This is a genomic window from Qipengyuania sp. 902, assembly GCF_051195295.1.
Taxonomy (GTDB): domain Bacteria; phylum Pseudomonadota; class Alphaproteobacteria; order Sphingomonadales; family Sphingomonadaceae; genus Qipengyuania.
In genome coordinates this window covers 1-56,735 of the sequence record NZ_JBNJLJ010000006.1, presented here as the reverse complement: position 1 = coordinate 56,735, position 56,735 = coordinate 1, and the positions used below count along the sequence as shown (strand labels likewise).

The 56,735-nt window shown below is 61.3% G+C and carries 51 protein-coding genes, 1 tRNA gene and 1 pseudogene (1 of these 53 running past the window's edge); 23 read left to right on the top strand and 30 right to left on the bottom strand.

The genetic code is table 11. The annotated features are described in order from the left end of the window. Positions 1-1,388, bottom strand: the 5' portion of a protein-coding gene (locus ACSH0F_RS14615) for a hypothetical protein (protein WP_435203839.1). The gene continues 451 nt to the left of window position 1, outside the view; the window shows 1,388 of its 1,839 coding nt (coding positions 1-1,388); its start codon is at positions 1,386-1,388; its stop codon lies beyond the left edge, outside the window. Beyond that, positions 1,385-1,546 (bottom strand): hypothetical protein, encoded by a 162-nt coding sequence (locus ACSH0F_RS14610; protein ID WP_305932358.1) that lies wholly within the window; start codon positions 1,544-1,546, stop codon positions 1,385-1,387. Before ACSH0F_RS14610 ends, ACSH0F_RS14615 begins: the two co-directional genes overlap by 4 nt. A gap of 48 nt (positions 1,547-1,594) precedes the next feature. Here ACSH0F_RS14610 and ACSH0F_RS14605 point away from each other — a divergent pair, with 48 nt between their 5' ends. Genes ACSH0F_RS14605 through ACSH0F_RS14595 form a run of 3 tightly spaced genes read left to right on the top strand, consistent with a single transcriptional unit; the run spans position 1,595 to position 4,073 of the window. Continuing rightward, a complete protein-coding gene (locus tag ACSH0F_RS14605) occupies positions 1,595-2,161 on the top strand; it encodes a shikimate kinase (protein ID WP_435203838.1) in 567 nt (188 codons plus the stop codon). Next, positions 2,152-3,273 carry a 3-dehydroquinate synthase gene (gene aroB, locus ACSH0F_RS14600; RefSeq protein WP_435203837.1) on the top strand — a complete coding sequence of 374 codons (1,122 nt, stop codon included), beginning with the start codon at positions 2,152-2,154 and terminating at the stop codon, positions 3,271-3,273. The genes ACSH0F_RS14605 and aroB overlap by 10 nt, the downstream gene beginning before the upstream one ends. Positions 3,274-3,305: 32 nt before the next feature. Continuing rightward, on the top strand, positions 3,306-4,073 hold the full coding sequence (locus ACSH0F_RS14595; protein ID WP_435203836.1) for a cyclase family protein: 768 nt from the start codon (positions 3,306-3,308) through the stop codon (positions 4,071-4,073). Here the strand turns inward: ACSH0F_RS14595 and ACSH0F_RS14590 are convergent, their stop codons facing one another. From ACSH0F_RS14590 to ACSH0F_RS14530, 13 genes are all read right to left on the bottom strand, one after another. Continuing rightward, positions 4,074-4,334: a hypothetical protein gene (locus ACSH0F_RS14590; protein ID WP_305932354.1), complete on the bottom strand. Its 261-nt coding sequence runs from the start codon at positions 4,332-4,334 to the stop codon at positions 4,074-4,076. Between the two features lie 180 nt (positions 4,335-4,514). Continuing rightward, positions 4,515-6,572, bottom strand: coding sequence for a biotin carboxylase N-terminal domain-containing protein (locus tag ACSH0F_RS14585; protein ID WP_435203835.1), 2,058 nt, complete (start codon positions 6,570-6,572; stop codon positions 4,515-4,517). Next, a complete protein-coding gene (locus ACSH0F_RS14580; protein ID WP_435203834.1) occupies positions 6,572-6,991 on the bottom strand; it encodes a lysozyme inhibitor LprI family protein in 420 nt (139 codons plus the stop codon). Before ACSH0F_RS14580 ends, ACSH0F_RS14585 begins: the two co-directional genes overlap by 1 nt. Next, positions 6,988-7,782: a heme-dependent oxidative N-demethylase family protein gene (locus ACSH0F_RS14575; protein WP_435203833.1), complete on the bottom strand. Its 795-nt coding sequence runs from the start codon at positions 7,780-7,782 to the stop codon at positions 6,988-6,990. The genes ACSH0F_RS14580 and ACSH0F_RS14575 overlap by 4 nt, the downstream gene beginning before the upstream one ends. Further along, a complete protein-coding gene (locus tag ACSH0F_RS14570; RefSeq protein ID WP_435203832.1) occupies positions 7,779-8,630 on the bottom strand; it encodes an alpha/beta hydrolase in 852 nt (283 codons plus the stop codon). The genes ACSH0F_RS14575 and ACSH0F_RS14570 overlap by 4 nt, the downstream gene beginning before the upstream one ends. Next, positions 8,627-9,637 carry a biotin synthase BioB gene (gene bioB / locus ACSH0F_RS14565; protein ID WP_435203831.1) on the bottom strand — a complete coding sequence of 337 codons (1,011 nt, stop codon included), beginning with the start codon at positions 9,635-9,637 and terminating at the stop codon, positions 8,627-8,629. The genes ACSH0F_RS14570 and bioB overlap by 4 nt, the downstream gene beginning before the upstream one ends. Further along, positions 9,630-9,869, bottom strand: coding sequence for a hypothetical protein (locus tag ACSH0F_RS14560; protein WP_435203830.1), 240 nt, complete (start codon positions 9,867-9,869; stop codon positions 9,630-9,632). The genes bioB and ACSH0F_RS14560 overlap by 8 nt, the downstream gene beginning before the upstream one ends. Next, positions 9,866-12,025, bottom strand: a complete 2,160-nt coding sequence (gene scpA, locus ACSH0F_RS14555) for a methylmalonyl-CoA mutase (protein WP_435203829.1) — start codon at positions 12,023-12,025, stop codon at positions 9,866-9,868. The genes ACSH0F_RS14560 and scpA overlap by 4 nt, the downstream gene beginning before the upstream one ends. Positions 12,026-12,033: 8 nt before the next feature. Further along, on the bottom strand, positions 12,034-12,645 hold the full coding sequence (locus ACSH0F_RS14550) for a glutathione S-transferase family protein (protein WP_435203828.1): 612 nt from the start codon (positions 12,643-12,645) through the stop codon (positions 12,034-12,036). Between the two features lie 23 nt (positions 12,646-12,668). Then, positions 12,669-13,130, bottom strand: coding sequence for a methylmalonyl-CoA epimerase (mce, locus tag ACSH0F_RS14545; protein WP_435203827.1), 462 nt, complete (start codon positions 13,128-13,130; stop codon positions 12,669-12,671). Between the two features lie 80 nt (positions 13,131-13,210). Further along, complete coding sequence (locus ACSH0F_RS14540; protein ID WP_435203826.1) at positions 13,211-15,250, bottom strand: alpha/beta fold hydrolase; 2,040 nt, start codon at positions 15,248-15,250, stop codon at positions 13,211-13,213. Positions 15,251-15,369: 119 nt separating this feature from the next. Then, positions 15,370-16,902 (bottom strand): acyl-CoA carboxylase subunit beta, encoded by a 1,533-nt coding sequence (locus ACSH0F_RS14535; protein WP_435203825.1) that lies wholly within the window; start codon positions 16,900-16,902, stop codon positions 15,370-15,372. A gap of 54 nt (positions 16,903-16,956) precedes the next feature. Further along, entirely contained in the window at positions 16,957-17,694 is a 738-nt protein-coding gene (locus ACSH0F_RS14530; protein ID WP_435203824.1) for a TlyA family RNA methyltransferase, read from the bottom strand. 34 nt (positions 17,695-17,728) lie between these two features. On the opposite strand from ACSH0F_RS14530, the gene ACSH0F_RS14525 reads away from it, so the two are divergent. The 3 genes from ACSH0F_RS14525 to ACSH0F_RS14515 all read left to right on the top strand — a co-directional run bounded on the left by ACSH0F_RS14525 (position 17,729) and on the right by ACSH0F_RS14515 (position 20,302). Next, a complete protein-coding gene (locus ACSH0F_RS14525) occupies positions 17,729-18,292 on the top strand; it encodes a hypothetical protein (RefSeq protein ID WP_435203823.1) in 564 nt (187 codons plus the stop codon). Between the two features lie 490 nt (positions 18,293-18,782). Next, positions 18,783-19,862 (top strand): branched-chain amino acid aminotransferase, encoded by a 1,080-nt coding sequence (locus ACSH0F_RS14520; protein WP_435203822.1) that lies wholly within the window; start codon positions 18,783-18,785, stop codon positions 19,860-19,862. Positions 19,863-19,918: 56 nt separating this feature from the next. Next, entirely contained in the window at positions 19,919-20,302 is a 384-nt protein-coding gene (locus tag ACSH0F_RS14515; protein WP_435203821.1) for a hypothetical protein, read from the top strand. Here ACSH0F_RS14515 and ACSH0F_RS14510 read toward each other — a convergent pair whose 3' ends face one another. Beyond that, positions 20,303-21,205 (bottom strand): LysR family transcriptional regulator, encoded by a 903-nt coding sequence (locus ACSH0F_RS14510; RefSeq protein WP_435203820.1) that lies wholly within the window; start codon positions 21,203-21,205, stop codon positions 20,303-20,305. It lies immediately after the preceding gene. Between the two features lie 106 nt (positions 21,206-21,311). On the opposite strand from ACSH0F_RS14510, the gene ACSH0F_RS14505 reads away from it, so the two are divergent. Together ACSH0F_RS14505 and ACSH0F_RS14500 are read left to right on the top strand one after the other, a co-directional pair. Beyond that, positions 21,312-22,013: a pirin family protein gene (locus tag ACSH0F_RS14505; RefSeq protein WP_435203819.1), complete on the top strand. Its 702-nt coding sequence runs from the start codon at positions 21,312-21,314 to the stop codon at positions 22,011-22,013. Positions 22,014-22,027: 14 nt separating this feature from the next. Next, complete coding sequence (locus tag ACSH0F_RS14500; RefSeq protein WP_435203818.1) at positions 22,028-22,612, top strand: FMN-dependent NADH-azoreductase; 585 nt, start codon at positions 22,028-22,030, stop codon at positions 22,610-22,612. Positions 22,613-22,663: 51 nt separating this feature from the next. On the opposite strand, the gene ACSH0F_RS14495 is transcribed toward ACSH0F_RS14500, so the two are convergent. The 4 genes from ACSH0F_RS14495 to ACSH0F_RS14480 form a co-directional block, all read right to left on the bottom strand. Then, positions 22,664-24,724: an NAD(+) synthase gene (locus ACSH0F_RS14495; protein ID WP_435203817.1), complete on the bottom strand. Its 2,061-nt coding sequence runs from the start codon at positions 24,722-24,724 to the stop codon at positions 22,664-22,666. After that, the gene (locus tag ACSH0F_RS14490) at positions 24,721-25,230 is read right to left on the bottom strand and encodes a CinA family protein (protein ID WP_435203816.1); all 510 of its coding nucleotides are present in this window, start codon (positions 25,228-25,230) and stop codon (positions 24,721-24,723) included. Before ACSH0F_RS14490 ends, ACSH0F_RS14495 begins: the two co-directional genes overlap by 4 nt. A 67-nt stretch (positions 25,231-25,297) precedes the next feature. Further along, entirely contained in the window at positions 25,298-26,218 is a 921-nt protein-coding gene (locus ACSH0F_RS14485) for a histidine kinase dimerization/phosphoacceptor domain -containing protein (RefSeq protein WP_435203815.1), read from the bottom strand. Positions 26,219-26,439: 221 nt separating this feature from the next. Beyond that, positions 26,440-27,444, bottom strand: a complete 1,005-nt coding sequence (locus ACSH0F_RS14480; RefSeq protein ID WP_435203814.1) for a DNA topoisomerase IB — start codon at positions 27,442-27,444, stop codon at positions 26,440-26,442. A 93-nt stretch (positions 27,445-27,537) separates the two neighbouring features. Between ACSH0F_RS14480 and yghU the strand changes: the two genes are divergently transcribed. Then, positions 27,538-28,389 carry a glutathione-dependent disulfide-bond oxidoreductase gene (yghU, locus tag ACSH0F_RS14475; RefSeq protein ID WP_435203813.1) on the top strand — a complete coding sequence of 284 codons (852 nt, stop codon included), beginning with the start codon at positions 27,538-27,540 and terminating at the stop codon, positions 28,387-28,389. 128 nt (positions 28,390-28,517) lie between these two features. Here the strand turns inward: yghU and ACSH0F_RS14470 are convergent. Next, positions 28,518-28,592 (bottom strand) — tRNA-Gln (locus ACSH0F_RS14470). 393 nt (positions 28,593-28,985) lie between these two features. Between ACSH0F_RS14470 and ACSH0F_RS14465 the strand changes: the two genes are divergently transcribed. Together ACSH0F_RS14465 and ACSH0F_RS14460 are read left to right on the top strand one after the other, a co-directional pair. Then, positions 28,986-29,453, top strand: coding sequence for a hypothetical protein (locus ACSH0F_RS14465; RefSeq protein ID WP_435203812.1), 468 nt, complete (start codon positions 28,986-28,988; stop codon positions 29,451-29,453). A 231-nt stretch (positions 29,454-29,684) separates the two neighbouring features. After that, on the top strand, positions 29,685-30,155 hold the full coding sequence (locus ACSH0F_RS14460) for a PilZ domain-containing protein (protein ID WP_435203811.1): 471 nt from the start codon (positions 29,685-29,687) through the stop codon (positions 30,153-30,155). Here ACSH0F_RS14460 and ACSH0F_RS14455 read toward each other — a convergent pair. Then, positions 30,073-30,501 carry a sugar phosphate nucleotidyltransferase gene (locus ACSH0F_RS14455; RefSeq protein ID WP_435203810.1) on the bottom strand — a complete coding sequence of 143 codons (429 nt, stop codon included), beginning with the start codon at positions 30,499-30,501 and terminating at the stop codon, positions 30,073-30,075. The genes ACSH0F_RS14460 and ACSH0F_RS14455 overlap by 83 nt on opposite strands. On the opposite strand from ACSH0F_RS14455, the pseudogene ACSH0F_RS14450 reads away from it, so the two are divergent. The 3 genes and pseudogenes from ACSH0F_RS14450 (at position 30,488) to ACSH0F_RS14440 (ending at position 33,257) form a co-directional block, all read left to right on the top strand. Further along, positions 30,488-31,549: pseudogene (locus ACSH0F_RS14450) on the top strand (NAD-dependent epimerase/dehydratase family protein). The gene ACSH0F_RS14455 and the pseudogene ACSH0F_RS14450 overlap by 14 nt on opposite strands. A 600-nt stretch (positions 31,550-32,149) precedes the next feature. After that, positions 32,150-32,926, top strand: a complete 777-nt coding sequence (locus ACSH0F_RS14445; protein ID WP_435203809.1) for a S1C family serine protease — start codon at positions 32,150-32,152, stop codon at positions 32,924-32,926. A gap of 19 nt (positions 32,927-32,945) precedes the next feature. Beyond that, positions 32,946-33,257: a PDZ domain-containing protein gene (locus ACSH0F_RS14440; protein WP_435203808.1), complete on the top strand. Its 312-nt coding sequence runs from the start codon at positions 32,946-32,948 to the stop codon at positions 33,255-33,257. A gap of 249 nt (positions 33,258-33,506) precedes the next feature. Here ACSH0F_RS14440 and ACSH0F_RS14435 read toward each other — a convergent pair whose 3' ends face one another. Continuing rightward, entirely contained in the window at positions 33,507-34,286 is a 780-nt protein-coding gene (locus ACSH0F_RS14435) for a hypothetical protein (protein ID WP_435203807.1), read from the bottom strand. 184 nt (positions 34,287-34,470) lie between these two features. Continuing rightward, positions 34,471-35,106 (bottom strand): DUF5666 domain-containing protein, encoded by a 636-nt coding sequence (locus ACSH0F_RS14430; protein WP_435203806.1) that lies wholly within the window; start codon positions 35,104-35,106, stop codon positions 34,471-34,473. A 556-nt stretch (positions 35,107-35,662) separates the two neighbouring features. Here ACSH0F_RS14430 and ACSH0F_RS14425 point away from each other — a divergent pair. Genes ACSH0F_RS14425 through ACSH0F_RS14415 form a run of 3 tightly spaced genes read left to right on the top strand, consistent with a single transcriptional unit; the run spans position 35,663 to position 38,387 of the window. Next, positions 35,663-37,756: an ATP-binding protein gene (locus tag ACSH0F_RS14425; protein WP_435203805.1), complete on the top strand. Its 2,094-nt coding sequence runs from the start codon at positions 35,663-35,665 to the stop codon at positions 37,754-37,756. After that, positions 37,753-38,115: a response regulator gene (locus tag ACSH0F_RS14420; protein WP_435203804.1), complete on the top strand. Its 363-nt coding sequence runs from the start codon at positions 37,753-37,755 to the stop codon at positions 38,113-38,115. The genes ACSH0F_RS14425 and ACSH0F_RS14420 overlap by 4 nt, the downstream gene beginning before the upstream one ends. Next, positions 38,112-38,387, top strand: a complete 276-nt coding sequence (locus tag ACSH0F_RS14415; protein ID WP_435203803.1) for an Hpt domain-containing protein — start codon at positions 38,112-38,114, stop codon at positions 38,385-38,387. The genes ACSH0F_RS14420 and ACSH0F_RS14415 overlap by 4 nt, the downstream gene beginning before the upstream one ends. Here ACSH0F_RS14415 and ACSH0F_RS14410 read toward each other — a convergent pair. From ACSH0F_RS14410 to ACSH0F_RS14395, 4 genes are read right to left on the bottom strand one after another with little or no spacing between them, the layout of a single operon-like run. Further along, a complete protein-coding gene (locus ACSH0F_RS14410; protein ID WP_435203802.1) occupies positions 38,384-39,820 on the bottom strand; it encodes a glycosyltransferase family 2 protein in 1,437 nt (478 codons plus the stop codon). The two genes, ACSH0F_RS14415 and ACSH0F_RS14410, sit on opposite strands and share 4 nt — an antisense overlap. Continuing rightward, positions 39,817-40,788 carry a HEAT repeat domain-containing protein gene (locus ACSH0F_RS14405; protein WP_435203801.1) on the bottom strand — a complete coding sequence of 324 codons (972 nt, stop codon included), beginning with the start codon at positions 40,786-40,788 and terminating at the stop codon, positions 39,817-39,819. Before ACSH0F_RS14405 ends, ACSH0F_RS14410 begins: the two co-directional genes overlap by 4 nt. Before the next feature lie 50 nt (positions 40,789-40,838). Then, positions 40,839-41,807, bottom strand: coding sequence for a YaiO family outer membrane beta-barrel protein (locus ACSH0F_RS14400; protein ID WP_435203800.1), 969 nt, complete (start codon positions 41,805-41,807; stop codon positions 40,839-40,841). A gap of 41 nt (positions 41,808-41,848) precedes the next feature. Then, on the bottom strand, positions 41,849-42,214 hold the full coding sequence (locus tag ACSH0F_RS14395; protein ID WP_435203799.1) for a response regulator transcription factor: 366 nt from the start codon (positions 42,212-42,214) through the stop codon (positions 41,849-41,851). Positions 42,215-42,501: 287 nt separating this feature from the next. Between ACSH0F_RS14395 and ACSH0F_RS14390 the strand changes: the two genes are divergently transcribed. Then, positions 42,502-43,875, top strand: coding sequence for a transposase (locus ACSH0F_RS14390; RefSeq protein WP_435203798.1), 1,374 nt, complete (start codon positions 42,502-42,504; stop codon positions 43,873-43,875). Between the two features lie 701 nt (positions 43,876-44,576). Here the strand turns inward: ACSH0F_RS14390 and ACSH0F_RS14385 are convergent. Next, on the bottom strand, positions 44,577-45,545 hold the full coding sequence (locus ACSH0F_RS14385) for a hypothetical protein (RefSeq protein WP_435203797.1): 969 nt from the start codon (positions 45,543-45,545) through the stop codon (positions 44,577-44,579). A 799-nt stretch (positions 45,546-46,344) separates the two neighbouring features. Between ACSH0F_RS14385 and ACSH0F_RS14380 the strand changes: the two genes are divergently transcribed. From ACSH0F_RS14380 to ACSH0F_RS14360, 5 genes are all read left to right on the top strand, one after another. Further along, on the top strand, positions 46,345-47,319 hold the full coding sequence (locus ACSH0F_RS14380; RefSeq protein ID WP_435203796.1) for a hypothetical protein: 975 nt from the start codon (positions 46,345-46,347) through the stop codon (positions 47,317-47,319). 21 nt (positions 47,320-47,340) lie between these two features. Further along, the gene (locus ACSH0F_RS14375; protein WP_435203795.1) at positions 47,341-47,811 is read left to right on the top strand and encodes a hypothetical protein; all 471 of its coding nucleotides are present in this window, start codon (positions 47,341-47,343) and stop codon (positions 47,809-47,811) included. A 71-nt stretch (positions 47,812-47,882) separates the two neighbouring features. Further along, entirely contained in the window at positions 47,883-48,929 is a 1,047-nt protein-coding gene (locus tag ACSH0F_RS14370) for a hypothetical protein (protein ID WP_435203794.1), read from the top strand. 13 nt (positions 48,930-48,942) lie between these two features. Beyond that, positions 48,943-53,988 carry an isopeptide-forming domain-containing fimbrial protein gene (locus ACSH0F_RS14365; protein ID WP_435203793.1) on the top strand — a complete coding sequence of 1,682 codons (5,046 nt, stop codon included), beginning with the start codon at positions 48,943-48,945 and terminating at the stop codon, positions 53,986-53,988. Then, a complete protein-coding gene (locus tag ACSH0F_RS14360) occupies positions 53,985-55,589 on the top strand; it encodes a proprotein convertase P-domain-containing protein (protein ID WP_435203792.1) in 1,605 nt (534 codons plus the stop codon). Before ACSH0F_RS14365 ends, ACSH0F_RS14360 begins: the two co-directional genes overlap by 4 nt. Before the next feature lie 81 nt (positions 55,590-55,670). Here the strand turns inward: ACSH0F_RS14360 and ACSH0F_RS14355 are convergent, their stop codons facing one another. Continuing rightward, the gene (locus ACSH0F_RS14355) at positions 55,671-56,138 is read right to left on the bottom strand and encodes an HNH endonuclease (protein WP_435203791.1); all 468 of its coding nucleotides are present in this window, start codon (positions 56,136-56,138) and stop codon (positions 55,671-55,673) included. Positions 56,139-56,735: the final 597 nt, after the last annotated feature.

The window sequence follows — 56,735 nt, the reverse complement described above, 5'->3', positions numbered from 1 at the left end:
CGGTCGAGGCCGGCGGTAAGCATGGAAGCAATGAGTTCGCCCGCTTCGTCTTCCAACGCATCGTCCGCAGGCAAGCGCGCCGTGGCATAGGCGGTCAGCACGCGGCGTCCATATCCGAAGTCTCCGCCATCTCCCCACACGTCGCGGATGGCGCCAAGGCGAGTGGAAGCATCGCTGCCGACATAGGCTTCGCGAAGGCGCGAGGCGCGGCGATAGGCTTCGCTGTCCTCGCCCCCATCGGCGAAAATCTGGCTGTAGAGATCGACCATCGCACTGGCCGAGAAGATGCCGCTCTGCGCCGCAATATCGGCTGCATCGGAACGCTCGGCAGCGCCCAGAGCCGGCGTGAGAGCCGCGCTTTTCAAAAGCTGCGGACCCAAACCTTCCATCAAGTCTTCGGGGATCGGTTCGCCCAGGGCGTTGGCCATGGCGAAGCGCCAGGGCGTGATCTGCTCCACGCCATCCCACTCGATGGTCACCGCGCGGCGGCCATCTCCTGCCGCCCCGGCAAACCTTTGGGCAAAGAGGACATCGATCGTTTCGCCCTGCCCGCGCGATTGCAGGCGGCGCAGGTCGTTCTGCGCGCGGGTGGCTTCACCGGCGTAAGCATTGCAAATGCCCGCCAGCATGTTCCATTGCGGATCCTCGCGGTCGGTGTCGACCAGGCGCACAGCAGGACAGGCGCCGACAATGTCGGCCGTACCGATATAGGCGTCGATCGCTGCATCGACGAGCGCGGGCGAATAATTCGCCGTGTCGATATCCTGCACCAGAGCGCGTGCGACCGCGTATTCGCCCATCGCGTTCAGAGCTCGCACGCGCAGCGTGGCGAACTCGATCGGGTCCATGCCCTCGGGCGCGGCCAGACGGCTGGCGAGCGCACGGCGAAGCAGGATGTGGCCCCAGCGTGACACCAGCGGCGATTGCGTCCCGGCCAATGCAGCGCGGACGAGAGGGGCAGGTTGCCGCGCCAGCGATGCGCCGGGCAAACCACCCTCAGCCGTCGAAATCACTCCCGCACGCTCGGTCGAGCGCCGGGCGGCGGGCGGAATGTCGAATTTGGGTTTTAGGCCGAGAAGCTCGTCGAGTTCGTCGGTCGACATGTTTTCCAGCTGCTCCAGCGTCGGCAGACGGGAGAGGTCGAGGCTGGTCGAATTGGAATCTGAGCTTTCGGCGGGCTGATCGGGGATCGGCTGAACGATCTCGTCCGAACGACTGGGAGGCGTCGCTCCGGAACTCGGCGTCGCCGATGGTGCCGGAGAAGGGGTGGGAGTGGGCGCGGGATCTTCGAACCCCGGTGGCAGCAGATCGGTCGGCGCCGATTGCGCGAGGACGAGCGATGAACACAGCGCCAGTGCCGCGCCGCCGACTAGCCAGGCAGCCTTCATCGCGCGGCTCCCGGCAGGGTAATTTCCTGCTCGATCGGATGCAGCGGTTCTTCCCCGCCATCGATCCAGGCCAGGATGCAGAGCGCGACGATAATCAACACCGCGATGCCTCCGATCCGCTTGCTGTCCATGGCCAAGTTTTTCGCGTCCCGCTTCAAGTGCTGATACCTTGCCCGCGCCCTAGCCCATCTCTAGGCACGGCGGCAATGACCGAAGCGCCTGCCATCACACAAGATGCCATTTCCGCCATCATCCGGCGGATCGACCGGCCGGTGGTGCTGGTCGGCTTGATGGGAGTCGGCAAATCCACTGTCGGGCGGCGGCTGGCGGCCTTGATGCAAACCGACTTCATCGATGCCGACGACGAGATCGAGCGCGCGGCGGACCGCAGCATCGCGGAAATTTTCGAGGCACACGGAGAAGCCTATTTCCGTGAAGGCGAGCGCCGCGTGATCGCGCGGCTGATGGAGGAGGATCACGGCGTCATCGCAACGGGTGGCGGCGCATTCATCGATGCCGAGACCCGGGCGTTGATCGTCGACAAGGCCATCGCAGTGTGGCTCGATTGCGACATCGATACGCTGGTCGAACGGACTGGCCGGCGGAACACGCGTCCCCTGCTGAAAAAAGGCGACCCGAGAGAGATACTCACCAATCTGAAGGATCAGCGCAGCGGCGCTTACGCGCAGGCACAGCTGCATGTGGTGACCGACGACGGGCCGCATCACCAGACCGCGCTGCGCATCTTGGAGGCGATCGACGCATGGCTGTGATCCCGGTCGAACTTGCTGGCAGAAGCTACGAAGTGCATGTCGGCAAGGGGTTGCTAGACGATGCTATCGTGCAGGCCCGGGATTTCATCGAGCCCTATCATGGCCGCAAAGTACCGGTTGTAGCCGATCGCAACGCATTGAAGCACCATGGCGAGCGCCTCGCGCATTCGCTTGCAGCCGACGGCTTCGAGATCGCCTGGTACCTCGTCGAGCCGGGCGAGGCCGCGAAAAGCTGGGCGGGATTGCAGGACTTGGTCGACTGGCTGCTTGGACTAGGGATCACGCGCGGCGATCATGTTTTTGCTCTTGGCGGCGGGGTGGTCGGCGACCTCACCGGTTTCGCCTGCTCCATCGTCAAGCGCGGCTGCGGATTCGTGCAATTGCCCACGACGCTTCTCGCCCAGGTCGACAGTTCGGTCGGCGGCAAGACCGCGATCAATACATCAGCAGGCAAGAACCTTGTCGGCGCGTTCCACCAGCCCTCTCTGGTGCTGGCCGATCTCGATGCGCTGGCGACTTTGCCCGAGCGAGAGATGCGCGCAGGTTATGCCGAGGTGCTGAAATACGGTGCGCTCGGAGACGCTGCGTTTTTCGACTGGCTGGAAGAGCATGGCAGCAATGTGCTCGCACTCGAAGATGCGCCGCTCGAACACGCCGTCGCCACCAGCGTCGCCGCGAAGGCCCGCATCGTCGCCGAGGACGAGCGCGAGACGACCGGCACGCGCGCATTGCTGAATCTCGGCCATACTTTCGGCCATGCGCTCGAGGCGGAGACCGGCTTCTCCGACCGCTTGCTGCACGGCGAAGGCGTTGCGCTCGGCATGGTGCTGGCCGCTCGCTATTCGGCACGGCGTGGCGAAATCTCCGAAGACGATGCTGCACGCGTGACCAGCGCTATCGACAAAGCTGGGCTGCCGGCAGAGATCGCGGCGCTCGGGCTCGAGTGCGATGGCAGCGCGCTGGTGGCGCACATGCTGCATGACAAAAAAATGGACGCGGGCGGCACGCTGCCCTTCATCCTGCTGCGTGGTATCGGCGAGGCGTACCTCGCGAAAGACGTCGATCTGGCAGACGTCGTGGCGTTCCTCGACGCGCAACAGCAGGCGCATTGACGGGCGAAAATGCTGCGCTCATGCTGCGCAGCATGACGCGCTTCATCGACCTGTCTATCCCCATCACGAACGATGTCGTCTCCGACCCGGAAGTCATGCGACCGAAGATCCAATATATGACCCACGATAGCACGTGGGAGCAGATCGCGATGTTCTTTCCCGGGCTGGAAAAGGACGACCTGCCGGATGGCGAAGGCTGGGCGGTCGAGATGCTGGAGCTATCGACGCACAACGGCACGCATATGGACGCGCCATGGCACTATCACTCCACCACGGATAGCGGTGCCCGCCCCGCTCCCAGCATCGACGAAGCGCCGCTCGACCGTTTCCTGCGGCCCGGTGTGAAGCTCGATTTCAGTCACCTGCCGCACGGCCATGTGGTCAGCGGGGCCGAGGTTGAGGAAGCGTTTGCCAGGATCGAATACGAGCTCCAGCCGCTCGACATCGTGCTGGTCCAGTCCGGAGCCGTCTACGGTACGGAGAACTTCACGGACCAGGGCGTCGGCCTCGGCGCGGAGGCCACCCTATGGCTGACCGAGCGCGGCGTCGAAGTCGTCGGCACCGATGCCTGGAGCTGGGATGCACCCTTCAGCCACACGGCGAAGCGGTGGGCGCAGGAGCGCGATCCGGCGATCATCTGGGAAGGCCACAAGGCTGGTCGCATCCGGCCCTATTACCAGATCGAAAAGCTCACCAATCTCGCCGCCCTGCCCGCGCATGGCTTCACCGTCAGCTGCTTCCCGGTCAAGATCGAACGCGCCAGCGCAGGATGGATCCGCGCGGTCGCGATAGTGGACTGATCAGCTGGCTCGTGGTTCGAGCCGGGTGACCTTCGACCCGGCGCCGACAGGCTGGTAATCGGCCATCATCGCATCGTGTTCGGCAAAGAGACGCTCGATTTCGCCGCGCCGCTCCAACAGCATTTGCGCGATGCCTGGGGCGAGACTGTCGCCATCGCCGATCTTGCCGAGAATGCCCGCGAGGTCCGCGATCGTCGCGTCCTCCGGGGTCTTGTGGTAATTGCCCCGCGTATCGAAGAACCCTGTTCCCCTGTGTGCCATGCCTAACTCCTGTGCCTGGTGCCTCAGAAGCGAACCGAAGGGGCACAGTATCGGTCATAAACCGAGTCGTTCAAAGCGCCTTCACCACGTTTGCCCCGTGCAGGGACGGAATAATCGCGCGATTGCGCAATCTGGCAACAATCTTATGACAGCTTGAAGCCTTTGGACAGGCTGGCTGATCTATTCGAGCTCCAGGATGATTTCATCGACCGCGAGACTATCGCCCTCCCCGGCGTTGATCTTGCTGACGACGGCCTCTTTCTCGGCGCGCAGGATGTTTTCCATCTTCATGGCTTCGACCGTAGCGAGTGGCTGACCGGGCTGGACTTCATCGCCCTCAGCGACATGCAGCTTCACCAGCAGGCCGGGCATCGGGCAGATGAGCATCTTCGAAAGGTCGGGCGGCTCTTTCTCGATCATGTGACCGGCAAGGTGCGCGATGCGGCTCTGCAGGATGCGCAGTTGATGCGTCGCACCGCGGGTGGTGACGGCATAGCCGGTGCGCGTCGGCGAGAGTTGCAGCGTGTAGGTCGCTTCGGGCTCGGCGGAGTCCTCTCCGAAGAGCGTAACATCGACCATGGTCTCGCCCGGCGTGTATTCCATCTCCAGCACCACCGGCTCGCCATCGACGGTAATCGCGTCCTCGGCCAGCCTTACTTCGTGAGTGGTCGAGCCTTCCTCGCGTTCGCCTATGCGAATACTCCAATCGCCTGGGGCGTAGAAGTCGCTATCGAGCTGCTGGTCGATCCGCCGCGCCCGGTCGGCATCGGCGGTCGCGATCACACCGCCGACCGCTGCGAGTACGCGCGTGAGTTGCGCATCGGCGGGTGCGCCTTCGAAGCCCTCGGGATATTCCTCGGCGATAAAGCCGGTCGTCAGCTCGCCCGAGCGAAAGCGCGGATGCTGCATGATCGCGCTGAGGAAATCGACATTGTGGCCCAGCCCCTCGATCCGGAACGCATCGAGCGCCTTGATCTGCAGGTCCGCCGCTTCGTCGCGCGTCTCGCTCCAGGTCACCAGCTTGGCGATCATCGGGTCGTAGTGAATCGAGACCTCGCCGCCTTCATACACGCCATCGTCGACGCGGATGCCGTCGACACCGCGGCGGCCGTTTTCGGAGCCGTCGTCTGTCCACGGTTCGACCGGAGGCTGGTAATGCACCAGCCGCCCGATGCTCGGCAGGAAGCCGCGATAGGGATCTTCGGCATAGACGCGGTTCTCGATCGCCCAGCCGTCGATCTTCACGTCGTCCTGCGTCATGGCGAGCTTCTCGCCCGCTGCCACCCGGATCATCCATTCGACCAGATCGACGCCGGTGATCATCTCGGTGACCGGATGCTCCACCTGCAGCCGGGTGTTCATTTCGAGGAAGTAGAAGCTCTCGCCGGTCTCGTCCGCGCCGCTGACGATCAGTTCGACGGTGCCCGCGCTGTGATAGCCGACGGCCTTCGACAGCGCGACGCACTGCTCGCCCATGGCCTTGCGCATCTTGGGTGTGACGAAGGGAGACGGCGCTTCTTCCACGACCTTCTGGTGGCGGCGCTGGATGCTGCATTCCCGCTCGTTGAGATAGAGCACGTTACCGTGCTTGTCGCCGAGGATCTGGATCTCGATGTGGCGCGGATCTTCGATGAATTTCTCGATGAAGACGCGGTCGTCGCCGAAGCTGTTGAGTCCTTCGCGCTTGGTCGCCTCGAAGCCTTCGCGCACGTCCTTCTCGCTATAGGCGAGGCGCATGCCCTTGCCGCCGCCGCCCGCGCTGGCCTTCATCATCACCGGATAGCCGATGTCGTCGCTGATCTCGACCGCGTGGTCCGTATCGCGGATTTCGCCGACGAAGCCGGGGACGACGTTCACCCCCGCCTCGCGCGCGATCTTCTTGGATTCGATCTTGTCGCCCATCGCGGCGATCGCATCGGCGGGCGGGCCGATGAAGGCGATGTTCTCGGCGGCGAGCGCCTCGACGAAGCTCGCCCTCTCGGACAGGAAGCCGTAGCCCGGATGCACCGCTTCGGCGCCGGTCTGCTTGCACGCGGCGATGATCTTGTCCGCGACGAGATAGCTCTCCGACGCCTGCGCCGGGCCGATGTGCACCGCTTCGTCCGCCATCCGCACGAAGGGTGCGCGCGCGTCCGCATCGGAATAGACCGCAACGGTGGCGATCCCCATGCGCCGGGCGGTCTTGATGACGCGGCAGGCGATCTCGCCGCGATTGGCAATCAGGATTTTCGAGAACATTATTCGGGGCTCTCCGCCAGTTCGCGCAACTGTTTCGTGCGTTCTTGAGTTAGGTCGGTGAGGCAGAAGCTCACCAACATGGGTTCCATGGTGCCGCCCCGTGCCTGATAGCCTGCGCTGGCGCAATGCGCGTCGCGATAGGCGATCCAGGCGCGCTGGGACTTCAGCAGCGTGTCGAAATAAGTCGGCCTGCCGTCATCCGGCACGAAGTCGCCGCGATCCATGGCGCGCATCGCCGCGGCGGTCTTTTTCCACTGGGCATTCAGCGCACGGTCGGCCTTGAGATAGTCGCGGTGCGCGCAGAAATTCATTGCGCTTTGCACCCCGCGCTCGGCCCGCGCGCGGTCGCAGGGCGGCAGCGGATTGGGCTTGGTGACGGCCTGCGCGGCCATGACCAGCGCAGCGGCGATAAGGCTCATGACGTTTCCTCTCGCCGGTTCGCATAGCCGATTAACGCGCCAGCGTAAGCCCCCGCGCCGCGCCGGTCGCCCTCGCCCTCGATGAGGCTGGCGACAGCTGCGGCGAGACGTTGCTGGTTCGACTGCGAAAGCTCTCCGAATGGCGCAATGTAAATGCCGATCGTGAAGAGGATCGCGCCGGTCTGCGGCAGGCGGCGCAACGTCTGGCGTTCCGAACGCACGAACAGCGTCTCGCCCGCGTTCTCGGGAGTGACATGGGCGAACGCCTGTTCGGGTGGCTCGGCGACCCAGCGCTTGTCGCCGGTAGCAGCGATGAACCAGTTGCAGCGACCGTAGATCGCGCCGGGTTTCAGCTTGGCCATGAAGTTGTCGACGCCGCTGGCGAGCTGCTCCTCGTACCCCTGTATCGGCGCATGAAGCGCACGTAGCGGAAGGCCTAGCTTGTCGGCCGGCGTCCAGTCGGACGGCCACGCGACCGCCGCTCCGACGAGGCGGTATTGGTCTTCGCCGGGACGCAGGGTGAGGAGGCACATATCTTCGTGATGCGCGCGCGCTGCTTCGGGCAGGCCGCCAGACAGGCCGAGCATCATGGTGAGTTCTGCCCCAGGCGCCTCGCTTTCGGGTGAGAGCTGGATACCCTCGGGATACGCGGCAAACCCTTCAGCGCGGGCGACGAGGTCCGGGTCGCGCTGGAGCCACTCGCTTTCGTCGAGCTTCGCCAACCCCATCTTCAGCACCCCACCGCCGCGGGCGCGCGGCAGCAATTCATCGACCCCGAAGTCGAGGGTCACTCCGCCTCGACCTGCGCCCCACCCCGGTCGCACCGCATGCTCAATCCGTATTCCTCCAGCCAATCGGCCCTCGGCGGAAGCAGAAATTGCAACGCCTCTGGCATAATGCCGTGCAGGCTTGTCGAGTGGCGCAGATCACTTCGGCGATCGGAAAAGCAGTAGACCTGCTCTTCATCAATCTTCGAAAGCAATCGCAGCATGCCTTGCTCTGTCTCTCCCCCCTCGTCGGCGAGCGACAGGAAGAGCGGCGGGCGGTCAGCGACCCTCTTCGGTGCGGACAGCGCCAGCGCCTGACCATTCCACTGAAGGCTTGGCGAAATCGCCGCATAGCCGCTGAAGAGATCGGGGTGCTTCAGCCAGGTTTCGAGCACAAAATGCCCTGCGACGCTCTCGCCCACCAGAATAACAGTGTCGTTGTGGCGATATCGGGATTTAACAAGCGGCAGGACCATCTCCGCGATCCACGCCCGAAACACTTCGCTTTCGCCTGCGGTTGGGTATGCCTCTTTCTCTGCCGTGACACGGGTAGACGGGAGAAGTTCGCGCTGGCGATCGACCGTTTCGATGCCCAGCACGATCGTTTGCTGGCTGCGGCCCCACATCCCGTTCCACTTCTCGATGCCATTGCCGAGGAAGAGGTCCTGTTTTACCCCGCCATCGAGCTGGATAACGATGGGCCAGGTCTTTCCTTCGTCGGCTTCGTAATCCGGCGGGAGGATCACATTTAGCTGACGTTCGACATCAAGAATTTCGGCTCGAAAGGTTTCACCGATCACTAGTGGTTCGGCCTCCGCCTGCACGACAGGCGCCGATGCGGCGAGGACGATGGAAACCAGGGCGCCTATCATTCGGCCGGCTCCGCTACCTTGCACGCCCGCATCGGCTCCTCCTGTTGCAGCGCCGTCATGCCGAGCTTCGCCAGCAGCGCGCTGTCGCTGTCGTCGCCTGCATTCAGCGCGGTCAAGAGCTTGTCGCCGGTGAAGATCGAGTTCGCGCCCGCGAGGAAACACAGCGCCTGGGTGGCTTCGCTCATGCTCTCACGACCGGCTGACAGGCGCACCATGCTCATCGGCATGGTGATGCGGGCCACCGCCACGGTGCGGACGAATTCGATATCGTCGATCTTGGCGAGCGGCGTGTCGGCCAGCATGTCGCCCAGCACCGTGCCTTTGACCGGCACCAGAGCGTTGACCGGTACGCTTTCGGGATGGCGTTCGAGCGTGGCGAGCGTGTGGACGAAGCCGACGCGATCCTCGCGCGTCTCGCCCATGCCGACGATGCCGCCGCTGCACACATTGATGCCCGCATCGCGCACGTTCTGGAGCGTATCGAGCCGGTCCTGGTAATTGCGGGTCGAGATCACGCGCTCGTAATATTCCGGCCCGGTATCGACATTGTGGTTGTAGTAATCGAGGCCCGCTTCCTTGAGCATATCCGCCTGTTTGGGCGTCAGCATGCCCAGCGTCATGCAGGTCTCCAGACCCATCGCGCGCACGCCCTTCACGATGTCGACGATGGCGGGCATGTCGCGGTCCTTGGGGTTGCGCCACGCCGCGCCCATGCAGAAGCGCTGGGAGCCTTGATCCTTCGCCTGCGCCGCGCGCTGGAGGACAGACTGCACCTCCATCAGCTTGGTCGCCTCGACCCCGCTGTCGGCCTTCACCGACTGCGAGCAATAACCGCAATCCTCCGGACACCCGCCGGTCTTGATCGACAGCAGCGTGCAGAGCTGGATCTGCTCGGGCGGATGGAACTCGCGGTGGACCGTGGCGGCTCGGAAGAGCAGCTCGGTAAAGGGCAGGTCGAAGATCTCCGCGATTTCCTCGCGGGACCAGTCGGTGCGGATTTCAGTCATTGGCATCTCGGTTAAAGCTTGGAGAAAACAGGCTGACCAAAATCAGCACTATTCCAATTGCAAATATGGCGTAGCCCCACAGCCAGTGGGCCTCTTTAAAAGCTTGGCACTCTGCCTCCAACCATCCCCATGGGTTTGATCGGCAGCGCACAGCCCATTCCTTTACCGGCGAAATCAGAATTCCAATCAAAAGAACTAGAAAGCCGATAAATCGAATGCGACGCTTAGTCACTCCGCCGCCTCGTCCAAATCCTCTCCCGCAGGTGGCATATTGTGCCCCAGCAATCGCAGCACGTCCGCCGCACATTCGACCACATTGCTGCCCGGGCCGTAGATGCCCTGTACGCCGGCATCGCGCAGGAAGTCGTAATCCTTCTGCGGGATCACGCCGCCGGCGATGACCTTGATGTCGCTCCGGCCTGCTTCTTTCAGCAGGCCGATGAGTTCGGGGATCAGCGTCTTGTGACCAGCCGCAAGGCTGCTCGCGCCGATGGCGTCGACATCGTTCTCTAGCGCCATGTCGCGGGTTTCCGCAGGCGTCTGGAACAGCGGGCCGGAGACGACCTCGAAGCCCATGTCGGCAAAGGCGCTGGCGATGACGTTCGCGCCGCGATCGTGGCCGTCCTGGCCCATCTTGGCGACCATCAACTTGGGAGCGCGGCCGAGGCGGCGCTCGACCGCCTTCACGCCTTCGACCACCTGCGCGTAGCGGTCGTCATCCGAATAGGCTTCGGAGTATACCCCGCGCACAGGCTTGGGCATCGTGTCGTAGCGACCATAGGCGTCTTCCATCGCCTGGCTGATTTCGCCCAGCGTCGCATCGTGACGTGCCGCCTCGACAGCGAGTTCGAGGAGGTTGCCCACGCGCTGCGCAGCACCTCGTGCCAGCGCGTCGAGCGCGGCCTTGCAGGCGAACTCGTCGCGGCTCGCGCGTACCTTTTCGAGGCGCGCGATCTGGCTCTGACGCACGGCATGGTTGTCGATGTCGAGCGTGTCGATCTCGTCTTCCTTGTCGCGGCGATACTTGTTGACGCCCACGATCACTGTCTCGCCCCGGTCGACGCTGGCCTGCTTGGCGGCTGCCGCCTGCTCGATCTGCGCCTTGGGTTTGCCGCTGGCGACATATTCGGTCATGCCGCCCGCCGCCTCGACCTCGTCGAGCATCTTCTTCGCCTCGTCCACCAGCGCGGCGGTCAAACTTTCGATGTAATAGCTGCCGCCCAGCGGATCGGCGACATTGGTGATGCCGGTCTCCTCCTGGATCACCAGCTGCGTGTTGCGCGCGATGCGGGCGGAGAAGTCGGTGGGGAGCGCGATCGCCTCGTCGAGCGCGTTGGTATGGAGCGACTGCGTTCCGCCCAGCACCGCTGCCATCGCTTCGATCGTGGTGCGGATGACGTTGTTGTAGGGGTCCTGCTCCTGCAGCGAGACACCGGACGTCTGGCAATGCGTGCGCAGCATCTTCGACTTGGGGTTCTGCGCCCCCAGCCCTTCCATGACATCGTGCCACAAATGCCGCGCGGCGCGCATCTTGGCGATCTCCATGAAGAAGTTCATGCCGATGCCCCAGAAGAAGGACAGGCGCGGCGCAAACGCGTCGATATCGAGTCCCGCTTCCATGGCGCGCTTGGCGTATTCCTTGCCATCGGCGATGGTGAAGGCCAATTCCTGTACCGCGGTCGCCCCGGCCTCGTGCATATGATAGCCCGAAATCGAAATGCTGTTGAATTTCGGCATGTTGGCCGAGGTATAGGCAATGATGTCCGAAACGATCCGCATGCTCGGTTCGGGCGGGTAGATATAGGTATTGCGGACCATGAACTCCTTGAGGATGTCGTTCTGGATGGTCCCGGCGAGCTTGTCCTGGCTCACCCCCTGCCGCTCTGCCGCAACGATGTAGAAGGCCAGCACGGGGATCACTGCGCCGTTCATCGTCATCGACACGCTCATGGTGTCGAGCGGGATCTGGTCGAACAGGATTTCCATGTCGCGTACGGTATCGATCGCGACGCCCGCCTTGCCGACATCGCCGACCACGCGCGGGTGGTCGCTGTCATAGCCGCGGTGGGTGGCGAGGTCGAAAGCGACCGAAAGGCCCTTCTGCCCCGCCGCGAGGTTGCGGCGATAGAAGGCGTTCGATTCCTCGGCGGTCGAGAAGCCCGCATACTGGCGGATGGTCCACGGACGGCCGGTGTACATCGAGGCATAGGGCCCGCGCGTGAACGGCGCGATGCCGGGAACGCCCGAATCGACATCGGCAGTGTCCTCGCTGGTGTACAGCGGCTTCACCTCGATACCCTCGGGCGTGTGCCAGGTCAGGTCGCGGCCCTTCACCTCCTTGTCGGCAAGGGGCTTCCAGTCGTCGTAGGTCGAGGTCTTGTCGGTCATGATCGCACTCAGGCTTTTGCACTCGGGCGGGCGGACACGCGTTCGTGCCAGCCGCGCAGGTTTTCGCACTCTTCGGGCATGCCGCAACCGACGAACTCGGCGAAATCAACTGTCGTCAGCAGGAGGATGTCGGCCGCGCTATAGGCCGATCCGGCGAGAAAGTCGCGGTCCGCCAGCGACTGGTCGAAGAAACGGAAGGCTTCGACGACACGCGGGCGGTTTGCCTCGCCCCACTCGGCATTGCGGCCGGGCAGCGCGGCGGTGAAGGGATGGGTGTGTACCCACACCGCAGCAATGGGTGGCATCGCGATCATCTCGACCCGGCGGCTCCACATTTCGATCTCCGCAATTTCGAGCGGTTCAGTGCCGAACAGCGGCGGCTCAGGGTGCAGCGCTTCGAGATAGCGCATGATCGCCACGCTTTCGGCAATCACCGTGCCATCGTCGAGCTCGAGGATCGGCGTCTGCCCGCGCGGGTTCTTGGCCACGAAGTCGGGAGCCTTCTGCTCTCGCTTGGGGATCGAGACTTCCTGCATCGGCAGCTCGATGCCCTTCTCAGCTGCAAAGATGCGCACGCGGCGCGGATTGGGCGCCGGGTTCGGGCTGTCGTAGAATAGCATTGCGATCCTCTCTCCCGCGCCGGTCAGTTCGACCAGTGCGCGTCGTCCTTGGGTGTTTCCATGATCTCGGTCAGCTGGCCCATCATGTCCTTCGGGTGGAGGAAGAAGATCGGCGTGCCATGCGCGCCGATGCGCGTGGGGCCGAGGATGCGTTTGCCCTTCTCCTCGAACCAGCTGCGCGCTTCCTCGATATCCTCGACTTCGTAACACAAATGGTGCTGCCCGCCTGCGGGGTTCTTGGCGAGGAAACCGGCGATGGGGGAGGCATCGGACAGCGGCTCGATAAGCTCGATCTGTGTGCCGAAGCTGGGGCCGCTCTCGGTCGTATCGCCGGGCGTATCGACGAAGCAGACCTTCACGCCCTGCTCTTCCAGATCGAACGGCTCGCGGATCTTCGTCGCGCCCATCACGTCGCGGTAATAGGCGATCGATTCTTCGATCGAGGGCGTGGCGACGCCGATGTGATTGAGACGGCCGAGTTTCATGCGCCTGCTCCTGCAAAAACGAATGGCGCGATCCCGCTAACGGAACCGCGCCACCCAATGCAATGCCTATGCGGGTTAAATCATTCGCCGGTGGAGATATCCCCCAGCCCTTCGACATATTCCGCGCCCGCGAGGATTTCGGCCGAGCTGCCTTCGAAGCTGTCGCCGATCGGCTGCACGCGCCCGCCGAGGCAGGTGCCGAGGAAACCCTCCATCGCGGCGAAGAAGCTCTGGCGGTTCTCCGGCTTCTGGAAGCCGTGCCCTTCGTCGGGATAGTTGATGTAGGTCACCGGCAGGTTTTTCGCCTGCATCGCCGCGACCAGGTTGTCGGCCTCGGTCTTGGTCACGCGCGGGTCGTTGCCGCCCTGCCCGACCAGCAGGGGCACCTTGATATCGTCGATCCGGCTGATTGCGGAGCGGGCCAGCAGGTCCTCGCGCGCCTGCGGATCGCTCGGATCGCCGACATAACGATACCACGTGCCGGCCAAGAACGGCTTCCAGTATTCGGGGAAGCTCTCGATCAGTGTGACGAGGCTGGACGGGCCGACGATATCGACACCGCAGGCAAACTTGTCGGGCGTGAAGGTAACGCCGATCAGCGTGGCGTAGCCCCCGTAGCTGCCGCCGCCGATGGCGACCTTGTCTTCCTGCGCGATGCCCTCGCCCACGGCCCAGTCGACCGCATCGATCAGATCGTCATGCATCTTGCCGGCGAATTCGCCGACTGCGGCATTGGTGAACTCTTTCCCGAAGCCGGTCGAGCCGCGGTAGTTCACGCTCAGCACGGCATAGCCGCGATTGGCCATCCACTGATGGATCGTGTTGTAGCCATAGCCATCGCGCGCCCACGGGCCGCCATGGACCCACAGCAGCATCGGCACCGCCTCGTCGGGCCGCCCGTCGCCATCGGCATCGCTGCCCGGCGGCAGGGTGAGGTAGGAGACCAGCGTCTTGCCGTCGCGCGACTTCAGTTCCAGAGGATGCATCGGCTGGAGCGGCGCATCGGCCAGATCGGGCCGCGTGGCGAACCACGGCGTCAGCGTGTCGGCGGTGCGGTCGTAGACGTAATACTGACCCGGCGCCTGTGCTGAGCCGTCGTAGACGATCCAGGTGTTGTCATCCTGCGAGCGCGAGGTGACCGAGAATTCGCCCTCCAGATTTGCATCGAGGAAGTCGAGCTCGGCCTGCGCCTCGTCGGTCAGGGCGGTCCATTCGCTTTTCAGGTAATTGGTCGAATAGGCGATCGGCTCGTAGGTATCGTTATCGACCATGAGGTTGCTGAGATCGGCCTGCTCCGGCTCCACGATCACGCGCCGCTCGCCGGTCGTGAGGTCGACCGCGACACCCGCCGCAAGGTTCCGGTCGCGGCTATCGATCATGTAGACCGTGTTGTTGTCGCGCGAGAACTGGACGATGTTGGTGTTCAGCATGTCCTCGCTGGGAATGTCCGCGAACACCTCGCCCGGCGTCAGGTCCTCGTTGAGATAGACCGCCTGCATCCCGCCATCGGGCTGCGGGATCATCGCCATGCGCGGCTTGTAGGTGTTGTCGGTGATGAAAGACGCATAGCCGGGGTTCTCGGCGATCAGCGTCCGCTCGCCCGTCTCGATATTATATTCGTAGAGATCGGTCAGCTGCGGATTGCGCTCGTTCGTGCCGACCAGGATCACGCCCGGCCGGTCGCGGCTGGCGCCCATCAACTGCGCGCGAATGCCGTCGTCCAGTGGGGTGAGATCGCGCGTTTCGCCGGTGCGCGGGTCGGTGGCATAGACGTGGTAATTCTCGTCCCCGTCATTGTCCTTCACGAACAAGACGTATTTGCTGTCGACCGACCACAGGTGATTGGAAATACCGCGATGGCGATCGTCGGTGACGACCTTGCCGTTGGAAGGATCGGAGGCCGGCGCGACCCAGACGTTCATCACGCCATCGTCCGGCGCGATCCAGCTGACCCACTGGCCATCCGGGCTGATGCGGCCCTGGCTGGCGACCGGATTGCCGAACAGTTCGCTCCGGTCGATCAGTTCGTATTCGGACAGTGCGTGGTGCTCGGCATGGCCCACGCCGGTCATCATGGTCGAAGCGGCAAGCGCCGACGCTGCCAGCAAGGTCTTCTTCATCGAAATGCCTCCTCCTGATTACGGGAGGAAAGCTATCGCGGAGAACAGACCGAGTCTAGCCGCGACACCTAGCGCCTAAACTACCGCAATACTTCCGGTTGGGCATCCATGCAGCGGGCTTAGAGAGGAATATTATCATGCTTCTTCCACGGGTTCTCGAGCTGCTTGGTCCGTAGCTTCCTCAGCCCCAGCGCGATCCTCCGCCGCGTGGAGTGCGGGTAGATCACCTCGTCGATGTAGCCGCGCGATGCCGCGACGAAGGGGTTGGCGAAGCGGTCTTCGTATTCCTTCGTTTTCTCGGCGATTTTGTCCGGGTCGTCGCGGTCCTGGCGGAAGATGATCTCCACAGCGCCCTTTGCGCCCATCACGGCGATTTCGGCGGTCGGCCAGGCGTAGTTGAGGTCGCCGCGCAGATGCTTGGAGGCCATCACGTCGTAGGCGCCGCCATAGGCCTTGCGGGTGATCACGGTGATCTTCGGCACGGTCGCCTCGGCATAGGCGAAGAGCAGCTTGGCGCCGTGCTTGATGATGCCATTGTGCTCCTGCGCGGTGCCGGGGAGGAAGCCGGGCACATCGACGAAAGTCAGGATCGGAATCTCGAAGGCGTCGCAGAAGCGCACGAAGCGCGCGGCTTTCTTGGACGATGCGATGTCGAGCACGCCGGCGAGCACCATCGGCTGGTTCGCCACCACGCCCACCGTGCGCCCCTCTACCCGGCCGAAGCCGCAGATGATGTTGGCCGCATGGTTCGGCTGGATCTCGAAGAAATCGCCCTCGTCCAGCGTCTTCCGGATGACCTCGTGCATGTCGTAAGGCTGGTTGGCATTGTCGGGGATCAGCGTGTCGAGGCTCGGCTCCTCGCGGTCCCAGGCGTCGGCTGTCGGGCGCTCGGGGACTTCTTCGCGGTTCGACAGCGGGAGGTAATCGACAAAATTGCGGGTCGCGAGCAGCGTCTCGATGTCGTTCTCGAATGCATTGTCGGCGACCGAGGTCTTGGTCGTGTGCGTTTTCGCCCCGCCCAGTTCCTCTTGCGTGACGACCTCGTTGGTCACCGTCTTCACCACGTCGGGGCCGGTGACGAACATGTAGCTGCTGTCTTCCACCATGAAGATGAAGTCGGTCATCGCGGGGCTGTAGACCGCCCCGCCCGCGCATGGTCCCATGATGAGGCTGATCTGCGGCACGACGCCGCTCGCGAGCACGTTGCGCTGGAACACCTCGGCATAGCCGCCGAGGCTGGCGACGCCTTCCTGAATGCGCGCTCCGCCACTGTCGTTGAGGCCGATGACTGGCGCACCGACCTTCATCGCGGTGTCCATCACCTTGCAGATCTTTTCCGCATGGCGCTTGGAAAGAGAGCCGCCGAAGACGGTGAAATCCTGCGAGAAAACATAGACCAGACGGCCGTTGATCGTCCCCGATCCGGTCACAACGCCGTCGCCGGGGATCTTCTGGTCCTCCATGCCGAAATCGACGCAGTCGTGTTCGACATAGCGGTCGAGCTCTTCGAAGCTGCCCTCGTCGAGCAGCACATCGAGCCGTTCGCGCGCGGTCAGCTTGCCCTTGGCGTGCTGCGCATCGATGCGTTTCTGCCCGCCGCCCAACTCGGCAGCTTCGCGGCGACGTTCCATTTCGGCGATATTGGCGGACATGCTCTCTCCGTAAAATCTCTCGGCAAAGCGCCTAGAGCCGAGCGAGCCGCAGCGTCAATGTCGGAGCGCACTTATCAGGAATTCGACGTTACCCTCCGGCCCGGTGATCGGGCTTTCGACAATGCCCTGAACTTCGAAGCCGAGGCCCTCGGCCCAGTCGCGCACCTCGTCGCAGACCCGGCTATGCAGCGCCGGATCGCTGACCACGCCCTTTTTGCCGACTTCTTCGCGCCCGACCTCGAATTGCGGCTTGATCAGCGCGACGAGGCGGCAGTCGCGTTCGGCCAGTTCGAGCGGGCGCTCCATAACCTTGGCGAGACCGATGAAACTCGCATCGCAGACCACCCAGCCGACCGGACGGTCGATCATCTCGCGCGTCAGGATGCGCGCGCTGGTTTGCTCCAGCACAGTCACCCGTTCGTCCTGCCGCAGTTTCCAGGCGAGCTGGTTGGTGCCGCTGTCGACTGCGAAGACATGGCTTGCCCCGCCCTGCAGAAGGACGTCGGTGAAGCCGCCGGTCGAGCTGCCGATATCCATCGCTGTTACGCCACTTGGGTTCAGCCCGAAGTGCTCGATCGCATGGGCGAGCTTGATGCCGCCACGGCTCACCCACGGATGATCGCGGCCACGTACATCGAGCGGCGCATCCTCCGCCAATTGCTGGCCCGGCTTGGCAAGCTTCTGCTCGCCGGAGAATACCAGCCCGGCCATCACCAGCGCCTGCGCGCGCGTGCGGCTTTCGACCAGCCCGCGGTCTACCAGCATCTGATCGAGGCGTTTCTTTATCGGCATCGGAAAGAAAGCGCCTAGCGGGCATTGTGGGTATATGAAACCGATCTATGCCCTCGCCGCAGGCGCGTTCGCGCTGAGTTTCACCATCGCCGCCTGCGTGCCGGCCCCGGACTCGACACCTGCTCCCGAGCAGGTCGCAACAGCTACACCGACTCCGACTCCCGCGCCGAGCGCGACCCCGCTGTCGCCACCGCCGGTCGAGGCGAACTGGATCGACCGCCCGCAGACCGCGGGTAACTGGCGCTACGTCAGTGAACCCGGCGAAACGCTGGCGATTTTTACGGATACTGCGGGTGAGGCCCAGGCGGTGCTTTCGTGTCGCGTGGGAGAGCGGGTGGTGGGTCTGGCACGGGCCGGCCGCGCCACCGGATCGGCCACGGTCACTATCCGCACCGAAACGGCGAGCCGTACGCTAGCCGCACAAGCATCGGGCTCGGCGCAGCCGACCACGGTGGCAACGGTTCAGGCACGCGACCCATTGCTGGACGCAATCGCGCTCACCCGTGGTCGCTTCGCCATGGAGATGCCGGGCCGACCCGCGCTCTATCTCCCTGCCTGGGCGGAGGTGACGCGCGTGATCGAGGACTGTCGCAGATAGCAAAAAGGCCCGCGCAAATTTGCCGGGCCACAAAAACCAATTCTGACGTGGGAAAACTTTTTTTCAAGCCTTGAATTGCGCGTCGCGGCGCAACAAATTGGCAATCAAGATCAGCGGGTAGCGCGGTCTTGGCCCCCGGTGAAACGGGGATCTAGCTCACAAGCTTGAAAGGAGGTGATCCGATGTCTCATGGTTCAGTAGCGAGGTCGGTGAAGATCCCTACGGAGCATATTCGGTAACATTCCTGCCGAGTAAGGCTACGTGAGCGGCACTTCCGACCGCTGACCATGCGAAGGCCAGTCTCTCCTGAGGGCGAGGCTGGCCTTCTCATTATTTGCAGCGTGCGGGCCGGACATCCGCCCGGCCCTTTTGCCAAAAAAGAATCCGCCGTCGGCCGCGACAAGGTCCGGACCGATGTGCTGATCGCGCGCAAACAAAGCTTCTCTCCCTAATCTTGCGAAAAATCTCTGCTGGCCTTACGCGCGCAGGCATGGATTTCGAGCACCTCCCCCACCCCGCCCCCGTCCCCGGCGAGACGCGCCAGCAGGCGTTGCAGGATCCCGGTTTCGGCAAGCTCTTCACCGACCACATGGTCGTGATCGATTACGATGCTGATAAGGGCGGATGGCACAAGGCGACGCTCGGCCCGCGCGAGCCGATCAGTCTCGATCCGGCAGCGGCCGTCCTGCATTACGCGCAGGAAATCTTCGAGGGCATGAAAGCCTACAAGCAGCCGGACGATGGCCTCGCCCTGTTCCGCCCCGAGCGGAATGCGCGCCGCTTCAACGAAAGCGCGCGGCGCATGGCGATGCCCGAGCTGCCGGAAGAGCTGTTCCTCGAATCGATCCGGCAACTGGTCGGCGCGGACCGCGACTGGGTGCCGAACGATCCCGACGGCTCGCTTTACCTGCGCCCCTTCATGTTCGCCTCCGAAGCCTTCCTCGGCGTGCGCCCGGCCCGGCAGTACAAATACATTCTGATCGCCAGCCCCGTCGGCCCCTATTTCAAGGGCGGCGCTAAGCCGGTGAAGATCTGGGTCAGCCGCAACTATACGCGCGCCGCCCCCGGCGGGACCGGCGCCGCGAAGACCGGTGGAAACTACGCCGCCAGCCTCGTCCCGCAGGCCGAGGGCATCAAGAACAGCTGCGACCAGGTCGTCTTCCTCGACGCGGTCGAGAAGAAATGGATCGAGGAACTGGGCGGCATGAACCTGTTCTTCGTGTTCGATGACGGCACGGTCATCACCCCACCCTTAACCGGCACGATCCTGCCCGGCATCACCCGCGACAGCCTGATCGAATTGCTGCGCGAGGAAGGCTTGCAGGTGCGCGAGGAACCTTACAGCATCGACCAATGGCGCGCCGATGCCACTACGGGCAAGCTGCTCGAGACGATGGCTTGCGGAACGGCTGCCGTCGTCACCCCCGTCGGCACCGTGCTGGGTCCCGATGGGGAATTCACCATCGGCAGCGGCGGCACCGGGCAAATGACCACCAAGGTCCGCGAGAAACTGGTCGGCATCCAGAAGGGCCGCGTCGCTGATACGAACGGCTGGGTGATGCGGCTGTAAGACGCCTGCCACGCGCAGTTTACGGTCCTTCAAGGTCTGCGGGCTAGGCAAGGGCGATGAGCACGACCGACCGTATCGTAACCGCCCATCTCGGCGAGGCGCATGACGAGCTGCATTACCGCTGTGGCGGTTTGTGGGACGTGCAATCGATCAACGAATTGTTCGCCTGCCTCAACGAGGCCTGCCTGCCCTTGGTCAAGCAGCGCAAGGCGATCTATTCGCTCGGCGATTTCACCACTGCCGTGCCCCAAGATCGCGAGACTGCGGAAAAAATCGGCGACTATCTTCGCACCGCCAAGCAATTCGGCCTTAACCGGACCGCGATCTACGGTGCCCCGGTGCTGATGCGCATGCAGTACAAGCGTGTCGCGCCGGATGTGATTGTCGAGTTCTTCGACACGAAACCCGAAGCGCTGCAATGGCTGCGCGCCGATCGCTGATCAGTCAGCGCATTCCTTCAAGGCATCGCGCATCGCATCGATCAGCCAGCTGGCGGCCGTCCTCGGCCGGGCATCGCGCCGCCACAAAGCGCTGAGCGTGTAATCGGCGCCTGGCTTTTCAGGCAGATCGAGCTGGCACAATCGCCCTTCCACTAAATCGGCAGCGATAGTGTGTCGCGGCATGTTGCCCCAGCCGATCCCTTCCTTCAACAGGGCATGCTTCGCGCCGAGATCGGCCAGCCGCCAGCTTTGCGGAGACAGGACGGAGAACTCCCGCCCTTCGGTTAGCGGCGATCGATCGGACAGAACGAGCTGCAGGTGCTTGCGGCTATCGCCCGGCTTCACACCTGATCGCGCCAAGGGATGATCCGGCGCGGCGACCGGCACCAACTCGACCCGACCAATAGCCTGCCGTTCGAGCTCTTGATGGGTGGCCAGCATGGGGCCGCCGATGGCAAGATCGGCGCTGCCGTCCAGCAGGCATGCGGCCACTGCTCCCAAGGCTTCGACCTGTAGCCGAAGCGCGGTGGTCGGAAACATCGTCCGGAATCGACGCAAGACAGTTGCCGTGACTTCGCCCGGCATCATCACATCGACAACCAGCGAGACCTCGCTTTCGAGGCCCGCATGGAGGCTCTGCGTTTTCGCCAAGAGCGTATCGATGCCATCGGCCACCGCCTTGGCTTCCACCAGCAGGCCCTTGCTCGCCTCGGTCAGCACCGGGCGGCGCGATCCCTCGCGCTCGAACAGAGTGATACCAAGTTGAGCCTCCATCTGCGAAATGCCGTAGCTGACGGCCGATACCGCTCGCCCCATCTTGCGCGCGGCTGCGCCGAAACTTCCCTCTTCAACCACCGCGAGGAAGATGCGCAACTGATCGAGGCTAGGCTCGCCGAGCTTCACTGTTCCGGTTTCCTGAACATTTTGCTGCGTTTTATCGCAGTTATCGGAACAAGCAGCAAGGCCTATCTGCTAGTCCAACGACACCTTCCCTTACAGGAGCAGGCAAATGATCGAACACCGTCCCTTCGACAGTCTCGGCAAGGCCAATCATGGCTGGCTGGACGCGAACCACCACTTCTCCTTCGCCGGTTATCACGATCCGTCGCGCGTCAATTGGGGCGCGTTGCGCGTCTGGAACGACGACAAGATCGCGCCGAAGAGCGGCTTCCCGACCCATCCGCATAACGACATGGAAATCATCACCTATGTCCGCACCGGCGCCATCACCCATCGCGACAGCATGGGCAACGAAGGCCGCACCGAAGCGGGCGATGTCCAGGTGATGAGCGCCGGGCGCGGCGTCGCGCATTCGGAATTCAACCTGGAAGACGAGGAAACCACGCTCTTCCAGATCTGGATCATCCCGGAAGAGCGCGGCGGCGATCCCGACTGGGGCGCGCGACAGTTTCCGAAAGGTGATCGCGCCGGACAGTTCGTGCCCCTCGCCAGCGGAGTCGCCAATGACGATGATGCCCTCCCCATCCGCACCGATGCCCGCGTGCTCGGCGCGACCGTGAAGGCGGGCGAAAGCGTGACCTACACGCCGCGCACTGCCGACCGTCACCTCTATCTCGTGCCGGCCACCGGCAGCATCCGCGTGGGCGACATCGAAGCGCAGGCCCGCGATGGCATCGCCATCACCAAGGAAGACAGCATCACCATTACCGCCCTCGAAGACAGCGAACTCGTCCTCGTCGATGCGGCCTGAGCAGGAGTAGAGCCATGACGAATATCCTCCACATTACCAGCAGCATCCGCGGCGATGACAACGTTTCGACCAGCCTCGGCAACAGACTGGTCGCAAAGCTCGCCGGCGAGAACGTCGTCACGCGTGACCTCGCCAAGAACGACCTGCCCTTCATCGATGTCGAACGGCATGCGGCCAACCTTGCGCCCTACGCCGACCGTTCGGAGGCGCAGCATGGCTTGGCAAAGATAGCCGACGAGTTGATCGATGAACTCGAAGCCGCCGACACGATCGTTTTCAGCGTGCCGGTCTACAACTTCACCGTGCCCGCGACGCTGAAGGCCTGGGCCGATCTCGTCGCGCGTGCCGGGCGAACCTTCCGCTACACGCAGAACGGACCGGAAGGCTTGCTAACCGGCAAGACGGTTTATATCACCGCAGCGACCGGCGGAACGGCGATCGGCAGCGACATCGATTTCATGTCGCCCTGGTTGAAGTTCTTCCTCGGCTTCCTCGGCATGACCGATGTGCGGATAGTCGCAGCGGACGGCATCATGGGCGAAGGCGGCGAAGAGAAAATTGCCGAGGCCCATCAGGAAGTCGAACGGCTGGCCGCGTAATCCTCCGACCCTCCCCTCCCTTACGCGCCAGCGACGTGCCGGGAAGCTCGATCAGCTTTCCGGCACGTTTCGCTTCAGGTCGTCGAGCCACAGATCGGCCACCGCATCGCTGGGTGCCCGCCAGTCGCCGCGGGGAGAAAGCGCCCCGCCCGCGCTGACCTTCGGGCCATTGGGCAAGGCGCTGCGCTTGAACTGGCTGAATTCGAAGAAGCGCTTCACGAAATTCTCGAGCCACTTCGCGATCGTGGCGAGGTCGTATTCGTTCTTCCGATCTTCGGGAAAATCTATCGGCCACAGGCCCTCCTTCGCATCCTTCCACGCATGCCACGCGAGAAACGCGACATGGCTCGGGCTCTGTCCCCAGCGGACAATGTGGTGGAGGAAGAAGTCGTTCAGCTCGTAGGGCCCGATGATCGACTGGGTGGACTGGATCGCGCCGTCCTCACCCGCAGGCACAAGCTCCGGGCTGATCTCGGTTTCGAGAATGGCGAGCAGCACTTCGTCGCACTGCTTGTCGAACTGACTGGTCGTCGTGGTCCAGCGGATGAGGTACTGGATCAGCGTCTTGGGAACGCCTGCGTTGACGGCGTAGTGGCTCATCTGATCGCCCACACCATAGGTGCACCAGCCGAGCGCCAGTTCCGACAGATCGCCCGTGCCGATCACGAACCCCGAATGATGGCCCGCCAAGCGGAAGAGGTAGTCGGTACGCAGCCCGGCCTGCACGTTTTCAAAGGTCACATCGTAATGCGGCTCGCCGTCGGCGAAGGGGTGGCCGATGTCTTCCAGCATCTGCCGCGCCGTCGGCTTGATGTCGATTTCCTCCGCGGTGATCTCGAACGCTTCCATAAGCTTCCAGGCGTTCGACTTGGTATCGTCCGACGTGGCGAAACCGGGCATGGTATAGCCGAGGATATCGCTGCGCGGCCGGCCGAGCCGATCCATCGCCTTGGCCGCAACCAGCAGGGCATGCGTACTGTCGAGCCCGCCCGAGATGCCGATCACCAGCGATTTCGCACCGGTAGCCTGTATGCGCCGCATCAGCGCATCGACCTGGATGTTGAAGGCCTCGTAGCAATCCTCGTCCAGCTTGTGCGCGCGGTTGGGCACGAAAGGGAAGCGGCGGATCGGGCGGATAAGATCGGCACCGTCCGGGTCATGTTGGTGCGTAAATAGGACCGTGCGGTAAAAGTCCTCTGGTCGTCCCGCTGCTTCGGCTGCATCATTGAAGGTCTGCATCCGCATGCGGTCGTTGAGAATCCGCCCCGTATCGATGTCGGCAACGCATAGTTCGGGCTCGAGATCGAACCGAACGCTTTCCGCCAGGAGATCGCCCAGTTCGTAAATCATTCCCTGACCATCCCAAGCGAGGTCAGTGGTACTCTCTCCGTGTCCACTTGCCGAATAAGCGTAGGCGCAAACGCAGCGAGACGAGCTTGCACGACTCAGTAAGTGACGTTCGTCGGATTTGCCGATCGTGATGTTCGACGCCGACAAGTTCAGGACCATTGTGGCTCCGGCGAGTGCGGCCAGAACGCCGGGTGGCTGCGGTGCCCAGAAATCCTCACAGATCTCTATGCCGAAGACGAACCCCTCAAGGTTTTCTGCCGAGAACAGAACGTCCGTTCCAAAGGGGACCAGCTTATCTCCGAGGCGAATTTCCAACCCTTGGATGTTGCGGCCGTGAGCAAACCATCGTTTCTCGTAGAATTCACGATAGTTGGGAAGATAGCTCTTCGGAACTACCCCGAGGACCTTGCCCCGCGCGATCACGATCGCACAATTGTAGATCCGACCCTTATGGCGCAGAGGAGCACCGATTACGAGAACGGGCGACAAATCCCTTGAAGCATCACGGATTTGCGTGAGGTGGAGCTCTACCGATTCCAGTAGGGCCGTCTGCAGGTGAAGATCGTCTATCGCGTAGGAGGAAAGACAAAGCTCCGGATAAAGCAGCAGGTCGACATGCAGCTCATCTGCTTTTTTTGCCTGCTCCACGATACCTTGCGCATTGTAAGCCACGTCGGCTGTCCGCACTTTCGGCGTTGCAGTCGCTAGCCGGACAAACCCATGCGTATGCCTGTCGAAGAAAGGATGGAGATCGCCTGTCATTTGAGAAGTGCGTTCTTCATCATCATGAGCGCCACTTCAAGTGCTGCAAGCCGGACGCCGTCCCGCCCGATTTCCCCAAAATGCCGATCGCAGTGCTCCGGAGCTTCTCCTTTGCGCAGACATGCGAAATGAACAAGCCCCTCTTCGTCCGTAGGCCCCGCCGGCCCGGCAAAACCGGTAATCGATACGACGACATCCGCTTCGGATTTTTTCAGTCCGCCCTGCGCCATGGCAAGTGCGACTTCACGGCTGACTGCACCGCAATTTTCGATCTCATTGCTGTTGCAATCGAGCATCTCACATTTTGCTTCATCCGAATAGGTGACGAAAGCTCGTTCGAAAACGTGCGATAAACCGCTGACATCGGTCAACACAGCTGCCAGCAGCCCGCCGGTGCAGCTTTCCGCCGATGCGAGCCGTAGACCCTTCGTCTTGGCCAGCTCGAGGACGTGCTCGGCTAAAGTAGAAATTTCCTCAGGAAGTATGGGGTCGATCGTCTCGGCCATAACCGCTTTCCCTCTGAAATAAGTCGGGCTGTGTGTCGAAATGCAGCTACTACCCAACCGTGCCAGATCAGACCGGTTCCTGTACCTTCATTCGCATCTCGTTGCGAAACCCGTTCAACACCGGGCCCGCCGAATGCGTCGCTCCGGCTTGATGGGCGAAGGCAAGCATCAGGTTGTTGCCCAAGCCACCGGGATTGAGCTTGATTGCCTCCTCGCCGACCCCGTCGTCCTCGATAGTCAGTCGCCAGCCACCATCGACGGATTGCAGAAACACACCGATCTTGCCGAGCCGAACTTCGGGGAACGCGTATTTCGCACAGTTCGAGATGGCCTCGTTAAGGTAGAGGCCGATCGCCACTGCCGTCTCGCTCGGCAGCCTCATCGGCTCTATTTCGCGATACACATGGATATTGTCGGTCAATGCAGCGCGCTCGATCCGGTCCAGCAGGACATCGAGGTAGGGCTTCATCGCGACATCGCCGCCTTCTTCGTGGTCCATCGTCAAGGTGGAATAGGCATCGGCGAAGGTCCGCACGCGGCCGACGGCATCTTCCAGCGCGCCATGCAGGCTCGGGTCGGGCATCTGCCGTTTCTGGATTTCGAGAAGGCTGGCCACCAGCGCGAAGTTGTTCTTCGTGCGATGCTCGAGCTCGGCCAGCAGCGTCAGCCGTTTATCCGCGCGCTCGCGGATTTCCTTCATGGTACTTTGCGCGGCTCGGCGAAACGCTTCGGCAAAAACGATGACAATCAGGCAGCAAACAGCGTTGAGCAGCACGCGCGCCGGATCGGTCGGGTTGGTAAAGAAAAAGGACGACTGCCCAGGCAGTACAAAATACCACGCCCAAAAGAAGGTGACGATGAAAGCCACCAGCCCCGCCCGCCAGTGACCATAGAAGGTCGCCAGCAACACTGTCGGATAGATCAGCGCGAAAGGCCCGGACTCCGGCGCCCACATATCATAGAGCGACCGCAACCCAATCATCGCCACTGCACAAATGGCACCGAACGTTAGCTGCGCCGCGAGCTTCCCACGACCAGTGATAAATTGTCGACTGACATCGAATTCCGCGAGACGCTGCACCCCGTCTCTCCCATCGGGGAAGCCAATTCCGTAGGCAAGTTGCGGTTCGGAAAGCCGAAACCCCCCGGAGCATCGGCCTCAGTCTTTTAGTTAGACTATGGCAACTTGTCGACTCGTCTTAGGCGCAGTCAGGCGGCGGCAAGCAAATCGGCCGCGCTCGGGCTTTCCTGCAACAACTCGATCAGACCACGCTCTTCTCGTGTCAGCCATCGCGTTGCACGCGGCAACCGCAGGCCTTGCCTCCATTCCTCCTGCTTATCGACGAGATCGATGACAGCCGGGTGGATATAGCTCTTGCGCGTGACCGCCGGCGTATTGCCCAACTGCCCAGCCACACAGTCGAGCAGCGCCTTCATCGGCATCCGGCCCTCGCCCGCGCGGAGGCATTCCAATCCCATCACGCTGGCGTGCCAGGTGCGGAAATTCTTCGCTGTAAAGCGCTCGCCCATGCAGGCTTCGAGGTATTCGTTCACGTCGCCGGAATCGACAGTCTGCACCTCGCCATCCTCGTCGATATATTTGAAGACGTTCTGGCCGGGTAGGTCCTGCATCTTGCGCACCGCCCGGGCGAGGCTGCCGTCGGTCAGCGTGACTTCGCGCATCTTGCCGGACTTGCCCTTGTACCGCAGTTTGAGCGTTTTACCGGTCACCTCGGCATGCTTGCGCCGCAAGGTCGTCGCGCCGTAGCTCTTGTTGCGCTCCGCATAGCCCGCGTTCCCCACGCGAACCGCGCCAAGGTCGAGCAGCCGAATGACGCTGGCTGTCGCCCGCTCTCGAGTGAGTTTGCTTCCTTTAAGATCCTCCTCGACCTTCTTGCGCACCAGCGGCAGCAGGCTACCGAATTCGATGCAGCGGTCGAACTTTTCGCCCTCGCGCTCGGCACGGAAATCGGGGTGATAGCGATATTGCTTGCGGCCTTTCGCATCGATCCCGGTGGCGAGGATATGGCCGTTGGGCGCAGGGCAGAACCATTCGTCCACATAGGCCGGCGGCAAGGCGATCGCGTTGAGCCGCCGCTTCTCCGCTCTATCGGTAATGAGCCGGCCTTTCGGATCGTAATAGGCCCATCCCTTTCCCGCACCCTTGCGGGTGATACCGGGCAGATCGTCGTCGACATAGATGAGCTTCGTCATGGCGTAGCGATAAACCGTGGGTGGGCTGTCACGGTTCCCCACCTTGCGACGAATGGATGGGCAGACTAGCCCACGTGCCAGAGGAGACCAAGAATGGCCGATGCGACTTATACCCCGCCCGAAGTCTGGACCCACGATGCCGAGAACGGCGGCCGCTTCGCCAATATCAATCGCCCGACTGCTGGCGCGCGCGAAGAGAAGGACCTTCCCGTCGGCGACCACGACTTCCAGCTTTACTCCCTCGCCACGCCTAATGGAGTGAAAGCGACGGTGATGTTCGAGGAACTACTCGAGGCCGGGCATAGCGATGCTGAATACGATGCCTGGACGATCAATATCGGAGAGGCTCAACAGTTCACCAGCGGTTTCGTCGAGGTCAATCCTAACAGCAAGATACCCGCCCTGCTCGACCGCAGCAGCGACCGCCCCGTTCGCGTATTCGAAAGCGGCGCGATCCTGCTGTACCTCGCCGAGAAATTCGACGCCTTCGTGCCGACCGATCACACCCGCGCCGAAGTGCTCAGCTGGCTCTTCTGGCAAATCGGCAGCGCGCCGTTCATCGGCGGCGGATTCGGCCACTTCTACGCCTATGCGCCCGAGAAGTTCCAATATCCGATCAACCGCTACGCCATGGAAACCAAGCGCCTTTTCGACGTCGCCGACCAGCGTTTGGCGCAATCGGAATACCTTGGCGGCGACGACTATACGATCGCCGACATGGCGGCAGCACCGTGGATGATCCCCTTCGTCGAGGGTGCCATCTACAACGAGGCCCGCAAATTCCTGTCGATCGACGAATACACGAACGTCGAGCGCTGGGCGAAGCAGATCGCCGTGCGCCCCGCCGTGAAACGCGGGCGGATCGTCAACAAGGCTTGGGGCGACGAAGACACGCAGCTTCTCGAACGGCATTCGGCCGCTGACTTCGAGGGCAAGAAACTCTAGCTTGGAGACGATAGCCGGGGTGGCAGGGTTGACCTTCGGCCAGCTGTGCGCGTGCCGCGCTCCGCTTCCGAACCTGCATGTTCGCTTCGCGAGCAGGTTCGGCCCTGAGCAAGCATCGTGCGAAGTAGTGGCTGGGGTGGCAGGATTCGAACCTGCGCATGCCGGTACCAAAAACCGGTGCCTTACCGCTTGGCTACACCCCAGCAGGCGAGCGCCCCTATAGCCGAGCCGCGCCCAATGTGAAGGGGGCGACACGAATTTTCGCACGGCTTTGGGTGCTAGCCATGTGCGTGTTTTTGCGCCCATGGTCCGAACTGGCAGACCGGCTGGTCGTGCCCTATCTCGCCTAGGTTAGTTTCTCTGCGATTCTCAAGGCGAATATCGTGCAACTTAATGGCCCCTCCACCACGATCCGCGCCTAACGGCCGCTTGCAACACCAAGGCAGTATTACCCCCATTGCGAAGCTTGCCGGGCAAGCGAATTGGCGGTCGTTTGACACCGGGGCCAGGCGGAGTCACACACGAGCCGGGAGAGAAAAGAGGTCGCATATCCCCTCGGGTCAGGGTCGCTTACCACTGAACCGAAGGAAGTGACCATGAAGCATATTTTCAAGGTAGCCGGACTGGCATTCGCCGTGGCAGGCATGAGCCTCGCCGTTCCAGCCAATGCACAGCTCACGGTGTGGGAAGATTACACCCCCCAAGAGACCGTGATCGAGCTCACCTATGTAAAGGTCGAGCCTGGCCAGCTCGACTATTATCTCGAGGGGCTGAGATCGACATGGGTCAGGGCAAACGAGGCCGCCAAGAGCGTCGGGCAGATCACGGATTACGGGATCTACGTCGTGCCCTTCGGCAGCAGCGAGGTAAATCTCGTTTTGCGCGTGAATTACCCGAACATGGCTTCGCTCGATCCCGATAAGGCGGAATATGATCGCTTCATGGAAGCCTTAGGCGAAGCGAATATGGACAGCAGCAATCAGACTGTCCGCGAACTCTACAACAACATCCGCGAGCTCAAGGGGACATACATCCTACGCGAGCTTGAGATGAAGCTCGACTGACCGCCGAAGAGCCGGCCGGGCACTTTTCAGCTTCGCCCCGGCCGGCTGGCTTTACGGTTGGCCTTCACGAAGCAGGGCTTTTTGGGCGCAATCCTTTTTAGCTATGCACAGTTGGCCGACAGGTGGTGTCTCAAAAGCGGCGATCACAGTTCCCCCTATTTGCCGTTGCGGCGATTTCCGTGCGATTTACGGTCGGGAGGATCTGGTTCTGAATTACGGGATTGTGTGTAAGTGGCGAAATCTAGCCGCCCTATCCAAGCAGCACTCTTCCGTGAGCGTCGCACGCGCGGGCGCAATCTGCTGCAGCTGTCGGCCGCCTCGACTACCGGCCTTGACCGCGCCCTCGTTCACGATCTGTCGGAAGCCGGGTTACGCCTGGAAACCACCGTACCTCTGGACGCCGGAGATAAGATCAGGATCGAATTGCCCCTAATCGGTCAGGTCGATGCGAAAGTCATGTGGAAGGAAGGCGCTTTCATCGGCTGCAAATTCCTCGAGCCGATCTCCCAATCGGTCGTCAATGCGGCGATCTTGCGCTCGTCAATTCGCACAGAAGCGCTGGAAGACCTCGGGAACCTCGAAGAGATTCCTATCGGCGTGAACCCCACGCTCGAGACGATCACCGCTTGGAAGGTTCGATTCGACGAGCTCCGTTGGAAACGCCGTCGCCATAGGTCAGGCAGAACGGGTTGTCGCCGATAACGGCGCGCGTGCGCGCAACGCGGCCACCGGTCATCGTTTCGGCACCGGTATCGAGCAGCGTGACCTTCCAGTCTTCCTCGATCGGGCTGTGGAATTCCACATTCCCGCTGCCGAAGTCGATCGTAAAGTCGCTGCCGAGATTGCGGAAGCTGAGGAAGTAATGCTTGATATACTCGCCTTTGTACCCGCAACAGATGACGAAGTCGTTGAGGCCGAAATGTGCGTAGTGGCGCATAACGTGCCACAAGATCGGCTTTCCGCCGATTTCGACCATTGGCTTGGGCCGAACGGATGTTTCTTCGCTGAGGCGCGTTCCCAGGCCTCCGGCCAGAATGACGACTTTCATTGCGTTCCCCTCGGCAATCGGTCAGCTTCGTGAAACAAGCCTAAAGGAACCCGGGCCGCCGGACACCTACGCATACGGATTAGCTTCGATGGACGATAATCAGGATGCGAACCGAAAAGGAGGGGCTACCGGCCCGATTGCCGTTACGGGAGCGAGCGGATTTGTCGGCCGCGCGGTGGTGGATGCGCTCAAGCGGCAGGGTTCCCGTATCCTGGCCTTGGGAAATCCTGCGTCCGCTCCGGACCTTGAAGGCGTCGAATGGGTGCCGGTCGATCTGCTCGACCCGCCAACCGTCAAGGTGGCCCTTGCCCAGCATAAGCCGGGCGCGCTGGTCCATGCGGCGTGGGCGCGCTCCGAAGGCGCCGGACTGTGGAACCTCGAGGCGAACTGGGCATGGCGCGATGCAAGTTCAGCTCTGCTGCGGTCATTTTGGGAGGAGACTGGCGGGCATGTGGTGGCCTGCGGCACCTGCGCCGAATACAACCCAACTCCCGAAAGCAATTGTATCGAGGATGTGACCCCGATCGCACCGACTTCGCTCTACGGAAGAGCCAAGGCCGAACTGGCCGATCGTGTCCGGCAGGATGCGCAGGCGCTCGGCTGATCGATCGCCTGGGCGCGATTGTTCTATCTCTTCGGAAAGCATGAGGCCCCGTCTCGCTTGGCACCCCAGGTGATCGACAGGCTGCTGGCCGGAGGAATGGCCGAAATCGGCAGCGGCCGCGCGGTGCGGGATTTCGGATATGTGAGCGATATGGGCGCAGGCCTCGTCGCGCTCCTGAACTCCGGCGAGTCTGGTACATTCAACGTCGCGACCGGCTCGGGTATCTCGCTCGCCTCGCTGGTAGACCGGATCGGTCGCGCGCTCGGTAAATCGGACCGGATCGCGTTGGGAGCCCTCCCCGATCGGCCGGACGAACCGCCACGGATTGTGGCAGATATCACGCGTCTGAAAGAAGCTACCGGTTGGTCGCCGGCCTTCGATGTCGCTTTTGGGCTGAGCGACACGATCGAATGGCGGAAGCGAAACGGCCCAGCGACAGGATAGTGTCGCCGCCGTTCACGGCCCTGACGCCGTCTGTCGGCTCGAAAGCGAAAATTGCGCAGAAGAATGCGAACCCATACGGATTGAACTATGGTAGCGGAGGAGGGACAGGAATAGCCTTCTTATTGTACTGTAATTAAAGGTTTATTCTCTAATTATCGCGGTCGTTACCCCCAACGACACCCCCTCACCCGATCACTTTCTAATGTTATCCACGGGGTATTGAATCCCCCCTCCCCCATCATGCTCGAAGCGACATGGGATCAGTGTCAGCTTTGCGCCCTCCTTTCGGTCATATAGGGAACAATTGTAAGTTCCCGAGAGCGGCCGTTCGTTTTGCCGGATTCTCGGCGCGATCCAACGCCGGACTTCATCGCAACTGTGTGAAGTCGGCAACCTGAGCGCGTAACATTCGACTGCACCAGAAGCGCCGATACAGGAGGATTAGCGCGCTGGCAGTAAGAGATGGCACGAATTTTGCGTCTACTTTCGTCATGCCCTCAGGGGCGATGGCCTGCTTGACGAAGGCTGGTCTTCCACCCGTTTCCTGACCAAAGGAGCGCACAACGTTGATTGGTATCAATTCAACGTTACATCCTCTGCATGAAATCATCATATTCCAAGCCCGATGCAAACCACAGTCCTTGGATGTTTTTGCTGGTCGCTGTGAACGCAATGCTTATCGCCGCTGTAGCCTCACTGCTTTTCCTCCAACCAGCTCCGCCCGCCGATATGCCTACGGTGACTCCCCGCGCCGAACTCGGCGCAGAAGAGCGTGCGACCATCGAGTTGTTTCGAAATTCGCGCGAATCGGTCGTGTTTATTTCGACCCGGCAGCAGGTATCGGATTTCTGGACACGTAATGTTTGTAGCATTCCGCGCGGTTCGGGATCGGGACTGATTTGGGATGATGCCGGCCACATCGTTACGAATTTTCATGTCATCGAAGGTGCCTCGGAAGCCCGGATCCAGCTGGCAGATGGCCGCGAATTCTCGGCAACGCTGGTAGGGGCAAGCCCGCAGCACGATCTTGCAGTTTTGAAGATCGGCGGCGCGGGATTTATAGCTCCTGCTCCAGTTCCAATCGGCACGAGTGGTGATCTTCTGGTCGGTCAGAGCGTCTTTGCCATCGGCAATCCCTTCGGTCTCGACTGGACGCTGACGAAGGGCATCGTTTCAGCGCTGGACCGGTCGCTACCCAATGAGAATGGGCCTGATATCCAGCATCTGATCCAGACCGATGCCGCAATAAATCCCGGAAACTCGGGGGGACCATTACTCGACTCCGCCGGTCGGTTGATCGGTATCAATACCGCTATCTACAGCCCGTCCGGAGCCTATCGATACGGTGATGCGGGTCGTCCCGCAGCTTATCGCTGACGGTCGCTATACGCGACCTGTGCTGGGCATCGATGGCGATGACGATATCAACGACCGGCTTAAGCGCGCGACAGGCATCGAAGGAGTGTTCGTCTTGCGCGTGCTTCCCGGCTCCGCAGCTGAGCGCGCGGGTCTGATTCCAGCACAGCGGACAAGGCGCGGCGTTGTCCCTGGCGACATTATCACCGCGTTGAACGGGAAGCCGGTCGCAAGGCTGGGTGATCTGCTCGCCCGGCTTGACGATTTCCGCGTTGATCAAAGCGTGGAGCTTACATTGAAGCGCGGCGCTCAAGAACGCTCTCTCCAGCTCCAGCTCCAAGCCGGCAACTAAGCCACAAAGAGAACGTGCAGCTCGCGTGGAGCTGCCCGGGCGAGCTTACCGAGAATCGATTAATTCGGCTGGCTCGTTGTGTGTGTACCGCGGCGTTGCAACTGGCGAGCCCACAGGGCAGCGGCTCCGCCCAATATAGCGCCGATTGCGATACCGATGAGCGTGTTGCCAATCGCCCAACTTAGTGCTGCGCCGAATGCCGCGCCACCGAACCCCCAAGCGACAAACATGGTGCGATCTGCATTGGATTTACGGTTCGGCATTGGCATCCGCCTCTTCCATCGTCGGTTCGGCCCCATCAGTTTCGCTTTCCGAAGATGGTGTCTGCGCGGCATCGCCAGCTCCATCCGTCAGCTCAAGAAGGCCATCTGCAGTAAGCTGGCTGCCACCATTTCCGCCGATGGTCAGGTCGCCCCAAACGTAAACCCGGTCCCCTGTATCAACACTTCTGCTGCTGTAGGACGTATCAAGGTTCTCGGTGTTCACTGTAATCATTGTCGGGCCTGCCCCGAGCGTAAATGTGTTTCCGGATTTACCGGTAACCCAACCCGTGTAGTCGACCCCGTCGGTTACAGGGCGCATTGGTGCCGCGGCGAGGCCGAGTTCTTCCTCATCTGCCGGACTTGCATAGAATACGGTATTGAGGTTGCGCACGTAGATCGCGCCAGCTTCGATAGTCTCTGTATTAAAGAGGCCCTCGTCGACGCGGCCCGTAACACTAACGCGATCACCAGGAAGCAGGGCAATTCCGTCGGATGCCCAATCCCAGTCGTCAGCTTCAACCGTGACGCTGTCAGTTCCGTAGTCGAGAACGAAGCTTGAGGGACTTCCTGCGGTCGTGGACACGACCTCACCATCAATCCTTATCCAGTCCCCATCCCCGGCAACTGTCATTTCCACTGTGTCTTCTTCGGGCAGCTCGACTTCGGCTTGCTCGGAGCATGCCGCCGCACCAATAGCGAGAAGCGATGCGAGGGTCGCCATGCTGGCGGATTTTTTGAAGTGTGTGGAGCTGGGAGTGTTCATCATTCTGTGAACCTTTTTGAAAAATGGCGATCTCAGGAGAGCGATCAGGCCAGCGCGTATTAATCGCAGCCTCTCGCCGGATCGCTCTTTGGTTTGCAAGCTGCAGGGCATGGCAAGGCCCCCGTGGAGACGCGGGCTCAAGAAGCAAATCATCTTCGCCTCGCCTGCCCACGCGGAGTGGGCCCGGTTAGCCTTGCAATTCGGTGAGTGCGGTTGCGTCGATCTCGGGGCCGTCGAAAAAGTCGCTATCGTCGAACTGACCGCTCACAGAAATGCGATCGCCAACCTCAACCTTTTGCCAGCCTTCACTATCGAACGGGTCGTAGTTCAATCCGTCGGTGTCGACACGATAATCGAACAGCGCGGCATCGATTACCATCTCGCCATCCTCGATCGTTTGCACGGTGCCGGTCAGGGTCACGCCCGTGTCACCTGCGATCGGACCATCTGGTGCGGGGAGGAAATCCTCTTCATCCGCCGAATCCGCGTAAAAGCGGGTATGGATGGAATCGACGTAGACGCTGCTGGCCTCGATGCGTCTCGCTTGAAAGAAGTCGTTGTCCATTCGTCCAGTGACGGTCACTTCATCGCCGACCATCAGAGAATTTTCGTCGTACCAGTCGTAGTCGTCCATCTCGACAGCGATATTGCTCTGTCCATAATCGAGAATGAAGTCTTCGCCTGAGACGGTATCAACCGTTCCGGACAAACTCAACCACTCTCCGTCTGCAGTAGTAGCTGGCGATTGGGCTGCGGAAGGCATTGCGGCAAGGGCAATGGCACTTGTCGCCATCAGAATTGAATTTCGGATAGTCTGTTTCATGATCTCCTCTAACGTTGCTGATGCGGTGCGCCGCGAGCCTCAACGCTACGAGCGGCGACACCTAACTAATGATATGGCAACGCCGATGTTTCGCTGAGCGGCACTCTCTTCGTGTCAAAGTTGAGTTCACGATCGAAGCAATGATAGTTTTCGCCGTCCCCGCACCTTTACCACAGGCTAGCAACCCTTCATCCGGCAACAAAAATTCGAAAAAACTTTTTGCTGACGGTCTGTTCTCGGCCCCATCTTTTCGGTCGGCAAAGCGCCCTAATAGCGGCCATCCGCATGGTCTCGAATGTCGCCCGAAAGCTGCCGTTGGTTTATGCTAGAGCGATAGTAGCTAGGCATCCTTATCTCAGACATTCCCTCTCAACTCCTTAGCTCCTCGGACACGCAGATAAAATTCGTGTCGCGCTAGGACCATAATTAGACACTGGCGAAACGGTTCAGCGATATTCAACTATTTTGCCCTAATTCTTGGATTTTAGGCTACCTGTGGCGTCGTATGTCCCCTTTCCGTCCAGTCTCTTCCAGTCTACGCCGATTCCTACTCGCCTTGGCGTTCTTTCTCGTGCCTCTTTCGCTTCTGGGAGTGCACTTCCTCCTCCTGGGCGAGTTCAAGGAAGTGCGCGATTATCGCGTCACGTCCGAGCGGACAGTTGAGACGCGGTCTCTGCTCTCCCAGTTTCTGACCTTGCATCTCGATGTTGAAACAGCGGTCCGCGGCTACGTACTATCGGGTGATCCGGATTTCCTCGAACCTTACAGTGCCGCAATTCCCAGGCGCGACTCTCTGTTTGCAGGGCTGCGGGCGGATGCCGACGCCGCCCGACTTGCCGAACTGGATGAATTGCTGGCGCTGTCGGACACCAAGCTGGAGATAGCTACCCGCAACGTGGAAGACGTGCGCAGCGGCAATATCGAAGAAGCGCGCCGGTTGATTTCAAGCGGACGAGGACGTGTGACGATGGACGAGATCCGTTCGCTCGTCGCCAGGATGGATGCCAAGGAGGCGAATGCACTCGCGGCATCGACCGAGGCGGGCTCTATCCTGCGCCGCGATGTCGAGAGAATCGTCACTCTTTTGCTGGCCGGCATTGCCGTCCTGCTGGCGATTGCCTCGCTGCTAATCTTCTCAACCTCTCGGGAACGCCGAAAGGCCATGACGCAAGTGGAGCGATTGGCGAAGCGTCAGAAGGCCATGTTCGATGGCGGGGTAGACGGCATGCTGTGGCTCGATGCCCAGGGCAACATCCTGCGAATGAACCCGAGCATCAGCCGCATGTTCGGCTATGCCGAGAAGGACCTGCTAGGTCGCAACAATCTCGTTCTCATGGATACCGACTACTCCCCATCCGAATCGCAAGCGTGGCTTTCGACGGTTGGCACCGCCGGAGAGAATGGTGCCGGCCGTAAGCAGGAATTCATCGGTCGCCGTGCGGACGGCACGACATTCGAGACCGAAGTCGCCATCAGCCGCGTTGCCCGCGGTCTCGAAGAAGAGGGGGAGCCACAATACGTTGCCTCGATCCGCGATATTTCTCATCGCAAGCGAGCCGAGCGAATGAAGGACGAGTTCGTCTCCACTGTTAGTCATGAGCTGCGCACGCCGCTGACCTCCATCGCCGGATCGCTTGGCCTGGTGATGGGCGGCGCAGCAGGCCCGCTGGAGGAGAAAACACGCCGATTGATCGGCATCGCCCATGCCAACTGTGAACGCCTGATCCGCCTTATCAACGACATCTTGGACATCGAGAAGATCGAATCCGGCAAGATGGAGTTCGATATCCGGCGGATGCAGGTGGTCCCACTGCTGCGCCGTACCCAGGATGCAATGGCTGCCTTCGCACAGAAGCACGAAGTGGAGCTCCAGCTAATCGTGCCGCCTTGGCCGCAATGCATCATGGGCGATCCTGACCGTCTTGAGCAGCTGGTCACAAACCTCGTTTCCAATGCCATCAAACATTCGCCGCCCGGCGAAAAGGTAGAGATTGTCGGCGACATGCACGGTCGTTACGCGCGCATCGAGGTGCGAGATCGGGGCGCCGGTATTCCGGATGATTTCCGAGACCGCATCTTCGGCAAGTTCGCCATGGCAGACGCCTCCAATTCGCGAGCGAAGGGAGGCACAGGCCTTGGCCTTTCGATCACGCGCGAGATCGCGCGACACCATGGAGGAGAGGTAGGCTTCGTTGACCGCGAGGGTGGTGGCAGCGTCTTCTATGCCGATCTTCCCCTCGCACAGGAACAGCACGTGGGTGCCGCGCCTGAGACCGACGAAAACCTGCCACTTGTGCTGCATCTGGATGATGACGACGATACGCTGACTGTCGTCGCGAGCACGTTTGCTGGCAAGGCACGGGTCATCTCCGTCCAGAGTGTTGCCGATGCCCGCGCCGCGATTGCCTCCCAGGATCTGGCGGCGGCGATTATCGATGTCTCTCTGGTTGAAGAAAGCGGCGCCGATTTCGCCAGAGAACTGCGGGAGAGGTTCTCCGCATTGCCCTTGCTGTTCTTCACAGCCTTCGACAATAGCGCCCAGACCGGCGTTGCTGACCGGGCTTTGATCAAGAGCCGCGCCTCGGTTGACGACCTTGTCGAAGCAACACTCGATCTCGTCATCAGGCGCCGGCAGGAGGCCCAGCGATGAATATCCTGTATGTCGACGATGAACCCGACATTCGCGAGATCGCCGAGATGGCGCTGGAGCTCGATCCCCAGTTCCATGTGCGAACCGCGGCGTCGGGTTCGGCAGCCCTGGCGCTGATCGAGGACTGGATGCCCGATGCGGCGCTTCTCGACGTGATGATGCCGGAGATGGACGGGCCGACCTTGCTAACCCATCTCAGGCAGGACGCTCGCTTTGCCAACCTGCCAGTAATTTTCGTGACCGCGCGGGCCCAGCGCAGCGAATTGCAGAACTTCTCCACGATGGATGCCGTAGGCGTCATCGCCAAGCCCTTCGACCCGATGACGCTCTCGTCCAAGGTTCGCGAGCTGATTGGATGAGCGCAGAACTGGAAATCAGGATGGCGCAAATGGCTGCGCGTTTTGCGGCTCGTGCCGGCGAACACGAAGCTGCGTTGCAAGCTGCAATTGCCGCCGACGACCGGGAGGCAATCGCCAGCCAGGCGCACAGGCTGGCAGGTATCGCGGGAATGTTCGGGCAGCCACAGGTCGGCGAAGCCGCTGCCCGGCTTGAAGACATTGTCGAGGCCGGTGGAGACTACCTCGACGCGGCAGAGCGGCTGTCTGCCATGCTCCGCGATCTGCGGGACTAGCTTGTCGAGAAGCCCTTGCGGGTCATCGTGCCCCAGCTTTGCTGCTTGCGAATGAATTGCCACCAGCCCTGGAGACGCCACAGGTTCGAGAGCTGGCGGTAGCCAAAATTCTCCAGCACTGCGATAACTGCCAACATGGCCAGTTCCCGTGCCTTGGGAAAGCGGCGTAGCTGTATCTCCTCCAGCACGAGCGTTGCGATCGAGAGAGATACGCCGAACATGAACGTTACCGCGAGGAAGGCGAGCAACCAGGGCAGCGCCAGCAGTCCAAGGGCCCAGAGCAGTGGCACGAGAATATAGCCCAGCACCTCCAGCAACGGCCCGAGAACATCGACCAGCAGGATATGACCGAAGCCAACGATACCGATCCGGCCGTAGCGCGGATTGAACAGCATGTCCTTGTGCTTGACGAAGCATTCAAGCGCACCCCGTTGCCATCGGGCGCGTTGACGGCCCAGCACCGACAGCGTGTCCGGGCATTCCGTCCAGCAAACCGGCTCGGCAATGAAATCGATGCGGTAATCTCGCTTCGCTTCGCGCATCAGGCGATGGAGCTTAAGCACCAGTTCCATATCCTCGCCGACCGTGCCGTGGCTGTAGCCTCCGACCTCGACAACCTGACGGCGGCGGAACAGGCCAAAAGCGCCCGAAATGACCGTGAGCGCCTGCATCTTGCCAAGACCGACCCGCGCCATGAGGAAGGCGCGGAGGTATTCCACGATCTGCACCAGGGCGAGAAAGTTGCGGGGTAGCTTGATATCGCTGATGCGCCCGGAATCGACCTTGCAACCGTTGGCAATACGGATCGTGCCTCCCGCCGCTATGGTGAGGTCAGGCTCGTCGATGAAGGGGCGGACAACCCGCAGCAAGGCGTCGGACTCCAAAATGGAGTCTGCGTCGATGGCGCAGAAGAGCGCGGTGCGGGTGCAATTTATCCCTGCATTCAGGGCATCGGCTTTGCCGCCGTTTTCCTTGTCCACCACCAGCAGGCGGGGCAGACGCGGCGACGCGTAGAAACCGCGGATTGGGGCGTGTTCGACGCTGCGATCGACGAACCGGTCCACCTGCTCCAGCCCAAATTCGGATACCAGGCGGGCAAGCGTGCCATCTTTAGACCCGTCGTTGATCACGATCACTTCGAAATCGGGATATTGCAGAGCCAGCAGGCTGCGCGTGCTTTCCACGATAGTGAGTTCTTCGTTGAAGGCAGGGGCCAGCACCGAAATGGCTGGAGCCTGCTCGGAATAACGCCGCCATAGCGTTGCACTGCGTGGCACAGGCGGCCGCGTTCCGAGTGCCGCCCCTGCATAGAGCAGCAGCACGAAGTAGAAGACGATCTGCAGCAGACCCGCAACGATCACCACCAGAGCAATCGCCTCGGCCGAGGCGACCATCCACCCGGCAGGATCGGGAATGGCGAAATCGAAAGTCATGCGCGACCCTCTGCCAGCATCTTCGAAGCAGCCGAACGCACGACCGGGTCCTCGCTCTGGCTGGCGTCTCGAAGGGCGGAGACGCCGCGCGCACCTATGCGCAGCAAGGCTTCGCTGGCGCGGTAGCGCACCCAATAATGGGGATCATTGAGTAGTGCGGACAAGCGATCCGCGGCGGCCACAAGCCGTGTGTTGCCAACCGCTTCGGCTGCCGCAGCGCGCACTGTCCAGTTGTCGCTCAATAGTCCTTCCATAATGGCTTCCGCCCCCGCAGGATGACCGGTGCGGCCCAAGGCCCTGAAGATGCGGGGTTGCAAATCTGGCTCGTTGCCGGAGTCGCGGGCCATGTGCGCTAGCAGCGGAGCATATTCGCCGCCGCGCTGCGAAAGGGCATCCATCGCGGCGACCTTGACCCGGTAGGACAGGTCTTTCTCGAACAAGAGGCCAGCAACAGCTTCTGAATCCGTTTCGGCAAGATCGACCATCAACGAAACGAGGAGCAGGGAATTTTCCTCCGCTCCCACGTTCAGCTTGTTTACGATATCGAGTGGTGCCGGTGCGTTTGCGTGCTGGGCCAAAGCCAGGGCGGCAGTCAACCTGACATCCGGATTGCGGTCGTCCAGTGCGCCGGTCACATGGTCGTGCGAACCCTCGAACATCGAAAGCGCCTCGACCGCGTTGAGGCGTGACTGGGCCTTACGCGAGCGCAGCTGGACAATCAGCAGATCCGTCACACCAAGCGCCGTTGCGCGGGCAAGCAGGGCTTCGCGCTCGCTGCCCCTCGTCATCTCTGCGATCTCGACCGTCAGGTCGGCAGCCGTCTGGAGTTCGCGCTTCCCGAGTGGCTCCAGTTCGGCGGGATCGCCGTCAAGCAGCAGTGGCAACAGGCGCCGTCGCGACGCGCTCGTGCGGTCGAACAAGCGCGCAGATATCACCCGTGCCAGCAGCAGCAGCAGCAGCGCGGCCATGGCTAGCAGGCAGAGCGCGAGAGAAACCTCCCAAAGATCACGCAACGTCGTCACAGCGAGAGTTTGATCCCGACCCGCCCCTCGGTGCGGTCGAACCCATCCTCTCGCCACTCTTGCGCGATACTGCCGGTGAGCGAGATATCCTGCGTAAGTGGCAGTTCACCCCCTGCGAAGATGCTGGTGGTATCGCGGACCACACCGAGATCGGTGTCCGGTCCGGTCGCCGCACCGATAAACAGGCGGGTACGGGGGATTGGCATATAATCTGCACGCAAGGTGCCACCGATCTGCACGTCTTCGCCATCGGCCGCGACGATGCGACCATGCAGAGACGCAGTGAAACGACCGCCGCCGAAATATTGGGTAATGCCGGGCCTCACGGTCCAGACCTCTTGCACGGGATAGCTTTGCCAACTGCCATCGAGACTGGCGACGGTGCCGGAAGCGATCCTGACATCGAAGCCTGCCGAGATGCCGGTGGTCGGGCGGAAATCCGCATTCGGGGTCACCGATGCTCCGGCCTTTAACCACAGGTTTTCCGTCGCCCTGTGGGTGGCGAGTACACCAAGCTCCACGTCCTCTGTACCAAAGCGCCGATACCAGGTCCCGCCAAGATCGAGAGTAGTGCGGGCGCCGACCGGGAGGGACGCGAGCATGCCAAGCTCCTGCCAGTCATCCTGTCCATCGCCGGGATCGCTCAAGGCCCCTTCGACGAGAAGGAAGCCGCGACCCGCAGCGCGCTCGGTCTCCCGGCGCTCCGCGACGAGCGCCAAGCCCTGCGAAGCGTCAGCGTATTCCGGAGCCAGTCGGAGTACTTTCTGGAAAGCGAATTCCGCGTCTTCGAGCTTGCCTAACGCCAGCAGTGCGAAGCCGTACTGGACGAGCGCATCGACATCTTCGGGCTTCTCTGCAAGCCAGTCTTCGAGAAGCGATGCCGCGAGCGCCGGATCGTCCGCCAGTCGCGCAGTGACAGCGCGATCATAGAGACTGTCCTGAGCTGATGCCGAAACGTTCGCCAAGGAAACGAAAAGCATTCCTGCCAAGAGCGTGCGCAAAGTCACTAATCCTTTAACAAGCGCGCGAGACGAGCGAGTAGTTCTTCGGGCATAAATGGCTTTACGAGATAGTCGCTGGCACCGATCTCCAGCGCCTCAACAATATCCTTCTCGCCCCGCCGGGCGGTCAACATGATTACCGGCGTATGTGCGTGTTGGGATGAAGCGCGCATGCGCCTTAGCACCTCGAACCCATCGTGCACCGGCATCATGGCATCAAGGACCACCGCATCGGGCGATGAATCCTCGAGACGAGCAAGCGCTTCGCGACCGTCAGCAGCAGTGACCGGGTGATAATCCCGCTGGGCCAAGCGGAATTCCAGAAGCTCCCTCATCAGGGGTTCGTCGTCGGCGACTAGTATCGTGTTCATGGCAGCCTAGATAGAAAAATCCCTCGAATGCGATACCGTCCACATGGTTAACTCTGCCCTAACACGACGAGTTTGTGGAGAGTTACGACGGAGCTTCAGTTTTTCTGGGATAATTCACGGCATTCCATCCCGCAATGTCCGCAATTGGTTGCTAGCTAAAGGTCAGCTTTCGAGCCCGGATCGAAAAAAGCGGACAGTCCGCAAGCGGCCCTATTCTGTTGAAAAACTCCTCTTGCGAAGAGGGCGAGCCGCTGATTCAGTGATCTTCGTAATCAGGAGATTTGCTGATGATGGGCGAGCGAACGGTGATGCAGGAGGCGCTGTTCTACAGCTTCCGCATTGAGGATCATGTGCCCCAGGATCACCTGCTGCGCTCGGTTGACCGGTTCGTCGATCTGACGGGTATCCGAGAGCACCTGAAGCCGTTCTACAGCGCGACCGGGCGACCTTCGGTTGATCCTGAACTGATGATCCGGATGCTCCTCATTGGCTATTGCATGGGCATACGCTCGGAGCGCCGCTTGTGCGAGGAGGTGCACCTCAACCTTGCCTATCGCTGGTTCTGCCGGCTCGATCTCGAGGGGTCGGTGCCCGATCACTCCACCTTCTCCAAGAACCGGCACGGCCGGTTCCGCGACAGCGACCTGCTGCGCAAGCTGTTCGAGATGACCGTCGAGCGCTGCATGAGAGAAGGACTGGTGGGAGCAGAAGGCTTCGCGGTCGATGCGAGCCTGATCCGCGCCGATGTCCACCGCCAGCGTTCGGTACCGGGAGAAGAAGGGCTCCCGCCCGAAGCTGCCGGTCGTGCGGTCGCTGAGTATCTTGAGGTCCTCGATGATGCAGCCTTCGGCGGAGCCACGCCTGTCGAGCCGAAGCGGATCAACCTCACCGATCCCGCGGCGCGCTGGACTGCGGCGACGCGCGAGGCGGCCTTCTACTCCTACTCCACCAACTATCTGATCGACCTCGATCACGCGGTGATCGTCGATGTGGAGGCGACGACATCGGTGCGGCAGGCCGAGGTGCTTGCGCAGCGAAGGATGATCGAGCGAACGCAGGAACGCTTCGGCTTGTGGCCCGAGAAGCTCGTGGCCGACACTGCTTATGGCTCGGCGCCGAACCTTGCATGGCTGGTCGAGGACAAGGGCATCGAGCCCCATATCCCCGTGTTCGACAAGTCTGCACGCAGCGACGGCACTCTTGCGCGGTCCGACTTTACCTATGACGCCGAGGACGACAGTTACCTCTGCCCTGGCGGCAAGCGGCTGAGACCATCCAACCGCAACTTCAAGGCCCCGCGCCCGCTGGCCAATGCCGATGGCTTCATCCGCTACCGTGCGAGCCAGAAGGACTGTCAGGCATGCAATCTCAAGCAGCGCTGCGCACCCCGCACGGCGACCCGCAAGATCGTGCGCTCGGTCCACGAAGGCGCACGCGACCGGGCACGCGATATCTCCAAAAGTGACGCCTATCTTGTCTCACGCCGCCAGCGAAAGAAGGTCGAGATGCTCTTTGCGCATCTCAAGCGGATCCTGAAGCTGGACCGCTTGCGTCTGCGCGGTCCCAACAGAGCAAAAGATGAGTTCCACCTCGCCGCCGCAGCCCAGAACCTCCGGAAACTGGCCAAGATGCGGCCCACGCCGGGCCTCGCCGCCGCCTGAGAGAGGCAGCGACCTCACTCGCCGTCGATCCAAACCGCTAAACCAACGCCGCCAACGGCGACTTTTTCAACGGAATAGGCCCAAAAGCTGACAACTTGACATCCAATCACGGATTTGCGTCTCATCTCAAATTAAGTCACTATCTTATGATGGACGATAAGCTGCCCTTCGATCCTATTGAGCGTCGAGCTGAAAAGCAGGCGCAGCGAGATGACGATGCCCAAGCTTTGGCTCGAGGTGACGTCACTCGTGAGGACTTATCGCGAGCGAATGGTCTCTTTTCATCGTCAACGATCGTCAATCGGCGTGTGGTCCGCCGATACGGGCCCCGTTCGAAATGACCCAAGTCACAGGCGCGGATATCATGGCAATGATCGCGTGCCGGTTCGCTTCAGATGTGCTAGCGACGGAATGGTACGACATGCAACCAATTTCAGGGTTTGGTGGGCTGACCGCGCGACAATTCGTTGAGCAAGGTCGCGGAAACGAAGTAGTCCAGTTCCTCAGGGCGGATGATTCAGGCGTTCACGCATAAGCTGCCGCAGTTCGTCATTCGTCCGTACTTAAAATTAGCCGGTCGGCTTGTGAGCTTGCAGCACATCGATAGAACAGCGTGCTCTCGGCCCACATGCCCTCAACGCTACGAGGCCCCTGAATTTTACAAGGCGATTTGGCGACCGTGCGGGTAGGGGCCAAGTGAGCTACCGTGAAAGAACGGACCTGTGGGCGGGGTCTCGCTTTGATCTGAGCCAAGAAAAACGTTCAGGATCTTGCTCAATCAGGAGCCCTGCTACGCGATTTCTCTGCGCGATGGGCATACGAGCGAGCAAGGCCCTGATATCGTGGTCGACAGCCCCCTTTTCAGCTCCCAACCGTTCGGCCTTTTCAACCCAATCGAGCCCAACGTCGTATTCGCCTATTTCAATGTGAATCGCGCCGAGCAGCGTGCAGGGTCTGTAATCGTCCGGCATTGACGCATGCGCGTGTTCGGCCAACGCTTTCGCCTCAGTAAGTCGGGCAACTGCTCTCAAAGCTGCGGCCCGGGTCGTTGCCAAGGCCGATCGTACCTTGGGTTCTGCCATGCCCATCGCGGCGAGCGCTTCGCCGGTGAGAGAAATTGCGAATTCGGCGCGGTTGCCCTTACGCCAGTGACTACTGGCATAGATTGCATCCCAAGGATCGCGGGTCTTGCGCCAGGCAGCGGTGTGGACTTCGGCTTCAACCAGATGCCACGCGGATGCGACCTCGTCGGTCCACCATTCCTCGACCTCCGTTTGTAGCCACAATACGTCGACTTGCTTGAGTCTTTTCCCTCTCGACAAGGCCTGCAGCATCCGCATGGCTCGTGGGTAGTGCTCTGGGTCGATGTAATTCAGATTGAATTTTCGCCTGAGCTGCTTGGACTCTTGCCTGCGCCTATAAGCCGGGTCGGCAAAGAACGCGGCGCTAGCCCTAGCGAGCTCGTCTTTGCGCCTGGCTTCCTTGGCAGCCGCTTCTACAGCACTAATCTCAGCAGTATCCATGCGATGGGCGCGCTCGATGACCGCATCGCGTCGGAAGGTCTCGAAGTCGGTGCGGCCGACAACAAACGAATGAAGGCAATGCAGTTGGGTCATCACGAGGTAGGCTTGGGCCAACTCGCTAACCGCGCCCCCTGCTTCGATTTTCATGAGAATACCGTGTGACCGGATCCCGCGAGCACGCGCACCAGGCATGTCGTCGACTAGATATTTCGCAGCCAGATTGCTCGGTTCGGGGGGATGCATGAAATATATGTAGGATCAATTTCGTACGAAATCCTTCTTGTTCGACGTGTTGGCGTGGCCCTTGCGCGACTATGAGGTGACGGTCCGTTCATGGCTATTCCCGCCTCGGGCCGAACAGTCTGCTGACGGCCCGAAATGCGTCGGACAGCTTCTGGAGTCAGCTGCTGGTCAGCTACGCATCTTCAATACGGTCACTAACGTGCGAATTGGCGGCTCTAGCAAGCTGACCGTCAGCAATTACTCAAACGTCTGAAGGGACGCACGGCCCACGAACAAGTCACCATTGCAAACGACAGTTCGTTCGGGCTGACTTAATGTGATTTCGTGCCAGCGTAGAACCGGTGCGCCGCGAGTTCTACGCATACAAATTGACGCCTTGCCACTAATCTAACGGACTGAAAACTAGCCCAAAAGCGGTCGCTCGGCAGGCCTGATCGACCGCTTCGAGTTCGTCTCACATATAAGCTGCTTATCGCAGGGTAGAGAAAGGTGTTCTCAACTATTTGCTATGGAGTAGCAGGCTGAAAGATCATCACGCGCAAAACAGAACCAATAGTAGTAAGCTATGGAAGGGCCACGAGACGTCTATTGATGCACCAAACATAGGGCCAGCATGATCGTTTAAGAATGGTTGAACTAGTCCCTAGGTAGAAATGCTTAGTTTCTAACGGTTCGTTTACCATTGTCGTGCACTGTATGCGACATGAAGAACCATCGCCATCAGCTCGCTGCCAGCACGCTGGCCCTTGCCACCCTCCTTGCTGCCTCGCCCGCACTCGCCGATGGCGTGCCCGCAGGCTCTATCATCGAGAATACCGCGACCGCGTCATATGACGATGGCGGCTCGACGCCGCGCACGGTCACGTCGAATACCGTCGAGGTCCAGGTCGACGAGCTGCTCAACGTTACGACAACCTGGCAGGACGGCAGCGCAGTCCCAGTTGGGAATGGAACTGCTGTCCTCACCTTCGAAGTAACCAATACCGGCAACGGCCCGGAAGCTTTCAACCTCACCGCCGATCCGGGACGCACCGGTAACGACTTCGATGTCACGATCGACGCGATCGTCTACGACGACGGCGACGGCATCTATGAAGAAGGCGTCGACATCGTCATTTCGGCCGGCGATCCGACACCGCTGCTCGATCCGGACGAGGCCATCACGATCTTCGTTATCGTCTCGTCGCCTGGCGGCCTGACCGACGGGGAAACCAGCGACGTCAATCTGCTGGCTGAAGCGGTTACCGGCACCGGCGCACCGGGTACGACGTTCACGGGCCAGGGCGAAGGCGGCAGCGATGCCGTTGTCGGCCTCACCAATGCGGATGCCGATGCAGACGGCTCGCTGATCGCTCGTGTAGCCCAGGTCTCGCTGGTGAAATCGGCGATTGTCGCCGATCCCTTCGGCGGCACCGAAGCGGTTCCGGGCGCGATCGTGACCTTTACCATTGTGGCGGAAGTCACCGGCACAGGGTCGTTCGACAACTTCGTGATTACCGACGATCTCCCGACCTTCACTTCCTATGAAGCCGGCACCCTGACGCTCGACGGTGCGGCACTGACCGACGCTGCCGACGCCGATGCGGGCGAAGCGAGCGCAACGGGCATCAGCGTCGATGTCGGGACCGTGACCTCCGGCAACGACTACACCGTCACCTTCGACGTCGTCGTCGACTAATTCGACCGCAAGGACATGATGATGAACAAGAAAGTCGCACTTAGCTTCGGTCTGGCCTGCATGGCCCTGGGCTTTTCCGCACCCGCCGCTGCGCAGAACGACGTAGCTCTTTCGAGCGATGTCAAAGTCGAGCGCACCACGGTCGAAAACGGGCAATCACGCACGACTCTGGCCGCCCCCGAGGGCGTGGTTCCGGGCGATCGCCTCCTGTTCACAACCAGCTATGCGAACGGCGGAAGCGCGCCGGCGGAAAATTTCGTCGTGACGAATCCACTGCCTTCGGCAGTCCGGCTCGCCGAGCTCGACGAAAGCTTCGAAGTGTCGGTCGATGGAGGGGAAACCTTCGCCGCGCTCGATCGCCTCGCCGTTCCGGATGCCGACGCTGGTCGGCGGCCTGCGGAACTGTCCGACGTCACGCACATCCGGTGGGTCCTGGCACAGGTCGCGCCGGGCGAGAACGGTGAACTCAGCTACTACGGGATCGTCCGCTAACCGGCGGAGGAAACGCGCCGCAGGTCGCGGGCGCTGACAAGTGCGACCATTACAACAGAGGGTTCGAGACCATGAAACGTACCAGCAGATTGCTGGGTGCGGTGAGCATAGTACCGCTCATCGCTCTCGGCGCCTCCCCGGCCCTGGCCGCGGGGACCGATGCCGGCACGACCATTCAGAACACCGTTTCGGTGTCCTATCAGGTCGGCGGCGTCACGCAGAATGACCAGGAAGCGACCGACGAGTTCGTCGTCGACCGCAAGATCGACCTGACGGTCGCCGAAGTCGGCGGCACGCAGACGGTCGTGTCACCCGGCTCGACGCAGCAGATCACCACCTTCCAGGTGACCAACCTGTCGAACGACACGGCCGATTTCGGTCTGACTGTCGATCAACAGGGGGGCGGCGCCGGCGCATTCGGCGGGACCGACAATTTCGATACGACAAACACCCTGATCTACGTCGATACCGACGGTGACGGCGATTGGACGGACGAAGTTGCCGTCACCTATATCGACGAACTTGCACCCGATGAGACCCGCACCATCTTCGTCGTGTCGGACGTTCCGATCGATCAGGTTACCGGCGACGTCGCGACCGTGATCCTCACGGCAACGGCGTATGCTGGCGGGACCGCAGGATCGCAGGGCGCGTTGCTCGCCACTTCGGCGACCAACACCGTCGATGCGGTCGATACGGTGCTGGCCGATGGCGCTGGCGAAACCGACGCGCAATACGATGGCGCATTCTCGGCAGCGGACGATTATGTCGTGTCGGCAGCAGCGCTGACCGTGACCAAGATCAGCTCGGTGATCGAGGATCCGGTGAGCGGGACGACCAATCCCAAGGCAATCCCCGGTGCGACCATCCAGTACTGCATCTCGGTAACCAACGCAGCTGGCAGTGCGACTGCCACCGGCGTGAACGTAACCGACGATGTGCCGACTGGCCTCACCTACACGGACGCCAACTTCCCGGTCAGCACGAACAGCACCAGCTGCGACGTTGCGGGCGCTACGGGCACTGGATCCTATGCGGATCCGACAGTGTCCGGTACGCTCGATGACATCGCAGCGGGCGAGACCCGCACATTGATCTTCCAGGCCATCATCGACTGACGGCTTCTGGATCATGGTCATCGACCTGAACCTCTCGCGAAAGGCAGTGGCATTCCTCGGAATGCTGCTGCTTTTCGTGCTGGTTCCGGCCTATGCCCAGACTGCCGACGCAGTCCGTGTAATTACCAATATCGCCGAAGCCAGCTGGCGCAGCGGCGATCTTCCGGGCGCGACGACTTCCAACGAAGTTGCTCTGGAAATCGACGATACCCCGGTGACAATCGGCACATTCGTGCCTTCGCCCACCGGAGGCGTGCAGTACCCGTTATCTCCGTCGCTATGCGGCGGAGCGCCGATCGACATGTCGTTCATGACCGGCGGTGCGGCGACGGCCGAGCCGGTTGCGCTCGAAGCCACTAATGAAATTCGCATCGGTCAGACGCTGTTTTTCAGCATCAACGCCCGGAGAGCCAATCGCGACACCTCCGCCATCGATTCCATCGAGGTTGTGATCTCCGCCCAGTCCGGCGACGAAGAGCGGCTGACGATCTTCGAAACCGGCGAGAACACAGGCGAGTTCGTCGGTGCAATTCCCACGACATTCGTTCCACCAGCGCCGGTCCAGGGCGATTGCGCACTCTCGCTTCGCTCCGGCGACGATATCACGATTTCGTACCCCGGTCCGACCGGCGATCCGATCGTCTCGACAATGGTCGCTGCCATATCGAACCCGTTTGGTTATGTTTTCGACAGCCAAGACGGAAATTTGGTGAATGGGGCGCGTGTGACGATCATCGACACCGCGACCGGCCAGCCAGCGACCGTTTACGCCGACGATGGCGTGTCGCCTTGGCCCTCGACTGTGGTCAGCGGCAGCACGATTCCCCTGGCCGATGACGGCGCCTTCCCGCTGGCGCCAGGTGAGTACCGCTTCCCGGTGCTCGCGGCCGGAACCTATAGCCTGCTGGTTCAGCCGCCTGCGCCCTACACCGCTCCGTCGGAGGCGACACCGGCGGAACTCGCGCCCTTCAATCGTCCCGATGGCGAAAGCTACATCATCACCGACGGCTCTTATTCGAACGCCTTTACCCTGGCCGACGGGGGCCCGGTAGAGTTCGATATCCCGCTTGATCGTCCGCTGGTTACACTCGACATCACTAAGACCGCGTCGCGCCAGATTGCCGCGCCGGGAGATGTCGTGTTTTATGTCGTCACGGTCTCCAATCCGGATACGATCGGCGCAAAACGCGATGTGGTCGTTACCGATACACCCTCCCCCTGGTTGCGCCTGCGCCGTGACAGTATCCGCATCGATGGCGAAGAGGCTGATGATCGGGTCACCGTCAGCCCGGACGGTCGCGAACTCGAGATCGCGTTCGGTGACATTCCTGCCGGAGAGAGCCGCCGCGCAACATATGCCATGACCATCCGCGCCGATGCGCCTCCCGGTGTGATCGAAAACCGGGCAGACATCATCGACAGTCGCGGAGACGTAACCACGGCCACGGCCAGCCTGCGGGTGGAACGCGACATCATTGCCGATCGCATGACGCTGATCGGACGGATCACCGAAGGCGACTGCCTGCTACAGGATGGCCGCCGCGGGATCCCGGGCGTGCGCGTCATGCTCGAGGACGGCAGCTTCGCCATTACCGACCGCGACGGCCGCTATCACTTCGAGGGGCTGATGCCCGGCACGCATGTGGTCCAGGCGCAAGAGCAGACCCTTCCCGAGGGCGGCGAATTTGTAGACTGCAGCCGCTCGACGGCCAATGCGGGGGCGACGAACTCGCGCTTCGTGCGTGGCCAGGGCGGCAGCCTCGTAGTCGCGGATTTCCATGCGACACTGCCTGCGGAATGGGCTCCGCCCTCCCCCGAAGGCGACGAGGCCCCGCTCGAGGATGCTGCTGCGGCCGGTGCCGACATTGATTGGGCTGCTGTCGGTGACGGCCCGACCGAATTCCTTTTCCCGGAAGTCGGCCACAACCCGCGCGCTCCTGCGGTTCGTGTGGCAATCCGCCATGAGGTCGGCGAGAAGGTCGAGCTGTCAGCCAATGGAGAGCGCGTCGATCCGCTGGCTTTCGATGGCGTGAAGAAGCCTGCCGATGGCAATTATGCGGTGAGCGTCTGGCGCGGCGTTGCCCTGAAATCCGAGCTCACTAGCCTGACTGCGCGTGTCCTGTCGGCGAACGGCGAAGAAATTGCCGCGCTGGAGCGTAGCGTCAATTTCGCCGCCGCCCCCGCCAAGGCCGAACTCATCGACGCTCGCTCGCGGCTGGTAGCCGACGGCGAAAACAAGCCGGTGATCGCGGTGCGTATCACCGACCGTAAGGGCCGCCCGGTTCGCAGCGGCGTCAGCGGCAGCGTTGCCATCAATGCGCCCTACGAGAGCGCGCAGGCGATCGAAGCAATGCAGCTGCGCCAGCTGACCGGCCTTGGCGGCGCATCGCCGACCTGGACGGTCGAAGGCGATGACGGCGTAGCCTTGATCGAACTGGCGTCGACGATGGTTAGCGGCCCCCTGCATCTGCAGTTCAGCTTTACCGACCGCCAGATCACGCGCACTCAGGAAATCGAAGGCTGGATGGTGCCGGGCGACCAGCCCTGGACGGTCGTCGGCCTGGCCGAAGGCTCCGCCGGCGCGCGTACCGTGGCGGACAACATGCAGCGCACCGGCCGCTTCGACAGCGATCTTGGCGACAAGGCCCGCGTTGCACTGTACGCCAAGGGCCGCGTGCTCGGTAAGTTCCTCGTCACCGCCGCCTATGACAGCGCCAAGCAGCGCGAAGAGCAGCGCCTTGAAGGCACGATCGATCCCAACGCCTATTACACCGTATATGGCGATGGCTCCACGCGCCGCTTCGATGCCGCCAGCCGCGGCAAGCTGTACGTCCGCGTCGAGACCGAGACCTTCTACGCAATCTACGGCGACTTCCGCACGGGCTTCGACCAGACCGACCTCGCCCGTTACGATCGCGCCGCGACCGGCGTGAAAGCGGAAGGCCGGTTCGGAAAGCTGCACGTCCAGGGCTTTGCAGCCGAAACCGAAACCCGCTTCCGCCGTGACGAGATCCAGGGCAACGGTCTGTCGGGCCCCTATCGTCTGTCCAGCCGCGCGATCGTCATCAATTCGGAACGCGTCGCCATCGAAACGCGCGACCGCTTCCGTTCTGAAGTCATCGTCGAACGCCGCGAACTCGAGCGCTTCGTCGATTATGACATCGACATCCTGTCGGGCACGATCACCTTTACCCAGCCGGTCCTGAGCCGCGATTTCGATCTCAACCCGCAGTTCATCGTCATAGATTACGAGATCGACCAGCTGACCTCGTCGGGCGAACTCAACGCCGGCGTTCGCGCCGATGTTACCGTGGCAGACGGCAACCTGCGCATCGGCACTAGCGCGATTACCGACAAGGGCGATGGCCCGCGCACCGAAATCGTCGCCGCAGATGTGCGCGCACGGATCGGCGCAGCAACGGAAGTTCGCGCCGAAATCGGGGCGAGCCGTAGCGACGGCGTAACCAAGGCTGCCTGGCAGGTCGAGGCTGAACATCACACCGGCAAGGCCGACGTCCTGGCCTATGCCCGCAGCATCGAGGAAGGTTACGGCGTCGAACAGCAGAACGCCGTCGAGCGTGGGCGCACCAAAGTGGGTGTCGATGCACGCTATTCGATCACCGAGGATCTCAGCGTGACCGGCAGTGCCTGGCGCGACGACAGCCTGACCGACGCAGCACGCCGCAATGCGGTTCAGGTACAGGCGGCCTGGCGTTCGCAAGCAACCGACCTGCGCCTCGGCATCGCCCATTTCTCCGACCGGTTCCAGGACGGCACGACCGGTTCGTCGACCGTGCTCGAAGCTGGTGCCAGCCAGCGCTTACTCGACAACCGGCTGGAATTGAACGCCAGCACCGGCATCGCGCTGGAGAACACGGACTCCATCGATCTTCCGACCCGCCACCGCTTCGGCGCGCGCTATGCCGTGACGAATGCCATTCGCCTGATCGGTAGTTACGAGATTGCCGAGGGCGAAGCGATCGACGCGCGCACCGTGCAGGGCGGCATCGAGCTTGCTCCGTGGACCGGCGCACGCGTTACCGGCACATTGGGCCAGCAGACGATCTCCGAATACGGCCCGCGCTCTTTCGCTGCCTTCGGTCTGGCGCAGAGCCTGCCTGTGACCAGCAATCTCACGGTCGACTTCACCGTCGATGGAAACCGGCAGATCGGCGGCGTCGATCCGAGCAAGGTGATCAACCCGCTTCACCCCGTCGCTAGCGGCGGTCATCTCGACCAGGACGGTCAGCTGTTCGAGGACTTTGTCGCCGTCACCGCCGGCGCAACCTGGCGCAAGGATCGCTGGGCTGCCAACTTCCGAGGCGAGTATCGCGATGGCGAACAGGCCGATCGCAAAGGCGTAACTTTCGGCGCTATCCGCCAGCTCGGTGAAGGCAGTGTAGTTGGCTCCGGCTTTACCTGGACCAATGCCGAAGACGATTTCGGTGCGATGAGCGAGATCATGGACGGCGCCATCGCGATCGCCCACCGCCCGGACGAATCGCCTTTCGCTTTCCTCGCCAAGCTCGAATATCGCAGCGACGAAGTTCGCGGCGCCGTCGCAGGCGAGACCGGGCCTGCCGGACGCACGGCCCTGACTGTGGATGGCGAGGCCAAATCGCGCCGTCTCATCGGCAGCCTCTCGACGAATTGGTCGCCGCGCGGCTACGACGAAGACGATGGCGGACTTTTCCAGCGCACCGAAATCGGCGTGTTCGTCGGCACGCGATACAATTTCGACAGCTTCGAAGGCTACGACGCGTCGGGCTGGACGCTGCTTGGCGGACTGGATGCCCGCATCGGCATCGGCGATCGCTTCGAAGTCGGCGGGCGCGCGACTGTGCGCAGCGGCCTCAATGATGGCTACACCAGCTTCGCATTCGGCCCGGAAATCGGCTTCGTTCCGGCGGACGACATGCTACTGAGCGTCGGCTACAACGTGTCCGGCTTCCGCGACGATGACTTCAGCGCCGCGCGCAACACCGACGAGGGCCTTTACGCCAGCTTCCGCCTGAAGTTCGATGCCGACAGCTTCAGCTTTCTGGGTTTGGGCCGATGAATATTCTCTCGATGATCAGTTGCAAACCAGCCAGGCGTTGCGCTGCACTGACGGACAAAGTGCGCAGTGGGGCCAGATACTGCATCGCACTGTTGGTTCTCGGCCTTGCGATGATGCTGAACGCTACCCCGGTGGCGGCTCAGGTTTCCTCTACATTTTCCAATACGACGAATGGTACGATCAACGGAACGACCGCTTGCACCAATCCTCTCATTCGCAATTTCACTGTGACGTCGACTGGAAGCGTCGCAGATATCAATATCGGCATTCTCGCTATACATAGTTGGCGTGGCGACCTGCAGTTCACTCTACAATCTCCCCTCGGAACCCGCGTGCGCCTCACAAATGGCGACACCAACAACGTCAGAGGGGGCAATTTCAATGTCCTGCTCGACGATGCGGCCACGCAGCTGGTCAACAGCGACAGTTCGACGGGCAATCATTCGACCTCTGCGCCGCCTTACCAAAACACATTTCGTCCCAGGGCAGCCCTCTCGGCGTTCAATGGCCAGAGCGCGGCGGGCACCTGGCGCCTGGAAATCTGCGATCTCTTCCCGACTGCGGACGACGGAACATTCGTGCGGTCGGATCTCTATGTGACCGTGGTTCGTGCGGCGGGGGTCGCACCGGCGCTCACCTGCCCAAACCAATCGATCGTGTTCGATTGGGACGCCGTTGCCTGGACGGCGGGCTCGACGAACAACACCTATGCGCTCGGAACACTCGGAAATATCGGGTTCAACGTGACGACCGACGGAGCGTGGCTTAATAACGCGACATTCGGCGGACAATCGCCAGTGCGGCAAAACGGGTTCACCGGGGGTATATCCCCAACTCAATTCTCGCTCGGGCAGGTGGCAGACCAGCCCTCCAGGGCTGGGCGCGCCGTCACGACCATCACCTTGCCCGCGATTATGCGTGGTGCGCAATTCACAATATTCGATGTCGACAGCAACCCGGGGCAGTTTGCGGATCTCGTAACCGTAGAAGGGCGGTATCAAGGGGCAAATGTTGTTCCGACGCTCACAAACGGCAATTCGAACTACGTGATCGGAAATAGTGCGTATGGTGACGGCGCCTCCGATAGTGATTCCAGCTTCGGGAACGTCGTCGTTACCTTCAGCCAGCCGATCGATAGGATCATCATCACGTATGGCAATCATACCGCGGCACCTATTAATCCCGGCCAGCAAGGAATTGCCCTTCATGATATCACTTTCTGCCGCCCTGACACCACTATCGCATTGAGCAAAACGAGCCGGGTCCTGGGCGACGAAATTCCAGCAGGTTCGACGGAATTCAACATACCCGGGGCGCTAGTCGAATATTGTCTAGAAGCTTCAAACACTGGCGATACGCGAGCGACGGTAATCCAGATGAGCGACGTGATTCCTACTGGGATGAGTTATGTACCTGGGTCAATCCGATCGGGTAGCGCTTGTGGTGATGCTACCGTGGTTGAGGACGATGACAACGCTGGCCCGGATGAAGCCGATCCAGCTGGAGCGCACTATCTCGGCTCTGGCGAGATTCGTGCTTCGCAAACGGCTTTAGACGCTGGCGACACCGTCGCCTTTCTTTTCCAAGCTGTCATCGACTAATCAGAACCCAAGATGATTTCGGTAAGGCGTACTGCGGCTATTGCGTTGTCGTGGTTTCAAGAGTTCGGCTAAGCAGGATGATCATTTATCATCCTGTCCCGGCCATTTCCGACCGCTCTTGATCAAGCTTATGGTAGGCTCACTCACGTCAAAAGCTTTCGCAATTGCGCGTCCAGGCACACCATGTTCAAGCAACGTTCTGATCCTCCGCACATCGGTAGGTGAGAGCTTTGACTTATGATCCCCCTCTTTAGGAACGTGCTGCGCTCTCGGTACGATCTCGAGATTTGAAAGGCGGCAATTCGCTCGATCTCCGTCGAGAAAACGTACGATCTCGTTCGATTTTCGTTCGCCCAGAAACGCCGACGCCACGAGGTTGTGAACTGAGCGCACACTGGACTTACCTGCCATCGACAAGTTCACTAGGCGATGACCGTGTGGATGCAGTGTTTGGGCTTTAATCCGTTGGGTTTCTATGCGACGAATTTCAGCGTCGTTGCTGACCTCGTACTGCTCAAAATGAGGAAGAATTTTCCAAACGGTTGTCATCGTTCAATTTCATAGACAACAATTGATCCGAACGACAACATTCGCCGAAGCGCACCCATCGGGTTATGCCTTCTTGAAATCGGGTTATGCCTTCTTGAAGCCCTACATTATCGAATGGACACGTTCCCGTCCACGCGGTCTCTGCATCGGGCTTTAGGTTCACTAGGTATCGCGCGAATGTCTTTTACGTCCGCTAAGAGTCTCAACGATCGCAAAAGCTAGATCGACCGCCGAAAACCACAGCCGAACCAAGCAAAAGAGGGGAATGAGCCATAAAAGGTCCCGATCCTTAATTTGGTCTCTCACGCGATCGTCCTCGAACTAGATATGCGGCCACTCAAGTCTTTCCACAACAGCTTGCGCATAGCGAAAGTGGAGACGGATCCTACCTGATTGGTCTAACATTACAAAGAATGAAACTCGAAGGTGCGGAAATCAACTCTATTTCAGCAATCGGGTCGTTGACTGACAGTCCGCTCTTGGCGCAGCGATAGCTCGGTGAAAGCGTCGTCAGATGGGTGGAAACGGACGCTACACGCCAAGCCATTCAAGGCCAAAGGGAAGCTCTTCAGCGGCGTAATCGACTTGAAGCACCCG

Excerpts from the sequence above, each read along its gene's own strand:
- ACSH0F_RS14605 (WP_435203838.1), top strand. The coding sequence starts at position 1,595 with ATGACCGAAGCGCCTGCCATCACACAAGATGCCATTTCCGCCATCATC.
- aroB (WP_435203837.1), top strand. The coding sequence starts at position 2,152 with ATGGCTGTGATCCCGGTCGAACTTGCTGGCAGAAGCTACGAAGTGCAT.
- ACSH0F_RS14595 (WP_435203836.1), top strand. The coding sequence starts at position 3,306 with ATGACGCGCTTCATCGACCTGTCTATCCCCATCACGAACGATGTCGTC.
- ACSH0F_RS14590 (WP_305932354.1), bottom strand. The coding sequence starts at position 4,334 with ATGGCACACAGGGGAACAGGGTTCTTCGATACGCGGGGCAATTACCAC.
- ACSH0F_RS14585 (WP_435203835.1), bottom strand. The coding sequence starts at position 6,572 with ATGTTCTCGAAAATCCTGATTGCCAATCGCGGCGAGATCGCCTGCCGC.
- ACSH0F_RS14580 (WP_435203834.1), bottom strand. The coding sequence starts at position 6,991 with ATGAGCCTTATCGCCGCTGCGCTGGTCATGGCCGCGCAGGCCGTCACC.
- ACSH0F_RS14570 (WP_435203832.1), bottom strand. The coding sequence starts at position 8,630 with ATGATAGGCGCCCTGGTTTCCATCGTCCTCGCCGCATCGGCGCCTGTC.
- bioB (WP_435203831.1), bottom strand. The coding sequence starts at position 9,637 with ATGACTGAAATCCGCACCGACTGGTCCCGCGAGGAAATCGCGGAGATC.
- scpA (WP_435203829.1), bottom strand. The coding sequence starts at position 12,025 with ATGACCGACAAGACCTCGACCTACGACGACTGGAAGCCCCTTGCCGAC.
- ACSH0F_RS14550 (WP_435203828.1), bottom strand. The coding sequence starts at position 12,645 with ATGCTATTCTACGACAGCCCGAACCCGGCGCCCAATCCGCGCCGCGTG.
- mce (WP_435203827.1), bottom strand. The coding sequence starts at position 13,130 with ATGAAACTCGGCCGTCTCAATCACATCGGCGTCGCCACGCCCTCGATC.
- ACSH0F_RS14540 (WP_435203826.1), bottom strand. The coding sequence starts at position 15,250 with ATGAAGAAGACCTTGCTGGCAGCGTCGGCGCTTGCCGCTTCGACCATG.
- ACSH0F_RS14535 (WP_435203825.1), bottom strand. The coding sequence starts at position 16,902 with ATGTCCGCCAATATCGCCGAAATGGAACGTCGCCGCGAAGCTGCCGAG.
- ACSH0F_RS14530 (WP_435203824.1), bottom strand. The coding sequence starts at position 17,694 with ATGCCGATAAAGAAACGCCTCGATCAGATGCTGGTAGACCGCGGGCTG.
- ACSH0F_RS14525 (WP_435203823.1), top strand. The coding sequence starts at position 17,729 with ATGAAACCGATCTATGCCCTCGCCGCAGGCGCGTTCGCGCTGAGTTTC.
- ACSH0F_RS14520 (WP_435203822.1), top strand. The coding sequence starts at position 18,783 with ATGGATTTCGAGCACCTCCCCCACCCCGCCCCCGTCCCCGGCGAGACG.
- ACSH0F_RS14515 (WP_435203821.1), top strand. The coding sequence starts at position 19,919 with ATGAGCACGACCGACCGTATCGTAACCGCCCATCTCGGCGAGGCGCAT.
- ACSH0F_RS14505 (WP_435203819.1), top strand. The coding sequence starts at position 21,312 with ATGATCGAACACCGTCCCTTCGACAGTCTCGGCAAGGCCAATCATGGC.
- ACSH0F_RS14500 (WP_435203818.1), top strand. The coding sequence starts at position 22,028 with ATGACGAATATCCTCCACATTACCAGCAGCATCCGCGGCGATGACAAC.
- ACSH0F_RS14495 (WP_435203817.1), bottom strand. The coding sequence starts at position 24,724 with ATGACAGGCGATCTCCATCCTTTCTTCGACAGGCATACGCATGGGTTT.
- ACSH0F_RS14490 (WP_435203816.1), bottom strand. The coding sequence starts at position 25,230 with ATGGCCGAGACGATCGACCCCATACTTCCTGAGGAAATTTCTACTTTA.
- ACSH0F_RS14480 (WP_435203814.1), bottom strand. The coding sequence starts at position 27,444 with ATGACGAAGCTCATCTATGTCGACGACGATCTGCCCGGTATCACCCGC.
- yghU (WP_435203813.1), top strand. The coding sequence starts at position 27,538 with ATGGCCGATGCGACTTATACCCCGCCCGAAGTCTGGACCCACGATGCC.
- ACSH0F_RS14465 (WP_435203812.1), top strand. The coding sequence starts at position 28,986 with ATGAAGCATATTTTCAAGGTAGCCGGACTGGCATTCGCCGTGGCAGGC.
- ACSH0F_RS14455 (WP_435203810.1), bottom strand. The coding sequence starts at position 30,501 with ATGAAAGTCGTCATTCTGGCCGGAGGCCTGGGAACGCGCCTCAGCGAA.
- ACSH0F_RS14445 (WP_435203809.1), top strand. The coding sequence starts at position 32,150 with ATGAAATCATCATATTCCAAGCCCGATGCAAACCACAGTCCTTGGATG.
- ACSH0F_RS14435 (WP_435203807.1), bottom strand. The coding sequence starts at position 34,286 with ATGATGAACACTCCCAGCTCCACACACTTCAAAAAATCCGCCAGCATG.
- ACSH0F_RS14430 (WP_435203806.1), bottom strand. The coding sequence starts at position 35,106 with ATGAAACAGACTATCCGAAATTCAATTCTGATGGCGACAAGTGCCATT.
- ACSH0F_RS14420 (WP_435203804.1), top strand. The coding sequence starts at position 37,753 with ATGAATATCCTGTATGTCGACGATGAACCCGACATTCGCGAGATCGCC.
- ACSH0F_RS14415 (WP_435203803.1), top strand. The coding sequence starts at position 38,112 with ATGAGCGCAGAACTGGAAATCAGGATGGCGCAAATGGCTGCGCGTTTT.
- ACSH0F_RS14410 (WP_435203802.1), bottom strand. The coding sequence starts at position 39,820 with ATGACTTTCGATTTCGCCATTCCCGATCCTGCCGGGTGGATGGTCGCC.
- ACSH0F_RS14405 (WP_435203801.1), bottom strand. The coding sequence starts at position 40,788 with ATGGCCGCGCTGCTGCTGCTGCTGCTGGCACGGGTGATATCTGCGCGC.
- ACSH0F_RS14395 (WP_435203799.1), bottom strand. The coding sequence starts at position 42,214 with ATGAACACGATACTAGTCGCCGACGACGAACCCCTGATGAGGGAGCTT.
- ACSH0F_RS14390 (WP_435203798.1), top strand. The coding sequence starts at position 42,502 with ATGATGGGCGAGCGAACGGTGATGCAGGAGGCGCTGTTCTACAGCTTC.
- ACSH0F_RS14385 (WP_435203797.1), bottom strand. The coding sequence starts at position 45,545 with ATGAAAATCGAAGCAGGGGGCGCGGTTAGCGAGTTGGCCCAAGCCTAC.
- ACSH0F_RS14380 (WP_435203796.1), top strand. The coding sequence starts at position 46,345 with ATGAAGAACCATCGCCATCAGCTCGCTGCCAGCACGCTGGCCCTTGCC.
- ACSH0F_RS14375 (WP_435203795.1), top strand. The coding sequence starts at position 47,341 with ATGAACAAGAAAGTCGCACTTAGCTTCGGTCTGGCCTGCATGGCCCTG.
- ACSH0F_RS14370 (WP_435203794.1), top strand. The coding sequence starts at position 47,883 with ATGAAACGTACCAGCAGATTGCTGGGTGCGGTGAGCATAGTACCGCTC.
- ACSH0F_RS14365 (WP_435203793.1), top strand. The coding sequence starts at position 48,943 with ATGGTCATCGACCTGAACCTCTCGCGAAAGGCAGTGGCATTCCTCGGA.
- ACSH0F_RS14360 (WP_435203792.1), top strand. The coding sequence starts at position 53,985 with ATGAATATTCTCTCGATGATCAGTTGCAAACCAGCCAGGCGTTGCGCT.
- ACSH0F_RS14355 (WP_435203791.1), bottom strand. The coding sequence starts at position 56,138 with ATGACAACCGTTTGGAAAATTCTTCCTCATTTTGAGCAGTACGAGGTC.